General features: G+C 65.6%; 52 protein-coding genes and 2 pseudogenes (2 of these 54 cut by a window edge). 19 read left to right on the forward strand and 35 right to left on the reverse strand.

What is annotated here, in order from left to right; all coding sequences use genetic code 11:
• A protein-coding gene (locus tag WS61_RS12875) for a xanthine dehydrogenase family protein molybdopterin-binding subunit (protein ID WP_059500813.1) crosses the window boundary here: on the forward strand, positions 1-1,514 show its 3' portion. Its footprint begins 772 nt before the window's first position; only the last 1,514 of its 2,286 coding nucleotides appear in the window; its start codon lies beyond the left edge, outside the window; it ends in the stop codon at positions 1,512-1,514.
• Positions 1,515-1,532: 18 nt separating this feature from the next.
• On the opposite strand, the gene WS61_RS12880 is transcribed toward WS61_RS12875, so the two are convergent.
• Positions 1,533-1,979 (reverse strand): MarR family winged helix-turn-helix transcriptional regulator, encoded by a 447-nt coding sequence (locus WS61_RS12880; protein WP_059500814.1) that lies wholly within the window; start codon positions 1,977-1,979, stop codon positions 1,533-1,535.
• A 535-nt stretch (positions 1,980-2,514) separates the two neighbouring features.
• Between WS61_RS12880 and WS61_RS12885 the strand changes: the two genes are divergently transcribed.
• Positions 2,515-3,822, forward strand: coding sequence for an MFS transporter (locus WS61_RS12885; protein ID WP_059500815.1), 1,308 nt, complete (start codon positions 2,515-2,517; stop codon positions 3,820-3,822).
• A gap of 296 nt (positions 3,823-4,118) precedes the next feature.
• The gene (locus WS61_RS12890) at positions 4,119-4,880 is read left to right on the forward strand and encodes a DUF4397 domain-containing protein (RefSeq protein ID WP_059500816.1); all 762 of its coding nucleotides are present in this window, start codon (positions 4,119-4,121) and stop codon (positions 4,878-4,880) included.
• A 63-nt stretch (positions 4,881-4,943) separates the two neighbouring features.
• Here the strand turns inward: WS61_RS12890 and WS61_RS12895 are convergent, their stop codons facing one another.
• Together WS61_RS12895 and WS61_RS35645 are read right to left on the reverse strand one after the other, a co-directional pair.
• Complete coding sequence (locus WS61_RS12895) at positions 4,944-5,495, reverse strand: DUF3005 domain-containing protein (protein ID WP_059500817.1); 552 nt, start codon at positions 5,493-5,495, stop codon at positions 4,944-4,946.
• Positions 5,496-5,689: 194 nt separating this feature from the next.
• Positions 5,690-6,100 carry a hypothetical protein gene (locus WS61_RS35645; RefSeq protein WP_257127256.1) on the reverse strand — a complete coding sequence of 137 codons (411 nt, stop codon included), beginning with the start codon at positions 6,098-6,100 and terminating at the stop codon, positions 5,690-5,692.
• A gap of 84 nt (positions 6,101-6,184) precedes the next feature.
• Here WS61_RS35645 and WS61_RS12905 point away from each other — a divergent pair, with 84 nt between their 5' ends.
• The 5 genes from WS61_RS12905 (at position 6,185) to WS61_RS12925 (ending at position 11,437) form a co-directional block, all read left to right on the forward strand.
• Positions 6,185-7,735 (forward strand): NCS1 family nucleobase:cation symporter-1, encoded by a 1,551-nt coding sequence (locus tag WS61_RS12905; protein WP_059500818.1) that lies wholly within the window; start codon positions 6,185-6,187, stop codon positions 7,733-7,735.
• A 22-nt stretch (positions 7,736-7,757) separates the two neighbouring features.
• The gene (locus WS61_RS12910) at positions 7,758-8,486 is read left to right on the forward strand and encodes an aspartate/glutamate racemase family protein (protein WP_059500819.1); all 729 of its coding nucleotides are present in this window, start codon (positions 7,758-7,760) and stop codon (positions 8,484-8,486) included.
• 61 nt (positions 8,487-8,547) lie between these two features.
• Positions 8,548-9,723, forward strand: coding sequence for a LysR family transcriptional regulator (locus tag WS61_RS12915; RefSeq protein WP_059500887.1), 1,176 nt, complete (start codon positions 8,548-8,550; stop codon positions 9,721-9,723).
• 169 nt (positions 9,724-9,892) lie between these two features.
• A complete protein-coding gene (locus WS61_RS12920; RefSeq protein WP_059500820.1) occupies positions 9,893-10,324 on the forward strand; it encodes a DUF1090 family protein in 432 nt (143 codons plus the stop codon).
• Positions 10,325-10,450: 126 nt separating this feature from the next.
• A complete protein-coding gene (locus WS61_RS12925; protein WP_059500821.1) occupies positions 10,451-11,437 on the forward strand; it encodes an ABC transporter substrate-binding protein in 987 nt (328 codons plus the stop codon).
• Between the two features lie 29 nt (positions 11,438-11,466).
• Here WS61_RS12925 and WS61_RS12930 read toward each other — a convergent pair whose 3' ends face one another.
• Positions 11,467-11,841 carry a phage protein NinX family protein gene (locus WS61_RS12930; RefSeq protein ID WP_059500822.1) on the reverse strand — a complete coding sequence of 125 codons (375 nt, stop codon included), beginning with the start codon at positions 11,839-11,841 and terminating at the stop codon, positions 11,467-11,469.
• A 120-nt stretch (positions 11,842-11,961) separates the two neighbouring features.
• On the opposite strand from WS61_RS12930, the pseudogene WS61_RS33275 reads away from it, so the two are divergent.
• Positions 11,962-12,153 (forward strand): annotated as a pseudogene (locus WS61_RS33275) (TauD/TfdA family dioxygenase); the annotation flags it as partial.
• 45 nt (positions 12,154-12,198) lie between these two features.
• Here the strand turns inward: WS61_RS33275 and WS61_RS12935 are convergent.
• The gene (locus tag WS61_RS12935; RefSeq protein WP_059500823.1) at positions 12,199-13,863 is read right to left on the reverse strand and encodes an ABC transporter substrate-binding protein; all 1,665 of its coding nucleotides are present in this window, start codon (positions 13,861-13,863) and stop codon (positions 12,199-12,201) included.
• 371 nt (positions 13,864-14,234) lie between these two features.
• On the opposite strand from WS61_RS12935, the gene WS61_RS12940 reads away from it, so the two are divergent.
• Positions 14,235-14,642 (forward strand): DUF427 domain-containing protein, encoded by a 408-nt coding sequence (locus tag WS61_RS12940; protein ID WP_034205125.1) that lies wholly within the window; start codon positions 14,235-14,237, stop codon positions 14,640-14,642.
• A gap of 205 nt (positions 14,643-14,847) precedes the next feature.
• Positions 14,848-15,840 (forward strand): sulfonate ABC transporter substrate-binding protein, encoded by a 993-nt coding sequence (locus WS61_RS12945; RefSeq protein ID WP_059500824.1) that lies wholly within the window; start codon positions 14,848-14,850, stop codon positions 15,838-15,840.
• Between the two features lie 39 nt (positions 15,841-15,879).
• Here WS61_RS12945 and WS61_RS12950 read toward each other — a convergent pair whose 3' ends face one another.
• Positions 15,880-16,464 carry a putative glycolipid-binding domain-containing protein gene (locus WS61_RS12950; protein ID WP_059500825.1) on the reverse strand — a complete coding sequence of 195 codons (585 nt, stop codon included), beginning with the start codon at positions 16,462-16,464 and terminating at the stop codon, positions 15,880-15,882.
• Between the two features lie 195 nt (positions 16,465-16,659).
• Here WS61_RS12950 and WS61_RS12955 point away from each other — a divergent pair, with 195 nt between their 5' ends.
• Complete coding sequence (locus WS61_RS12955) at positions 16,660-17,568, forward strand: LysR family transcriptional regulator (protein WP_059500826.1); 909 nt, start codon at positions 16,660-16,662, stop codon at positions 17,566-17,568.
• Between the two features lie 3 nt (positions 17,569-17,571).
• On the opposite strand, the gene potE is transcribed toward WS61_RS12955, so the two are convergent.
• Complete coding sequence (gene potE, locus WS61_RS12960) at positions 17,572-18,957, reverse strand: putrescine-ornithine antiporter (RefSeq protein ID WP_059500827.1); 1,386 nt, start codon at positions 18,955-18,957, stop codon at positions 17,572-17,574.
• Positions 18,958-19,018: 61 nt separating this feature from the next.
• Positions 19,019-21,319 carry an Orn/Lys/Arg decarboxylase N-terminal domain-containing protein gene (locus WS61_RS12965; RefSeq protein WP_059500828.1) on the reverse strand — a complete coding sequence of 767 codons (2,301 nt, stop codon included), beginning with the start codon at positions 21,317-21,319 and terminating at the stop codon, positions 19,019-19,021.
• A 506-nt stretch (positions 21,320-21,825) separates the two neighbouring features.
• Here WS61_RS12965 and WS61_RS12970 point away from each other — a divergent pair.
• Positions 21,826-24,006 (forward strand): ornithine decarboxylase, encoded by a 2,181-nt coding sequence (locus WS61_RS12970; protein ID WP_034205131.1) that lies wholly within the window; start codon positions 21,826-21,828, stop codon positions 24,004-24,006.
• Between the two features lie 115 nt (positions 24,007-24,121).
• Here the strand turns inward: WS61_RS12970 and WS61_RS12975 are convergent, their stop codons facing one another.
• The 3 genes from WS61_RS12975 to WS61_RS12985 form a co-directional block, all read right to left on the reverse strand.
• The gene (locus tag WS61_RS12975; RefSeq protein WP_059500829.1) at positions 24,122-25,279 is read right to left on the reverse strand and encodes an iron-containing alcohol dehydrogenase; all 1,158 of its coding nucleotides are present in this window, start codon (positions 25,277-25,279) and stop codon (positions 24,122-24,124) included.
• Positions 25,276-25,611: a putative quinol monooxygenase gene (locus WS61_RS12980; protein WP_059500888.1), complete on the reverse strand. Its 336-nt coding sequence runs from the start codon at positions 25,609-25,611 to the stop codon at positions 25,276-25,278. The genes WS61_RS12975 and WS61_RS12980 overlap by 4 nt, the downstream gene beginning before the upstream one ends.
• 243 nt (positions 25,612-25,854) lie before the next feature.
• Positions 25,855-26,574 (reverse strand): SDR family oxidoreductase, encoded by a 720-nt coding sequence (locus tag WS61_RS12985; RefSeq protein WP_034205134.1) that lies wholly within the window; start codon positions 26,572-26,574, stop codon positions 25,855-25,857.
• Positions 26,575-26,708: 134 nt separating this feature from the next.
• Here WS61_RS12985 and WS61_RS12990 point away from each other — a divergent pair, with 134 nt between their 5' ends.
• The 3 genes from WS61_RS12990 to WS61_RS13000 all read left to right on the forward strand — a co-directional run bounded on the left by WS61_RS12990 (position 26,709) and on the right by WS61_RS13000 (position 29,977).
• Positions 26,709-27,686, forward strand: coding sequence for a LysR family transcriptional regulator (locus tag WS61_RS12990; RefSeq protein WP_059500830.1), 978 nt, complete (start codon positions 26,709-26,711; stop codon positions 27,684-27,686).
• Positions 27,687-27,919: 233 nt separating this feature from the next.
• Positions 27,920-29,308, forward strand: a complete 1,389-nt coding sequence (locus WS61_RS12995) for a nucleobase:cation symporter-2 family protein (protein WP_059500831.1) — start codon at positions 27,920-27,922, stop codon at positions 29,306-29,308.
• Between the two features lie 243 nt (positions 29,309-29,551).
• A complete protein-coding gene (locus WS61_RS13000; RefSeq protein ID WP_059500832.1) occupies positions 29,552-29,977 on the forward strand; it encodes an NUDIX hydrolase in 426 nt (141 codons plus the stop codon).
• A gap of 59 nt (positions 29,978-30,036) precedes the next feature.
• Here the strand turns inward: WS61_RS13000 and WS61_RS33285 are convergent, their stop codons facing one another.
• From WS61_RS33285 to WS61_RS33295, 4 genes and pseudogenes are all read right to left on the reverse strand, one after another.
• On the reverse strand, positions 30,037-30,249 hold the full coding sequence (locus WS61_RS33285; protein WP_082741886.1) for a hypothetical protein: 213 nt from the start codon (positions 30,247-30,249) through the stop codon (positions 30,037-30,039).
• A 484-nt stretch (positions 30,250-30,733) separates the two neighbouring features.
• Positions 30,734-31,855, reverse strand: coding sequence for a DUF2827 domain-containing protein (locus tag WS61_RS13005; RefSeq protein WP_059500833.1), 1,122 nt, complete (start codon positions 31,853-31,855; stop codon positions 30,734-30,736).
• A gap of 127 nt (positions 31,856-31,982) precedes the next feature.
• Positions 31,983-32,582 (reverse strand): annotated as a pseudogene (locus WS61_RS33290) (transposase).
• Positions 32,583-32,707: 125 nt separating this feature from the next.
• Positions 32,708-33,280: a TetR/AcrR family transcriptional regulator gene (locus tag WS61_RS33295; protein ID WP_257127257.1), complete on the reverse strand. Its 573-nt coding sequence runs from the start codon at positions 33,278-33,280 to the stop codon at positions 32,708-32,710.
• 140 nt (positions 33,281-33,420) lie between these two features.
• Here WS61_RS33295 and WS61_RS13025 point away from each other — a divergent pair, with 140 nt between their 5' ends.
• Positions 33,421-33,981: a DinB family protein gene (locus WS61_RS13025; protein ID WP_059500836.1), complete on the forward strand. Its 561-nt coding sequence runs from the start codon at positions 33,421-33,423 to the stop codon at positions 33,979-33,981.
• Between the two features lie 56 nt (positions 33,982-34,037).
• On the opposite strand, the gene WS61_RS13030 is transcribed toward WS61_RS13025, so the two are convergent.
• The 17 genes from WS61_RS13030 to WS61_RS13105 form a co-directional block, all read right to left on the reverse strand.
• A complete protein-coding gene (locus WS61_RS13030; protein ID WP_059500837.1) occupies positions 34,038-35,597 on the reverse strand; it encodes an IS66 family transposase in 1,560 nt (519 codons plus the stop codon).
• 31 nt (positions 35,598-35,628) lie between these two features.
• On the reverse strand, positions 35,629-35,979 hold the full coding sequence (tnpB, locus tag WS61_RS13035; protein WP_059500838.1) for an IS66 family insertion sequence element accessory protein TnpB: 351 nt from the start codon (positions 35,977-35,979) through the stop codon (positions 35,629-35,631).
• On the reverse strand, positions 35,955-36,518 hold the full coding sequence (locus tag WS61_RS33300; protein ID WP_306459555.1) for a transposase: 564 nt from the start codon (positions 36,516-36,518) through the stop codon (positions 35,955-35,957). The genes tnpB and WS61_RS33300 overlap by 25 nt, the downstream gene beginning before the upstream one ends.
• Positions 36,519-36,893, reverse strand: coding sequence for a hypothetical protein (locus WS61_RS13040; protein ID WP_059500839.1), 375 nt, complete (start codon positions 36,891-36,893; stop codon positions 36,519-36,521).
• 674 nt (positions 36,894-37,567) lie between these two features.
• Positions 37,568-38,506 carry an alpha/beta fold hydrolase gene (locus WS61_RS13045; protein ID WP_059500840.1) on the reverse strand — a complete coding sequence of 313 codons (939 nt, stop codon included), beginning with the start codon at positions 38,504-38,506 and terminating at the stop codon, positions 37,568-37,570.
• Between the two features lie 69 nt (positions 38,507-38,575).
• Positions 38,576-39,754: an MFS transporter gene (locus tag WS61_RS13050; protein ID WP_257127258.1), complete on the reverse strand. Its 1,179-nt coding sequence runs from the start codon at positions 39,752-39,754 to the stop codon at positions 38,576-38,578.
• A 96-nt stretch (positions 39,755-39,850) separates the two neighbouring features.
• Positions 39,851-40,471 carry a TetR/AcrR family transcriptional regulator gene (locus WS61_RS13055; protein WP_059500889.1) on the reverse strand — a complete coding sequence of 207 codons (621 nt, stop codon included), beginning with the start codon at positions 40,469-40,471 and terminating at the stop codon, positions 39,851-39,853.
• A gap of 470 nt (positions 40,472-40,941) precedes the next feature.
• A complete protein-coding gene (gene scpA, locus WS61_RS13060) occupies positions 40,942-43,134 on the reverse strand; it encodes a methylmalonyl-CoA mutase (RefSeq protein WP_059500842.1) in 2,193 nt (730 codons plus the stop codon).
• Positions 43,131-43,964, reverse strand: coding sequence for a Pnap_2097 family protein (locus tag WS61_RS13065; protein ID WP_059500843.1), 834 nt, complete (start codon positions 43,962-43,964; stop codon positions 43,131-43,133). Before WS61_RS13065 ends, scpA begins: the two co-directional genes overlap by 4 nt.
• 5 nt (positions 43,965-43,969) lie before the next feature.
• Complete coding sequence (locus WS61_RS13070; protein WP_059500844.1) at positions 43,970-45,271, reverse strand: MSMEG_0569 family flavin-dependent oxidoreductase; 1,302 nt, start codon at positions 45,269-45,271, stop codon at positions 43,970-43,972.
• Positions 45,272-45,327: 56 nt separating this feature from the next.
• A complete protein-coding gene (locus tag WS61_RS13075) occupies positions 45,328-45,612 on the reverse strand; it encodes an MSMEG_0570 family nitrogen starvation response protein (protein ID WP_059500845.1) in 285 nt (94 codons plus the stop codon).
• Positions 45,613-45,622: 10 nt separating this feature from the next.
• On the reverse strand, positions 45,623-46,807 hold the full coding sequence (locus tag WS61_RS13080; RefSeq protein WP_059500846.1) for an MSMEG_0565 family glycosyltransferase: 1,185 nt from the start codon (positions 46,805-46,807) through the stop codon (positions 45,623-45,625).
• Positions 46,804-47,790 (reverse strand): sll0787 family AIR synthase-like protein, encoded by a 987-nt coding sequence (locus tag WS61_RS13085; RefSeq protein ID WP_059500847.1) that lies wholly within the window; start codon positions 47,788-47,790, stop codon positions 46,804-46,806. The genes WS61_RS13080 and WS61_RS13085 overlap by 4 nt, the downstream gene beginning before the upstream one ends.
• Positions 47,787-48,347, reverse strand: coding sequence for an MSMEG_0567/Sll0786 family nitrogen starvation N-acetyltransferase (locus tag WS61_RS13090; RefSeq protein ID WP_059500848.1), 561 nt, complete (start codon positions 48,345-48,347; stop codon positions 47,787-47,789). The genes WS61_RS13085 and WS61_RS13090 overlap by 4 nt, the downstream gene beginning before the upstream one ends.
• 2 nt (positions 48,348-48,349) lie before the next feature.
• Positions 48,350-49,420, reverse strand: coding sequence for an MSMEG_0568 family radical SAM protein (locus tag WS61_RS13095; RefSeq protein WP_059500890.1), 1,071 nt, complete (start codon positions 49,418-49,420; stop codon positions 48,350-48,352).
• Positions 49,413-50,435: a Nit6803 family nitrilase gene (locus WS61_RS13100; RefSeq protein WP_059500849.1), complete on the reverse strand. Its 1,023-nt coding sequence runs from the start codon at positions 50,433-50,435 to the stop codon at positions 49,413-49,415. The genes WS61_RS13095 and WS61_RS13100 overlap by 8 nt, the downstream gene beginning before the upstream one ends.
• Positions 50,436-50,454: 19 nt before the next feature.
• Positions 50,455-50,937, reverse strand: coding sequence for an MSMEG_0572/Sll0783 family nitrogen starvation response protein (locus tag WS61_RS13105; RefSeq protein WP_059500850.1), 483 nt, complete (start codon positions 50,935-50,937; stop codon positions 50,455-50,457).
• A gap of 380 nt (positions 50,938-51,317) precedes the next feature.
• Between WS61_RS13105 and WS61_RS13110 the strand changes: the two genes are divergently transcribed.
• On the forward strand, positions 51,318-52,709 hold the full coding sequence (locus WS61_RS13110; protein ID WP_059500851.1) for a PLP-dependent aminotransferase family protein: 1,392 nt from the start codon (positions 51,318-51,320) through the stop codon (positions 52,707-52,709).
• 65 nt (positions 52,710-52,774) lie between these two features.
• Here the strand turns inward: WS61_RS13110 and WS61_RS13115 are convergent, their stop codons facing one another.
• Positions 52,775-53,833 (reverse strand): porin, encoded by a 1,059-nt coding sequence (locus WS61_RS13115; protein WP_059500852.1) that lies wholly within the window; start codon positions 53,831-53,833, stop codon positions 52,775-52,777.
• 457 nt (positions 53,834-54,290) lie between these two features.
• Here WS61_RS13115 and WS61_RS13120 point away from each other — a divergent pair, with 457 nt between their 5' ends.
• On the forward strand, positions 54,291-55,028 hold the full coding sequence (locus tag WS61_RS13120) for a helix-turn-helix transcriptional regulator (RefSeq protein WP_059500853.1): 738 nt from the start codon (positions 54,291-54,293) through the stop codon (positions 55,026-55,028).
• A gap of 63 nt (positions 55,029-55,091) precedes the next feature.
• Here WS61_RS13120 and WS61_RS13125 read toward each other — a convergent pair whose 3' ends face one another.
• Both WS61_RS13125 and WS61_RS13130 read right to left on the reverse strand, forming a co-directional pair.
• A complete protein-coding gene (locus tag WS61_RS13125; protein ID WP_059500854.1) occupies positions 55,092-55,775 on the reverse strand; it encodes an ABC transporter ATP-binding protein in 684 nt (227 codons plus the stop codon).
• A 20-nt stretch (positions 55,776-55,795) separates the two neighbouring features.
• Positions 55,796-57,237, reverse strand: partial view of an ATP-binding cassette domain-containing protein gene (locus tag WS61_RS13130; protein WP_059500855.1) — the 3' portion only. 334 nt of this gene lie beyond the right edge of the window; 1,442 of the gene's 1,776 nt are visible here — the last part of the coding sequence; its start codon lies beyond the right edge, outside the window; the stop codon is at positions 55,796-55,798.

Raw genomic sequence — 57,237 nt, forward strand, 5'->3', positions numbered from 1 at the left:
TCGTCGGCGTGGTGGCCGAGCGCGAGGAGCAGGCGATCCGCGCCGCGCGCCAGTTGCGCGTGACGTGGCGGCCGCTTCCCGCGCTGCCGCCGCTCGACGAGCCGGCCGCCGCGATCGCCGCCGCCCCGGCCGGACGCCGCGTGCTGCTCGACGAAGGCGACGTCGACGCCGCGCGAACGGAACCGGACACGCTCACGCTGTCGCGCACCTACGCGTGGCCGTTCCAGATGCACGGCTCGATCGGCCCGTCGTGCGCGCTCGCCGACTACCGCGCACCGGGCGACGGGCGAATCACCGTGTGGTCCGGCACGCAGAACCCCGTGTCGCTGCGCTACGACCTCGCGACGCTCGTCGCGCGCGACGAAGCCGATGTCGACGTGGTCCGGATGGAAGCGGCCGGCTGCTACGGCCGCAACGGCGCGGACGACGTGTGCGGCGACGCGCTGCTGCTGTCGCGCGCGGTCGGCCGCCCGGTGCGCGTGCAGTTGTCGCGCGCGGACGAGCATCTGTGGGAACCGAAAGGCGCGGGCCAGTCGATGCAGGTGACGGGCACCGTCACGCGCGACGGCCGCCTGCTCGGCTACGACTTCACGACGCGCTACCCGTCGAACGACGCGCCGCTGCTCGCGGCGCTGCTGACCGGCGCGATCGCGCCCGAGCCGCGCGTGTTCGAGATGGGCGACCGCACGGCCGTGTCGCCGTATGCGAGCCCGCATCGCCGCTTCGTCTGCGAGGATCTCGCGCCGCTCGTGCGCGCAGCGTGGCTGCGCGGCGTGTCGGCGTTGCCGAACTCGTTCGCGCACGATGCATTCGTCGACGAATGCGCGGCGCTGACCGGCGTCGATCCGCTCGCGTTCCGGCTGCGCCATCTGCAGGACGCGCGCGCGACCGAGCTGCTGCGGGCGGTGGCCGATCGCGCGGGATGGACCACGCGCGCGCCGCGCGCGCCGACCGAACGCGACGAATCGCGGCTCGTGCGCGGCCGCGGGATCGCGTATGCGCGCTACGTGCACAGCCGCTTCCCCGGCTTCGGCGCGGCGTGGTCGGCCTGGGTCGTCGACCTGAGCGTCGATCGCGTGTCGGGCGAGATCCGTATCGAACGAGTGACGGTCGGTCAGGACACGGGCACGATGATCAACCCGGACGGCGTGCGCCACCAGATCCACGGCAACGTGATCCAGGTATTGAGCCGCACGCTGAAGGAGCGCGTGCGGTTCGCCGACGGCAAGGTCGCGTCGCGCGAATGGGCGAGCTACCCGATCCTGACGTTCGCGGAAGTGCCGGACGTCGATGTCGTGCTGATGCCGAGGCAAGGCGAACCGCCGCTCGGTGCCGGCGAATCGGCATCGGTGCCGGGCCCGGCCGCGGTCGCGAACGCGCTGTTCGATGCCACCGGCGTACGCTTCTACGCGCCGCCGTTCACGCCCGAAACGGTGCGCGCCGCGCTGCGCGAGGCCGGCCGGCCGATGAACGCCGACGCGGCCCGCGCATCGGCCACGGCGGGCGCGACGTAGGGCAGCCTGCGCCGCGCGTCACGCGTCGCCGTCTTCTTCCATCATCTTGCGCAGCAGGAACTGCAGCGCGACCCGTTCGCCGGGATTGAGCGTGCCATACGTGCGCTCCGTCACCTGCCGCGCGAACGGCACCGTGCGATCGATCAGCGCGAGGCCGGCCGCGGTCGTGCGCACGATCAGCTTGCGACCGTCGTTCGGGTCGGGCAACACCTCGACCAGCGCGCGTGTCTTCAGGCGCTCGACGACGCCGCGAATCGTCGCCTGATCGATCGCGGTCGCCTTGACGATGTCGTTCAGCGAGCACGCCTGCCGTTCCTTGACCGCGCACAGCGTCACGAACTGCGCGGCCGTGAGATCCGAATCGGGGATCGCTTCCTGGAAAATCGAAACGTGCCGCTGATACGCGCGGCGCAGCAGATGCCCGACCTGATCGTGAAAATCGTACGAATCCTTGGAAGACGCCATGAGAGTGCGGGCCCGCGCCCGCATGCAAATGAAAGACAAGCAGTGTACACCCTCAAATCCGCACAACCGGCGCAGAACGATCGCGTCATTGCGGTGCATCGCGATTCGCGGCATCGCATGCAGCTTGCGCGTGACGGTCGCCCGAGCGCAGCGGTCGCCCGCTCGTCGCATCGGCGCGCCGGGCCGGCCGCGCACCGTCGCGGCGGCTGCCGCAGAACCCTGCGCGCACTGCTGCCGGTTTTCGCGCACACACTTCAATTTTGAGTGCATACGCACGAATTTCGTGCATGCCGGCACGCGTGCCGCAGCGTTTTCAGCGCACGCTTCATATCGTCCATAACCCCTTTTAAAACACGGATTTTCCCGGTCTGACGCTGACATTCCGATGGCCGGATTCATGCCTGTGCGATTCGGTATTTTCTAGTGTGTACGCTATGTATTTGACGTGATATACAGACTCCAGTGCGCAGCGGAACGTCCGCTCGCGTCGATCGAGCCACCCATTCATCCGTCACATTCGAACAGGGGCAGTCCCATGTCTACCGCACACCCGAGCGCCGCCGTTTCCGCCGACGACGCGCTGCACGGCCCTCTCTATCGCAAGGTCACGCTGCGCCTCATCACCCTCTTCTGCCTGTGTTACTTCGCGGCCTATCTCGACCGCATCAACATCGGGCTCGCAAAGCTCCAGATGCTCGATGCACTGAAGTTCAGCGACACCGTGTACGGCCTCGGTGCCGGCCTGTTCTTCGCCGGCTACATCCTGTTCGAAGTCCCAAGCAATCTGGTGCTGCAACGCGTCGGCGCGAAGCTGTGGATCGCGCGGATCATGATCACGTGGGGCCTGTTGTCCGGCGCGACGATGTTCGTGCACACGCCGATGCAGTTCTACGTCGTGCGCTTCCTGCTCGGCGCCGCCGAAGCCGGTTTCCTGCCGGGCGTGCTGCTGTACCTGACGCAGTGGTATCCCGATGCGCGTCGTGCACGGATCGTCGCGCTGTTCATGGTCGGCTTGCCGCTGTCGAGCATGATCGGCAGCCCGATCTCCGGCTGGATCATGCGTGCGTTCGACGGCGTGCACGGGCTCGGCGGCTGGCAGTGGCTGTTCCTGCTCGAAGCGCTGCCGTCGGTGCTGCTCGGCTTCGCGGTACTGCGCTGGTTGCCCAACGACATCGAATCCGCGCAATGGCTGAACGCCGACGAGAAGCGGGTGCTGCGCGCGAATCTCGACGCCGATCCGGCCGGCAACAAGAGCCACGCGCTCGGCAAGGCCTTCTCCGATCCGAAGGTATGGGCGCTCGGCCTGATCGACCTGTGCGTGCTGCTCGGTCTGTATGCGGTGAGCTTCTGGCTGCCGACGATCCTGCGCGACACCGGCGTGAAGGACGCGTATCACATCGGCTGGCTGATGGTGATCCCGAACGCCGCCGCCGTGCTCGCCACGCTGTACTGCGGCGCCAGCTCCGATCGCGCGCGCGAACGCCGCTGGCATATCGTCGTCCCGTTCATGGTATCGGCCGTCGCGCTGGCGATCGCGGCTTCGTCGTCGCACGGCACGCTCGGCACGGTGCTGCTGTTCTCGCTGATCAACGCCGGCGCGGCCGCCGCGATGCCGGTCGTGTGGGCGCTGCCGTCGACGTTCCTGAAGGGCTCGGCCGCCGCCGGCGGCATCGCGTTCGCATGCTCGATCGCGAACCTCGGCGGATTCGGCAGCACCTATTTCATCGGCTGGCTGCGCGACACGTTCCACTCGCAAAGCGCGGGGCTGGTCGGTTTCGCCGCGTGCATGCTGGTCGGCTGCGCACTCGCGCTCGCCTATCCGGCCCGGCTCGTGAACCGCTGACGCTTCGCGCCGCACGCGCAACACTGCCTTTTTACAACCGCGCCGATCCGCGCGGTCTGCCCCCCACGTCCCCCGCGTCATCCCGCGCACGCCGCCCCGCCGGTGCGTGCGCGCTTCCCGCCGCCACGCCGCCGCCGTTCGCCGATTTTCGCGCCGCGCAGGCACGTCGATTGCGTCATCCCCGCGCCCGCCCTCCGGCGGACAGCCATCTTCCTTCCAACCGGCGCTGCGACCCGCGCGGCTTTTTGCGCGGCGGTCCCGCATCGCAATGCAGGTTTCCTGAACGAGAGGACGACATGAAATCAATACGAACGATAGTGGCCCTGTGCTCGGTCATTTCCGTGCTCGCAGCATGCGGCGGCGGCGACGACGCCGGGACCGTACTCGGCATCTCGAAGCCGCAGGCGCGCTTCATCAACGCGGTGCCGGCCGGCCCGAACCTCGACTACTACCTGAATGCGAAGATCGACCAGTCTGGCGTCGCATACAAGGGCGTGACGCGCTATCACGACATCGATTCGGGCACGCAGAACGCCAGCTACGACGTGTCCGGCACGACCACGACCGTTGCATCTCAATCGTTCAGCGCAGCGAACGGTCACCACTACACGACGATCGCATTGCCGAGCACGACGTCGCTGATCTCCGTCATCGACGATCCGTACGACAAGGGCCTGCTGTCGGACAAGGCGCGCGTGCGCAGCTTCAACGCATCGCCGAATGCGCAGAACGTGGACGTCTACGTCGTGGCGCCGGGCACCGACATCACGACCGTCAGCCCGACGATGGCGGGCGCAGCCTACCAGAATGCCGTGCCGGCAACGACGCAGGATTCGGTCTACCTGAACGGCGGCACCTACCAGGTGGTCGTCACGACGGCCGGCAGCAAGTCGCCGATCCTGAAGACCGCGCCGGTCAGCATCGGCAACAACGCCGACTGGCTGCTCCTGACGATTCCGTCGGGCGGGGTCGGCGACGTGACGCCGAACGACATTCACGTACTCGTCGCGCAGGGCAACGACGCCGATACGTCCGCGCAGGAGCTGGGGCCGCAGTAAGGGCCGAAAACGGTCGCGGCGGCCGGTGCGACACGCATCGGCCGCCGTATGTCGAATCCCGGATCAGTCGTCGGACCGTTCGAGGCAGATCACGTGCTCGGCGCGCGTCCCGTCGCCGTGCTCGATATCGACGTCGCCGACATGGCGCACGCGCCAGCCCGGCCGCGTCGCGATCTGCGGCATGTTGCCGGACGGCCGGCTCTCGATCCCGCCGAGCCCTTCGTCGGGCGTATCGATCGCTTCGTCGAGCGATGCGTTCGAATAGATCACGTTGTCCTGCAGTTCCGACGCGCCGGTGCGCGCTTCCATGCCCTTGCCGTCGACGTCGACCGTGTTGTCGGTCATCGCCATGTTCGCGTTGTCGAGCGTGACGATCCGTCCAGCGGCGCGGCGCACGGGATCGCCGCTGTCCACCGCATGCGCGTCGACGTCGATCGCCGGCAGGCCGGTCGGCATTTTCCCGGCGACCGCCTCCGGCGTCAGCGGACGCCGCGCCGTCTGCGCGGCCTGGGTCGCCGCGTCGGGCATGTCGCCGGCCGCCGGCGTCTTCACCGGGCTCTTCTCGATCTGTTCCCGCTGCTTTTCCGGGGTAGGGTTCGATTCCGCGTTCTGCATCGCACCTCCTTGGCCGGCCCCACGGACGCCAGCGTCACGCCAGCGCCGCCGGGCCGGAAATCGCTACAACGGTCCTTGCAAATCTTTCATGCACACGGCCACCCACGCACGCCATCCGGCGCGCGTGCCGCCGGCACGGCACCCGCAGGCGGACTGCGCGCTCGCGCGCCGCCCGCCCGACCTTCAACCGTGCGTCAGCCGCCGCTCGCGCCGGCCGGCCCGGAAGCCGCGCCCGGCATGCTTGCACCGGTATCGCCGCTGCTGCCGGCCGCCCCGCTGCCAGGCATGCCCGATGGCGCGGTCGAAGGCGCGGCCGACATGCCGCTCGCTGCGCCCGAGTCGGAACTGGCTGCGCCGTTGTCGCCCTTCTTCTGGCAACCCGCGCCTGCCGCCAGGCCCGCGATCAGGATGCCGGCGAAGACGGCTCGCGATACGTGACGAAATGAATATCGCTGCATGACACCTCCGCTGATGTCGATGTGGATGGAATCCTCTGACCCGCAATTTGCGTGCCGCCCCACCGCCGCGGCCGCGTGCGTCGCATTCATTTTTCGAATGACGCCCAGCCGAATATTTAATTTCCCATCGCCGGGGCCGCCGCCCATACTCGCGAACAAATCCGAGACATAACGTCCACGGCGGCCCGGCCCGCGCTGCGTACACCCGCGGCGCGGTTTCGCGCCCCGCACATGGAAGGAGACAACGGCGTGCAACTGGAAGCCATTCACCGCACGGGCCTCGCGCTCGGCGCGGACGACGCATCGCATCGAACCGACACGGCCGCGCGCGATCCCGCGCTGAGCCCGCGGCTGCACAACCCCGATCTCGCGCCGACCAAGGCCGAAGGCCGCACCTGGGGCCGCTACAGCATCTTCGCGCTATGGACCAACGACGTGCACAACATCGCGAACTACTCGTTCGCGATCGGATTGTTCGCGCTCGGCCTGTCGGGCTGGCAGATGCTCGCGTCGCTCGCGATCGGCGCGGTGCTCGTGTACTGCTTCATGAATCTCACCGGCTACATGGGCCAGAAAACCGGCGTGCCGTTCCCGGTGATCAGCCGGATGAGCTTCGGCATCTACGGCGCGCTGCTGCCCGCGATGATTCGCGCGGTGATCGCGATCGCATGGTTCGGGATCCAGACCTATCTCGCGTCGGTCGTGCTGCGCGTGCTGCTCACTGCGATCTGGCCGGGCCTCGCCGCGTTCGACCAGAATGCGATCTTCGGGCTTTCGACGCTCGGCTGGATCACGTTCGTCGCGATCTGGCTGGTGCAGATCGGCATCCTCACGTACGGGATGGAAACGGTCCGCAAGTACGAAGGGCTCGCCGGCCCGGTGATCCTCGTCACGACGCTGTCGCTCGCCGCATGGATGATCAGCCGCACCGGCGGCCATCTCGCGATGTCGATCGGCAAGCCGATGACCGGCCTGAAGATGTGGACGGAAATCTTCGCAGGCGGCTCGCTGTGGCTCGCGATCTACGGCACGCTGGTGCTCAACTTCTGCGATTTCGCGCGTTCGTCGCCGAGCGCGAAGACCGTGCGCGTCGGCAACTTCTGGGGCCTGCCGGTCAACATCCTCGTATTCGCGACGATCAGCTTCGTGCTCGCCGGCGCGCAATTCGAGCTGAACGGCCACATCATCCACAGCCCGACCGAAATCATCGCGACGGTGCCGAACAAGCTGTTCCTCGTGCTCGGCTGCCTGGCCTTCCTGATCGTGACGGTGGCCGTGAACATCATGGCGAACTTCGTCGCGCCGGCCTTCGTGCTGACGAGCCTCGCGCCGCACCGCCTGTCGTTCCGCCGCGCGGGCCTGATCAGCGCGACGATCGCCGTGCTGATCCTGCCGTGGAACCTGTACAACAGCCCGATCGTGATCGTCTATTTCCTGTCCGGCCTCGGCGCGCTGCTCGGCCCGCTGTACGGGATCATCACGGTCGACTACTGGCTCGTGCGCAAGCAGCGCGTGAACGTGCCCGAGCTCTATACCGAAGCGCCGACCGGCGCCTACTTCTACACGCGCGGCGTGAACCGCAAGGCGCTCGCGGCGCTCGTGCCGTCCGCGCTGATCTCGATCGCGCTCGCCGTCGTGCCGGCCTTCAGCGCGATGACGCCGTTCTCGTGGCTGCTCGGCGCGGCGATCGCGGGCGGCGTGTACTGGCTCTTGGCCGATCGCAAGCGGCACTACGAAGCGCGCTCGGGCGAACACATCGCGGTCGCCTGCGCGCACCACTGACACACACGCATACGGAGTCACGATGAGGATCCTGGTAGTCAACGTCAACACGACCGAGTCGATCACCGACGCGATCGCCGCCCAAGCGCAGGCCGCCGCGTCGCCCGGCACGGAGATCGTCGGGCTGACGCCGCGCTTCGGCGCGGAGTCGATCGAAGGCAACTTCGAGAGCTACCTCGCGGCGATCGCCGTGATGGATCGCGTGTTGAACTACGACGAACCGTACGATGCGGTGATCCAGGCCGGCTACGGCGAACACGGCCGCGAAGGGCTGCAGGAACTGCTGACGGTGCCCGTCGTCGACATCACCGAAGCGGCCGCCAGCGTCGCGATGCTGCTCGGCCATCGCTACTCGGTCGTCACGACGCTCGACCGCACGGTGCCGATGATCGAGGATCGCCTGAAGCTCGCCGGGCTCGATGCGCGCTGCGCGTCGGTGCGCGCGAGCGGCCTCGCGGTGCTCGAGCTGGAAGCGGATCCGGCCCGCGCGATCGAATCGATCGTCGGCGAGGCGCAGCGCGCGGTGCAGGACGATCGCGCGGAAGTGATCTGCCTCGGCTGCGGCGGCATGGCCGGCCTCGATCGGCAGATCGAGGAATGCACGGGCGTGCCGGTGGTCGACGGCGTGTCGGCGGCGGTCGCGCTCGCCGAGTCGCTGGTGCGCCTGAAGCTGAAGACGTCGAAGGTCCGCACGTACGCGCCGCCGCGCGCGAAGCGGATCGTCGGCTGGCCGGGAACCTTCGCGAAATGACGGGCCGCCGGCCGGCTGCCATGTGGCGCGCACGCCCCGTCTCGCCGGGACGCGTATCGGCATGCGCAACCCGCTAGACCGGCCGGCCCTGCCCCGCGGCGCGTCCGACGCCGCGGGCGCGCTCGACGTGCTCGATGCACGGCTGATGCGCATCCTGCTCGCGCTGCTGACCGAGCGTACCGTGTCGCGTGCGGCCGTACGCCTGAACATGTCGCAGCCGGCGACGAGCGCCGCGCTCAAGCGCCTGCGCACGCTGCTCGGCGACCCGCTGCTGGTGCGCAGCCGCTACGGGATGGTGCCGACCGAGTTCGGCGCGCGCCTGATCGAGCCGCTGCGCAATGCGCTGCGCGTGATCGACTTCATCCGCATCCAGCAGCCGCGGTTCGACGCGCGCACGTCGGTGCGCACCTACCGGATCGGCTGCCCCGACTACCTGAACGTGCTGTTCGTGCCGAAGCTCGTCGCGCTGTTTCGCGAGCGGGCGCCGAACGCGCAACTGGTGTTTCATCCGCTCGGCGACGGGTTCGACGACGAACGCGCACTGGCCGACGGCGAGCTCGACGTCGTGATCGACAACCGGCCCGCACGCCGGTCGCGCTTTCGGCAGGACGACCTGTTCGACGATCGCGTCGTGTGCCTGATGCGCGCGACGCATCCGCTCGCGCGGCGCGGCGCGATGACGGCCGCCGGGTTCGCGGCGGCGCCGCAGCTGTGCCCGACGCCGTCGTGGCTCGAAGCGTCCGGCGCGATCGACCGGCAGCTCGAACGCGTGGGCCTGCAGCGGCGCATCGCCGTCACGCTGCCGCACTTCGAGCTCGCCGCGCATGCGCTCGTGCGCACCGACCTGATCCTCACCACCACGTACCGGCTCGCGCGGCACTACGCGAAGCTGCTGCCGCTCGCCGCGGTCGCGCTGCCGGCCGAGCCGCCGGACATCGTGTACCGGATGACGTGGAACGAAGCGGGATCGTGCGCGGAAGGCGGTCGGTGGCTGCGCGGACTGATCGCCGAAGCGACGCGCGCGTGGCTCGACGCCGAGGCGACGCTGCCGGCAGTCGCCGCGGTCGCCGCTTCCGGGGCCGATGCGGACATCCCGGCAACCGTGCCGGCCGCCGCCGATCCGCCCGAGCCCGCCCGGCGCACGCGCCGCGGACCGGCCACGCATTGCCATGCGTCGCATCCGGCACGCGTCGCGCAGGCGGCACGCATCCATCGCATCGCGACGAAGTCGCACTGACCGACGCCGCACCCGGGCCGCAAGCGTGCGCTCGGACGCCACGCCGCATGTCAGACCGGTCCTATTTACCCGCGCCGCGACGACTCGCCAGAATGACGCGTTGAACACGTGCCGACGGGCGTCGCCTCGCGAACGCCCGTAGCCGCTTTATCGAATCGAGGAAATCCGCATGAAGAACGCACTCGTCACGCTGGCCGTCCCGGTCGCGCTATTCGCGAGCGCCGGCACATTCGCCGGCACTCAGGACTGCTCGACACGCATCCGTGCGCTGAACACGCAGATCGACAACGCGAAACGGTTCGGCAACATGCAACAGGCGATGCGCCAGCAGGCCGCGCTCGATCGGGTCACGGCCAACTGCACGGACGCCGGCCAGCTCGCGCGCGCCGAACGCAAGCTGACCGACAAGGCGCGCGACCTGCGCAATGCGGAAGACGAGGTACGCGACGCACAGGCGCGCGTCCGCGAAGCCGAAGCGCTCGGCGACGCAAGGAAGCTGAACCATGCGCAACGCAAGCTCGCAGACAAGCAGGCGAAGCTGCGCAACGCCACGCGCGACCTGCACGACGCGCAGGTCGATCGCGACGCGCTGAAAGGCTGACGGATCGAAACGGCGTGCCGCGCGAATATGCATTTCACGATTCGATGTTTGTCGGCTGGAAACCGATTCCGTAATCTGCCCGGCAGCCGCGCCGCCCGCGCGCGGATCACCGAGGACACACCGCCGATGACCCACTCTTTCGCCACGGCACGCCGCCGCACGCTGCAACGCCTTGCCGCCCTCGCCGCCGCGCCGCTCGCGAGCGGCCTCGCGCTGCCCGCGAGCGCGGCCGGCGCCGACCTGTCGGGCGTCACGCTCGTGCTCGGCGACCAGGCCGGCGGCCTGCGGGCGCTGGCCGAAGCGGCGCGCGTGCTCGACGGCACGCCGTACCGGTTCCGCTGGGCCAACTTCCAGGGCGCCGCGCCGCTGTTCGAAGCGCAGCGCGCGGGCGCGATCGATCTCGCGCCAGCCGGCGACCTCCCCGTCCTGACGGCCGCGCTCGGCGATCCGTCGTTGCGGATCGTCGCGACGCGCGTCGGCTCGCCGGCGTCGCTCGGCATCGTCGTGCAGCCCGACTCGCCGGTTCGCACGGTGGCCGACCTGAAAGGGCAAACCGTCGTCGTGTCGTCCGCGCGCGGCAGCATCTCGCAATACCAGTTGTACGGCGCGCTGCGCGAACACGGGCTCGCGCCGCGCGACGTCGACGTGCGCTTCGTGCTGCCGGTCGACGCGTTCGCCGCGTTCGAGGCGAAGCGGATCGGCATCTGGGCCACGTTCGATCCGTACTACGGGCATGCGGTGCGACGCGGCGCGCGCATCGTCCGCGACGGCAGCGGCATCAATTCGGGGCTCGCGTTCCTCACGTCGCCGATCGAAACCCTCGACGATCGCGGCAAGCGCGCGGCGCTCGCGGACGTGCTCGCGCGGCTCGCCCGTGCGGGCCAATGGGCGCTCGCGCATCCCGCCGACTATGCGAGCGTCTATGCATCGCTCACGCGCCTGCCGCCCGACGCGGCCACCGATATCGCACGGCGGGCCGCGCTCGCGCAGCGCAGCCTCAGCGGCGCCGACATCGACGTGCTGCAGCGCGTCGCCGATCGCGCGGCGGCGGACGCGATCCTGCCGCGCCGCGTCGACGTCGCGTCGATCGCCATCCGGAACGTGACGGCCTGAGTGGCGTCACGCGGGGCGCGGGCACGCATTCAGCGCGGCCGCGCCATATCGAGATCCGGCACGTCGTCGCCGAACGTCGACGCGACGAGCGTGCGCATCGCGGCGATCAGCAACGTCGGCCCCGACTGGTTGAACGTGCAGCGCTCGCCTGCGGCCGGCACGGCCCGGTGCAGCACCGCGCGCCAGACGCCCCGCCCGCCGTCGCGCTCGAACGCGGCGAACGGCAGCCGCTCGACGAGCGGGCCGCCGTCCGCCCACGACGACGACGGCGCGAACGGCGTCGGCGCGCCGCCCGGCTCGCGAATCACCGTGCATGCCGACGTGTCGACGCGCGGCTCGACGAGGTCTTCCGCCATCGCCACCCAGTAATCGAGCGTGGCTCCCGTCAGGTCCTGGACTTGCATGGCCGTCTCCGTATGACCGTTCTGTCGAACGACGTCCTGGCTGCCGTGTGCACGACGACGAGGACGGCGTCCCATGTGCGACAGGGTTGCGTCCCCCGTCGCCCTGCGACAAGCATAGTTCAACCGCGCTGCATCGCGTTCCGGGACGACCGTGCGACCGCGCATCTCGCGCCCGTCGACATCTTCGATCTCGACTTCGACCGCCAGCTCTATCGCACGATGTTCATCGGCGACGTGCCGGTCGGCCCCGACGGACGGCCTTCGATCGCGCACGAAGGCACGCCGGTCGAAACGGCGTCAGCCGTCGCCCTCGGCCGACGCTGCGAACGTCGGCTCGCGCGCGCCGGCTTTTCTCCATCAATCGAGCCACACGCCGTCGAACCGGTGTCCGCCGAGCGGCGAGAACGTCAGCCCGTGTACGCGCCTGGAAATCGGCAGCGACACGATCGACGTCGCGATCGGCGTGAACGGCACCTGGTCCTTGAACACCACCTGCGCCTGCTCGTACAGCGCCGTGCGCTTCGCGACATCCGCATTCGAACGCGCCGCCGTCACGAGTTGCTCGAAGTCCTTGTTGCACCACTTCGCGAGATTGCTGCCGTGCACCGCGTCGCAGCCGAGCAGCGTGCCGAGCCAGTTGTCGGGGTCGCCGTTGTCGCCCGACCAGCCGTACAGGATCGCGTCGTGCTGGCCGTCGTGTTTCGCGCGGCGGTTGTATTCGCCCCATTCGTAGCTGACGATCTTCGCGCGCACACCGATCTTCGCCCAGTCCTGCTGGATCAGTTGCGCCATCAGCTGGGCATTCGGGTTGTACGGGCGCTGCACGGGCATCGCCCACAGCGTCAGGTCGAAACCGTTCGGAAAACCAGCCTGCGCGAGCAGCGCCTTCGCGGCCGCCGGATCGCGCGGCGCGTCCTTCAGGCGCGGGTTGTACGACCATTGCGCGGGCGGCATCGGGTTCGTCGCGATCGTCGCGTCGCCGTTGAACACGGTCTTGATGATCGCCGCCTTGTCGATCGCGATGTCGAGCGCGCGCCGCACGTCGACGCGATCGAGCGGCGGATGCTGCGTGTTGTACGCGACGAAGCCGACGTTGAAGCCCGTCCCCGAGAACAGCGTCAGCTTCGGGTCGCGCCGCACCGTCTCGAGATCGGCCGGCCGCGGAAACACCGACACCTGGCACTCGCCGGCCACGAGCTTCTGCAACCGCGCAGCCGGATCGGGCGTGATCGCGAACACGAGGCGCGCGAGCTTCACGTCGTCCGGTTTCCAGTAGTCGGGATTCGCGTCGTAGCGGATCAGCGCGTCCTTCTGGTACGTACGCAACAGGAACGGCCCCGTGCCGACCGGGAACTGGTTGATGTCCGACTCGCGATGGCGTGCGGCGAGCTGCGACGCATATTCGGCCGACAGCACCGACGCGAACGCCATCGCGAGATTGCGCACGAAGACGACGTCGGGCGACTTCAGCACGAAGCGCACCGTATAGTCGTCGACCTTCTCGATGCGCTCGATGTTGCGGTCGAAGCCGAGATCGCTGAAATACGGGAAGCTGACCGGATAGGCCTGGCGAAACGGATCGTCCGGGTCGAGCATCCGGCGGAACGTGAACACGACGTCGTCGGCCTGGAACGGCCGGGTCGGCTTGAACCACGCGGTCGTCTGGAATTTCACGCCGCGCCGCAGATGGAACGTGATCGTGCGCTGATCGGGCGACACGTCCCAGCTCGTCGCCAGCGACGGTACGAGATCGAGCGTACCGCGCTTGAATTGCACGAGCCCGTTGTAGATCGTGTACGTGCTCGCATCGAAATCGGTGCTCGTCGTGTGCTGGCCGGGGTCGAAGCCGGCCGGGCTGCCTTCGGAGCAGTACACGAGTGTCTTGCCCGCGGGTGCCGCGAGTGCGTGCGGCACGGCGCCGGCCAGCAGCAGCGACGCGGCCATGCAGCGCAGCAGCGCGGCGCCGGCATGCGATACGCCGCGCGTACGGCGCGCGGCTGACGAAACGAAAGGATTCTTCATGATGAGAGAGGCAAGCAAGAGGTGCCATGCGAATGACGACCGTCGATCTTCGCGCGCATCCCGCCGATCGCTTACCAATTAATTCCGCGTTGCTTATCGTCGCGGATGCATCCCGCTGCCCCTGCATGGGAATGTCCATGCGAGCGCCGTGGACTTGCTCGCGGAACACCGCCGCGACGCCCGGCCCGGCGTCATGACGCAGCGCCGTTCGCTCACGGTCGCGGACATCCTTCCGGCCCCCTGCAGGTTCCGCCGAATTGGCGCATCGTATCGGTTGGCCAACGCCGGCACCGGTGCGCGGGAATCCGCCGGCGCACGCATGCCGGCACGGCGCACCCGCCGGTGCGCCGCCCGTTCCTGGAGGACCACGCATGTCGCTCAACCCCGATACGCCGTCTCGTCCCGTGAAGTCGCCGGGCCCCGATCATCCGATCCTGATCGAACCGCACTCGTCGCGCGTGGTCGTGAAGGTCGCCGGCAAGGTCGTCGCCGATACGCGCCATGCACTGGTGCTGCGCGAGGCCAGCTATCCGGCGGTGCTGTACATTCCGCGCGAGGATGCCGACATGTCGCTGCTCGAACGCACCGACCACGCGACCTACTGCCCGTACAAGGGCGATTGCGCGTACTACTCGATTCCGGCCGGCGGCGAACGCGCGACCAATGCGGTGTGGACGTACGAGCATCCGAATCCGGCGGTCGAATCGATTCGCGGGCACCTCGCGTTCTATCCGGACCGCGTCGATTCGATCGAGGAAAGCCTGCTCGTCACCGCCTAAGCGCGGTGCCCTGCCGCGTCACCGTTCACGTATCGTCCGGCTGCTGATTTGCATATGCGGATTCATTGGTTGGCCGCCGTCCCGCCTGGCCGTATCGTCTTGAGTCCGGCGCGGGCCGGCCGCGCGCATCGCTCGCGACCGGCCGCGCCCCGTGCCGATCGCGCCATGCCCGCGCGACCCGTGAACCCGCCAGCAGGACGCCTCGATGAACGACACACCGCATGCAGACCTTGAAACGACCCCGGCGAACCCGCGCCGCCGCCGGTGGCTGCACGGCGCGGCCGCCGGGCTGGCCGGGCTCGCGCTCGGGCCGCTCGCGGTCGCGCCCGCACGCGCCGACGCCGGCGGCACGCGATTGCGCATCGGCTTCCAGAAATACGGCAACTTCGTCGTGCTCAAGGCGCGCGGCACGCTCGAGAAGCGTCTCGCGAGCCAGGGCGTCACGGTGCAATGGCTCGAATTCCCGGCGGGCCCGCAACTGCTCGAGGGGCTGAACGCCGGCGCGATCGACGTCGGCACGGTCGGCGAAACCCCGCCGATCTTCGCGCAGGCCGCCGGCGTCGATTTCGTCTACATCGGCAACGAGCCGCCCGCGCCGCAGGGCGAGGCGATCGTCGTGCTGCCCGATTCGCCGATCCGCACCGTCGCGCAACTGCGCGGCAAGAAGGTCGCGTTCAACAAGGGCTCGAACGTCCACTATCTGCTCGTGAAGGCGCTCGAGCACGCAGGCCTCGCGTATGCCGACATCCAGCCGATCTACCTGACGCCGGCCGACGCGCGCGCCGCTTTCGTGCAGCGCAGCGTCGATGCGTGGGTGATCTGGGATCCGTATCTGGCCGCTGCCGAACGGCAGCTCGGCGCCCGCGTGATCGCGAACGGCGACGGGCTCGTGCGCAACACGCAGTACTACCTTGCCGCGCGCAAGTACGCGGCCGCGCACCCGCAGGTGCTGCGTGCGCTGCTCGACGAAGTCGACGCGGTCGATCGCTGGGCGCGCGATCACGTGCCCGAGGTGGCCGCGCAACTGTCGCCGCTCGTGGGCCTCGACGCGCCGACGCTCGAAGTCGCGCTCAAGCGCGCCGGCTACGGCGTGCAACCGATCGCCGATGCGACGGTCGCGTACCAGCAGAACATCGCCGACGCGTTCAGCGCGCTGAAGCTGATTCCGGGCAAGCTGTCGGTGGCGAGCGCACGTTGATGCGTCACGGCGCAGGCGCGCGATTCGCGATGCGACGCATCACGAAGCAGGCGCCGCACCGATACGCCGCCATTCGTCGTAGTCGGTGACGAGGCCCGCGTCGTCGATCGCGATATCGGCCGCATAGGTACCGCTCTCGTAGCGATACCCGTGCGACGCCGTGCGCGTATAGCGCTGCTCGCCGCGCACGATGTCGAAATCCGGAAACCGCAGCCACGCGGTGCGAATCTCGGCCGACTCGCCGACGGCAAGCGCCAGCCGCCGGATCGGCAGCGTATTGGTCGACGGACTGAAGCCGAGATCGATATCGGTTGCGCCCGCAAGCATTGGCGCAGCGACGCCGTCGATCGCCCACTGCCCGGCATCGCAGGCGATGTCCCATTGCCGTGGCGGCGCCGTACCGGTCCACTGCGTCACGCACGCCGAGCGCGTGAGCCAGTCGGCCCCGCATGCGATCGTGTAATCGATGCGAAACGGCGTGCCGTCGATCGCGCCCGCCACCGCCCCCGACAGCGCGATGCCCGTTTGCGACTCGTCGAGCTGGCACCATTCGGCCGCCTGCCACGTCTGCACGATCTGCCACGCGACGCGGCGCGTGCGTCGGGCTTCATTCCGTTGCGTCATGTCGGGTCTCCTGTCGGTCGCGCGGAAGGAAATCGATTTTCGCTCACGGCGTGGACGAACGCACGCGGCTTCGACAGCGCGGGTCGCGTTCCGGCCGATAGTCAGTATCGGCTCGATGCAAACCGTGGCCCCCGCCGCTTTGATACCATCCGTCGATCGGTAAAAATCGGACCGGAAGACAAAAGGCGCGACTTCATGGATTTATTGGCGACGATGCGCATCTACGTCAGGGTCGTGGAGCGCGGCACGATGTCCGGCGCGGCGCGGGATCTCGACATGGGCCAGCCGGCCGTCAGCGAGCGCATCGAGAAACTCGAAAGGCATCTCGGCACGCGGCTGCTGATGCGCAGTGCGCGCACCCTCGCGTGCACGGAGGAAGGCCGCATCTTCTACGAACGCAGCAAGGCGCTGCTCGAAGCGGCCGAACTGGCCGTTGCATCGGTCTCGAAGACGGAGAATGCGCTCGATGGCACGATCCGGCTCGCGGCGCCGCAATGTTTCGGCGAGGTCGTGATGCCGGGCGTGCTGATGCAGATCCGCACCGCGTATCCGAAGCTGCACATCGACCTGGTGCTGAACGACGATATCGTCGATCCGGTCACGGAGGGCGTCGACGTGTCGATCCGGGTCGGCCAGCTCGGCGACGGCGGGTTCGTCGCCTACGCGCTCGGCGCGGTCGGCCGCGTGCTCGTCGCCGCGCCGTCGTATCTCGACCGGCACGGCCCGCTCGACACGAAAGCCGATCTCGCGAACCATCCGTTCATCCGCGTGAAAGGCGTGTTCGCGAACGAACAGGTGCCGTTGCAGCGTGACGGCAGCGCAGTCGAGTACGCGCGCATCCGGACGGTCATCACCACCAGCCACTGGCGCCCGATGTACGACACGATCGCGGCGGGCGGCGGCATCGGCGTGGTTCAGTACCCGGCTTGCGCCGATGCGCTCGCGCACGGCCGGCTCGTCCGCCTGCTTCCGCACTACGACATCCCCGAGTTCGCGCTCAACGTGCTGGTGCACGCGCAGCGGCCGCTGCCGCCGCGCGTGCGCGCGGTCGTCGATCTGCTGAAAAGGGCACTCCCGCCGCTACTGGCGCACCGTCAGCGGTAGCCATCACGCCTGCAGCGATTTCCCCGGCTCCTTCACGTGCGCATCGACTTCCATCTGGTAGAAGCGCGCGCTGACGAAGCCGAACAGCGTCCAGCCGAGGAACACGCACAGGCCGCCGAGCATCAGCGCCTGCTCGCCCGAGCTGAACAGCGCATAGAAACTGTACGCGGTCGCGACCATCGCGATCACGTTCGTCACCAGCGCCTTGCCCGGCGGCACCTTCGCGACCTTCTGGATCGTGATCAGCGCGGCCATCGACATCACGTAAGGCACGAGGTTCGTGACGACCGCGAGATCGACGATCTTCTGGAACTGGCTGCTCAGCTCCGGGCTGATCGTCATCAGCGCCAGCGCGACCTGCGCGACCAGCAGGATCACCATGCCGACGATCGGCGTGCCGGTGCGCGTCGCGCGTGCGAACACCGGGAGGAAATAGCCGACGTCCGCCGAGCTCTTGAACACCTGCGCCACCGTGAACTGCCAGCCGAGCAGCGAGCCGATGCACGCGATCACCATCAGCGCGGTGACGATCGTGCCGACGGTCGGCGTGAACATCGTCGCGAACGCGATGCCGAACGGCGCATTCGACTTCGCGAGGATCGCGTTGGGCACGATGCCCGCGATCACGTTGGTCGACACGATGTAGAAGATCGCCGACGCGATCGTGCCGCCGAGCACGGCGATCGGCACGTTGCGCTCCGGATTCTCCACGGCGTCCGAGTTCGCGCACGCCGATTCGAGCCCGAGGAACGCCCACAGCGTCACCGCGATCGAGCTGCCGACCGCCGGCCCGAACGGCATGCCGTGCGGATTCCACGCGGCGCCCCAGGTCGCGCCGCTGAACCAGAACCAGCCGATCAGCGACACGACGACGACCGGAATGATCACGCCCCACACCGTCACCGCGCCGATCCGGCCGGTGATGCGCGAGCCGCCGAAGTTCGCGACCGTCGTCAGCACGAGCAGGAATATCGTCCACAGGCCGGTCTGCAGCGGCGACAGCGTCGCGTCGAACAGCACGGTGCCGTAGCCGACCGCCGTGACGCCGATCGCGACGTTGGCGATCACGAGCGACAGCCCGTACGTGTAGTTCGCCATGTAGTTGCCGGCCTTGCCGAACGCGTACTCCGCGTAGCCGCCCATCCCGCCCGGCTTGCGGCTCAGCATCCCGCAGCGCGCGAACGCATAGGCCAGCGCGAGCGAGCCGCCGGCCGTGACGATCCACGACAGCAGCGAGATCGTGCCGACCTGCGCGAGCTTCGACGGCAGCAGGATGATGCCGGAGCCCATCATGTTGACCGCCGTGAGGATGGTGAGCTGCCAGACGTTCATCCGGCTCTTCGGCGCGGCCGCCGGTGCCGCGTCGGACATGCGCGCTGCGTTTTCCATGATGTCGATCCTTCGATGTGAGGCCGCCGCGCGGCCGGTCGCTCGTACGCCCGGTCGGGCTTCAGGCCGTCAGGCAATACACGCGGTATGTGCCGTCCTCGACCTCCACGCCGTGCGTGTCGTGCGCGAACCCCGGGAACCGCCGGTCGTACGCTTCGAGCGCCTTCAGGTAGCCGAGCACCGGGCCGCCGGCCGGCCCCGCGTTCTCGCCCGGCATCAGGAGCGGGATACCCGGCGGATACGGCACGACGCCGGTGGCCACCGTGCGCCCGGCCAGCTCGTCGAGCGTCACCTGCTCGATGCGGCCCTGCACGAGATGCTCGTACGCGCGCACCGGGCTCATCTCCGGCTTCGGCAGGATCGAGAACGCCTCCGACATCAGGCGCGTCGTGCCGAGCTGCTCCATCGCCGCGAACATCGTGTCGGCCAGATCCTTCAACCCCATGCCCGCATAGCGCGATCCATGCGCCTTCGCGAGCGACGGAATCGCCATGTCGAGCGGCAGGTTCGCGTCGTAGTCGCGCTTGAAATCGCACAGCGCGCTGACGAGCGAACCCCACTTGCCCTTCGTGATGCCGATCGAGAACAGGAACAGGATCGTGAAATCGGTCGTCTTCTCGACGACGATGCCGCGCGCATCGAGATACGCGGTGACGACGCTCGCCGGAATGCCGACCGGCATCAGCCCGCCGGCCGGCGCGACGCCCGGCGTGACGATCGACACCTTGATCGGATCGAGCATGCAGTAGCCGTCCTCGATGTTGCCGAAGCCGTGCCATTGCGCGCCGGGGCGCAGCACCCAGCACGCCGGGTCGCTCGCGAGCAACTCGGGCGGCGCATCGTGGAACGGCAGCGTGCGGCCCGTGCGCGCCTCCAGCACGGTGTCGGGCTGCCAGCATTCGAAGAACCAGTCGCCCTTCGCGCCGAATTCGCCGTTCATCCGCGCGATCATCTGCCGGAACGCGACGGCCTCCTCGATCGACTCGCGCGTCAGCGCGGCGCCGCCGGGGCCGTCCATCATCGCGGCCGCGACGTCGTTCGACGCGATGATCGCGTAGTTCGGCGACGTCGACGCGTGCATCATGAACGTTTCGTTGAACTGACCGTGCGGGATCGGGCTGCGGCCGTCGCGCACGTGGATGTACGACGCCTGCGACAGCGCGGTCAGCAGCTTGTGCGTCGACTGCGTCGCGAACACGGTGGGCCGGTCCGCATGATGGTCGCGTGGGTCGCCGTGCATCGCATGGCGGTCGCGGTAGATCGGATTGAACCGCGCGTAGCCGTACCACGCCTCGTCGAAGTGCAGCCGGTCGACGCTCGCGCCGAGCAGCTCCTCGACACGCGTCACGTTGTAGCAGAGGCCGTCGTACGTCGAGTTCGTGACGATCGCGTGCTTCGGCTGGCGATCCGCCAGCCCGGCCGCGAGCGGGTTCGATGCGATCGCCTCGCGGATGGCCGCCTGCGTGAGGCGCTCCGCGGCGATCGGCCCGATGATCCCGTAGCGGTTACGCGTCGGCACGAGGTACGTCGGGATCGCACCCGACATCGTCATCGCGTGCTCGGCCGACTTGTGGCAGTTGCGATCGCACAGCGCGATCTGGTCGCGGCTCACGCTCGCCATCAGGATGATGCGGTTCGACGTCGACGAGCCGTTCGTCACGTGATACGTGCGATGCGCGCCGAACACGCGTGCCGCGTAGCGCTCGCTTTCGCCGATCGGGCCCGAGTGGTCGAGCAGCGAGCCGAGTTCGCCCACCGAGATCGACAGGTCCGAGCGGAACAGCGATTCGCCGAAGTATTCGAAGAACGCGCGGCCGACCGGCGATTTCAGGAAGCCAGTGCCGCCGGTGTGGCCGGGCGTATGCCAAGAGTATTCGTAGACGCGCGAGAACTTCGCGAGCGCGCCGAACATCGGCGGCAGGACGGTCGAGCGATAGCGTTCGATCGACGCGTGAATGCGCCCGCCGATGAAGTCGGCCGTATCCTCGAGCAGCCACACGAAATCGTCGACCTTGCCCATCACCGCGGCCGGTACCGACGACGCGACGCTGCGGTCGGCCAGCAGGAAGATCGGCACGCTGCCGTTGCGATGCCGGATCGCGTCGACCACGGCCTCGGACGGCCCGTGGCCGTCCACGCCGAGATCCCAGTCGAGCAGCACGCACTGGATCGACGGATCGGAGCGGATCAGCACGATGGCGTCGTCGGCGGACGTGGCCGTCAACACGTCGATACCGCGTTGCGCGAGCTCCGCGCTCAGCGTGCGAACCGCGCGCCCGGTTGCGGTTTCCTGCGCGATTTCGTCGTCGACCAGTAGCGCACGCATGCCGAGACGACGAATGCCGCCGACGGATGTATTCATGGTATTGCCCTCGCTGTTGCGTTGCTTCGATTGGTATCGTTCGTCTCACGAGCACGCGGACAGCAGGCCACGGGCAGCGGCATGAGACGCTCGCAATTCCGGCTTGATTCGCCATCCAATTCGGAGCCGACTATGCCATAGATGCTTTTCTCTGAAAAGCTGACGATTCGGTAAAACCATCGGCGCCTTTCAAATCGGATTTCATCATTGGATCATTTTTATGTGCGCCGCAGCATGCCAATTCCGGATTGTTTGATCATGCTCATGCCGCAATGACATTGCCGATTCGGTTCGATTGAATTCGCGGGATTTTGTTGCTACGATCGGCTGCGCCGGACACGGCCCGATCGCGGCGGTGCCGCGCCGCGCAAGGCTTCTGATGCAGTGCGCATTCGGCATTCAGCATTCGCGGGACCGTTTCGATCGGCTGCAGCGCGTGTCGGGCCCGGATTGCGCGCCGATGTGAATGCGGCTCCCGTTTCCAGGTCATTTACCGGAGAGTTCGCGTGAGCCTGTTGAAAATCGCAGTCGAGCCGGCGCTGATCGGCGCCTTCCTCACCACGCACGAACAGGTCGACGTATTTCAGACCGATTTCACGAATATCGCGGCAATCGTCGTTGGAATCGATTCCGCGGAAAAGGTGCTGAAAACCGTCGAAAGAACCGGTTTCGCGATTCCGTTCTTCGTCGCGGTCGAGCCCGACCAGGAAGTGCCGCCATCGGTCCTGCCGCGCGCGAGCGGCGTGATCCAGCTTCGGCACGGCGGCCGCCATTACTACGGCCGGCAGATTTCCGCCGCCGCCGACATCTACAGCGAGAACCTGCTGCCCCCGTTCTTCAAGGTCATGCGCGAATACGTGCAGCGCGGCTACGTCGAATTCGACTGCCCGGGCCACCAGGGCGGCCAGTTCTTTTCGAATCATCCGCTCGGCCGGATGTTCTTCGATTTCTTCGGCGAAACGCTGTTTCGCGCGGACCTCTGCAACGCGGACGTCCGGCTCGGCGACCTGCTGATCCACGAAGGGCCCGCGCTGGAAGCGCAGCGCAACGCCGCACGCATCTACAACGCGGACAAGACCTACTTCGTGCTGAACGGCACGTCGACGTCGAACAAGGTCGTCACGAGCGCGCTGCTCGCGCCCGACGATCTCGTGCTGTTCGACCGCAACAACCACAAGTCGGTGCACCTCGGCGCGCTCGTGCTGTCCGGCGCGCGTCCGGTCTATCTGGAGACCGCGCGCAACGCGTGGGGCCTCATCGGCGGCGTCGACAGCGCGGCGCTCGGCGAGGCGCGCATTCGCGACGCGATCCGCGACGTCGCGCCCGAGCGCGCCGACCTGCCGCGCCCGTTCCGGCTCGCGGTGATCCAGCTCGGCACCTACGACGGCACGATCTACAACGCACGCGAAATCGTCGACCGGATCGGCCATCTGTGCGACTACATCCTGTTCGATTCGGCGTGGGTCGGCTACGAGCAGTTCATCCCGATGATGCAGGATTGCTCGCCGCTGATGCTGACGCTCGGCCCCGACGATCCCGGCATCTTCGTCACGCAGTCGGTGCACAAGCAGCAGGCCGGCTTCTCGCAGACGTCGCAGATCCACAAGAAGGACAGCCACATCGAAGGCCAGAAGCGCTTCTGCGATCATCGGCGCTTCAACAACGCGTACATGATCCACGCGTCGACGAGCCCGTTCTACCCGATGTTCGCGGCGCTCGACGTCAACGCGCAGATGCACGCGGGCCCGGCCGGCAAGCGCCTGTGGCGCGACTGCGTCGCACATGGCGTCGATGCGCGCAAGCTGCTGCTGAAAACCTGCCGCCAGATCCGCCCGTTCGTCCCGCAGCAGATCGACGGCCGCCCGTGGGCCGATTACCCGACCGAGCAGATCGTCGACGACCTGCGCTTCTTCCGCTTCCATCCGGCCGACACGTGGCACGGCTTCGAAGGCTATGCGGACGACCAGTATTTCGTCGATCCGTGCAAGCTGCTGCTGACCACGCCCGGCATCGATCGCGATACGCACGAATACGCGCCGTTCGGCGCACCGGCGCCAATTCTCGCGCGCTATCTGCGCGAGCACGGCGTCGTGCCCGAGAAAGCCGACCTGTACACGATCCTCTTCCTGCTCACGCCGTCGGAGAGTTTCGGCAAGCTGCAGCATCTGGTCGCGCACCTCGCGCAGTTCGAGCGCCATCTCGACCAGGACACGCCGCTGCGCGAAGCGATTCCATCGCTGTGCGAAGCATATCCGGAGCTGTACGGCACCATGCGCCTGCGACAGCTGTGCCAGCGCATGCACGATTTCTACCGCAGCCACGACATGAAGCATCTGCAGAAGCAGATGTTCCGGCGCGCGCAGTTCCCGAAGCAGGCGATGCTGCCGCAGGCCGCGAATGCCGAGCTGATCCGCAACAACGTCGAACTCGTCACGCTCGACCGCATCGCAGGCCGGATCGCGACCGAAGGCGCGCTGCCCTATCCGCCCGGCATCTTCTGCGTGGTGCCGGGTGAAGTGTGGGGCGGCCCGGCGCTCGACTACTTCCGCGCGCTCGAAGCCGGGATCAACGCGCTGCCGGGCTTCGAGCCGGAAATCCAGGGCGTGTACCTGCAGACGAAGCCGGACGGCACTCGGCAGGCCTCGGCGTACGTGGTCGCGGCCGGCGCGGACGCGTCGCGCCTGTAAGGACGGTGGGCGGCTGCGGGCGCGTCGGCATGCGCATGCGTTACAGCACGGCCCGCACGGCAGGCTGCGTGCGCATCGTGGCCCGTGACAGCCGACGCCGTGCGCGCACCGCCCCTCACCACGCCTGCCGGTAAATCTGCAGCGCGTCGGCCTCGGTCACCTCGCGCGGATTGTTCACGAGCAGGCGTGTCTGCAGCATCGCGTCCGACGCCATCCTCGGCAGATCGGCCTCGCCGATGCCGACCTCGCGCAGCGTGCGCGGAATGCCCGTCGCGACGATCAGCCGGTCGATCTCGGCGATCAGCGCATGCGTTTTCGCTTCATCGCTACCCGTGGCCGACGGCGCGACGATGGCCGCCAGTTCCGCATACAGCGGCGCGGCGGCCGGCGCGTTGAAGCGCAGCACGTGCGGCAGCACGAGCGCATTCGACAGCCCGTGCGGCACATGAAAGATGCCGCCGACCGGATAGGCCAGCGCATGCACGGCCGCGACCGGCGCATTCGCGAACGCCTGCCCCGCGAACATCGCGCCGACCAGCATCGCTTCGCGCGCGCGCCGGTTCTGCCCGTCGTCGCATGCGGCAAGCAGGTTGCGCGACAGCAGCGTCAGCGCGTGCGTGGCCAGCATGTCGGAAACCGGATTCTTCAGCCGCGCGGACGTGTACGCCTCGATCGCATGCACCATCGCGTCGATACCGGTGGCGGCCGTCGCCGCACGCGGCAGGCCGAGCGTGAGTTCCGCGTCGAGGATCGCGACGTCCGCGAACAGGTGCGGCGACACGACGCCCATCTTGCGCGCCTCGCCGACCGTGACGATCGACACAGCCGTGACCTCGGAGCCTGTGCCGGCCGTGGTCGGCATCTGCACGAGCGGCAGCCGCGCGCCGGCGACCTTGTCGACGCCGTACATGTCGGCCAGCGCCTGCTGCCCCGGCGCGAGCACCGCGATCAGCTTCGCGACGTCCATCGACGAGCCGCCGCCCAGGCCGAGCACGATCTCGGCATCGGCCGCGACGGCCCGTTCGGTCGCCTCGAGCACCACGTGCTCGGGCGGATCGGCGATCACGTCGTCGATCACGGTGACCTGCCAGCCGTGCGCGGCGAGGCTCTCCAGCGCGGACGCGAGCACGCCGCTGCGATGCAGGAACGCGTCGGTGACCACGCACAACCGCGCGAGCGCCGGAAAGCGTTCGCGCAACAGCGCGCCGAGCCGGCGCGCGGCGCCGAATTCGACGATCTGCGTCGGAACGGTACGGAATTGAAACGGGTTCATCGGGTGCCTCCCGGTGGCGTCGCCGTGCCGGTGTCCGGCTGCACCATGTAGCGGATCACGTCGCGACGATCGAGCAACGGAATGATCGCGCCGACGCCGATCCGCTGGAAATGCGGCGTTTCCCGATGCGCATCGAGGCCGTCCGCATCGCGGTAGCGCTCGAGGATCACGATGTGGTCGGGGTTCTCCGGCGACCGGAAGTACGCGTAGTCGAGATTCTTCGGCTCGGCCCGCGTGGCCGGCGCGAGCTCCGCGAGCAGTTCGACCACGCGGTCGCCGTTGCCGGGCTTCGCGAAGTAATGCGCGATCACCTGCAGATAGGGTTCGTTCATGCTGCGCTCCAGGTTCGACACAAGGCCGTCACGACGGGAGCGCACACCATCCGCCATGAACCGGACGGATTCAAACGCGATGAGGCGGCACCGTATCGCTGACGCGTCGTCGCATTGTATTGAATCGGCACGGCCTTCGCAGCGCCGCGGCCGGGCCGCGAACATCGGGCCCGATCCCGCACGGCACGCTCACGGCAAGCCGGAGCCCGGCCGGCCGCCGCGAGCTTTGGGCCAGCATCCTGCTCACCACGGCACCGTCCGCCCCAGATAGTCGAGGTACTCGAGCCCGGGCCGCGCCCGCTTCGCCAGCAGCACGTCGACGAGGCTCGGCACGCTCTCGTCGATGGTCAGGCGCGCATCGGGCCCGCCGAGTTCGGTGCGGACCCAGCCGGGCGCCATCAGCGCCAGCGCGCGGCGCGTATCGGCCTGACGCACCGCGAAGCTGCGCATGAACTGGTTCAGCGCGGCCTTGCTGCCGCGGTACACCTCGCGCATGCCGGTAACGTTGTTCGCGACGCTGCCCTGTCCCGACGACATCGCGCCGATCAGCCCGTCGTCGGTCACGAGATCCTGCAGCGTCTCGATCACCCGCATCGGCGCCAGCGCATTCGTGATCATCACGCGCACGAATTCGTCGGTCGTCACTTCGCCGATCGTTTCATTCGGATCGTTGGTCGTGCCGGCATTCACGAACAGCATGTCGAAGCGCCGGCCCGACAGGCGCTCGCGCAGCGCGGCCAATTGCGCGGGCTCGCAGATGTCGAGCGTGCCGATCTCGACCCGGCCGTCGAACCGGTCGGCCAGGTCGTGCAGCTTCGTGCGCCCCGATCCTTCGCGCACGGTGCCCGTCACGTGCCAGCCCTTGTTCAGGAATGCCTCCGCCATCGCCAGCCCGAGGCCGCGCGACGCTGCAACGAGCAGGATCGCGGGAGCGTTTCGTCGATTCGATTCGGTCGATTGCATGGTGTTTCGCCTTTGCCCTGTTTCGTGACGCACCCACTATAGGCGCACACTGCGACAGGCGCCAGACGCATCGAATGCAATCCATCGTTGCATCGAACGCCATGCCAGACCCCGCAGTGGCGTATCCTGTTCGCATGGAAGACATCGACCTGAACCTCGTCACCGCGCTCGACGCGCTGCTGTCGGAGAGCAGCGTGACCGGCGCCGCGCGCCGGCTGGGCCTGAGCACGTCGGCGATGAGCCGCACGCTCACGCGGCTGCGCATCGCGACCGGCGACCAACTGCTCGTGCGCGCGGGGCGCAAGCTCGTGCCGACGCCGCACGCCGCCGCGTTGCGCGACCGCGTGCATGCCGTCGCGAGCGACGCGCGCGCGGTGCTGCGTCCGGCGACCGCCGACGTCGACTTCGCCACGCTCACGGCCACCTTCACCATCCGGGCAGCCGCATCGTTCATGGAAATGCTGGCCGGCCCGGTCGTCGCCGCCCTGGCCGACGTCGCGCCGCACGTGCGTATTCGCTTCGTCCCGAAACTCGACCGCGATCCGCAAGCGTTGCGCGACGGCACCGTCGACCTCGAAATCGGCAAGCGCGGCGACGACGCACCCGAACTGCACACGCGCATGCTCTTTCACGACTGGCACGTCGCGGTGGCGCGCGCCGGCCATCCGCTGTTCGCGTCGGCCCGGATCACGCCCGCGCGCTATGCAGCCTGCCGTCACGTCGTTTCGGCCCAGTTCGGCGATTTCGGCGGACCGACCGACGACTCGACCGGCGCGATCGCCTCTGGCCCCGCCGTGCACGTCGTCGTGCCGAGCTATCCGGACGCGATGCGTGTCGCAGCCGGCACCGACCTGATCGCGCTGGTGCCGCACTCGAGCCTCGGCAACGCGTGCTCGCCGGGACTCGTCGAAGCCCTCGGGCTGCGCAGTTTCGAGATCCCGGTCCGGCTGCCGGCGATCCTCGTGTCCGCGCTGTGGCATCCGCGCATGCACGGCGACCCCGTACATCGCCGCCTGCGCGACACGGTCATCGCCGTCTGCCAGCGCGCGTATCCCAATTCCCGCCCGCCACGCACAGCGGCGCGCGGCAACGAAGCACGCGCCGCAGGCTGACGTTCCGCGGCCCGGGCCGGCCGCCGCCGCCGTCGAGGTGCAGGATTGCGCCATTCGCGAAGCGGTTGCTCGACAGGACCGCGATCGCCTGGCAGCGATGCGCCGATCGCCGGGTGCCGAACCGGCCCTTTTCCACGTTCCGCCGAATCCCCACTATTGCGGCACGGCCGGGCGGCGCCGGCGGGCCCTTCGGCTAAAATGCCGCACTTTCCACCTTGTCCGGCCCGCTCGCCATGCAACCCGCCTCCTCCGCCCAATCCGCCTCCCATGGCGCCGACGCCGCAGAAGCGGCCCGCGACCTCGTCTACGGCCCGAACGACCGGCCGGCGCCGATGGTCGCCTTCGTTGCCGCGCTGCAGCACCTGCTGGCGATCATCGTGCCGATCGTCACGCCGGGCCTGCTGATCTGCCAGGCGCTCGGCGTGTCCAGCCGCGATACGACCCTGATCGTGTCGATGTCGCTGGTGATTTCCGGCATTGCCACCTTCGTCCAGTGCAAGCGCTTCGGCCCGCTCGGCGCCGGCCTGCTGATCGTCCAGGGCACCAGCTTCAACTTCGTCGGCCCGCTGATCGCCGGCGGCAGCCTGATGGTCAAGCAGGGCACGCCGGTCGAGACCGTGATGGCCGCGATCTTCGGCGTCGTGATCGCCGGGTCGTTCGTCGAGATGGGCGTGTCGCGCATCCTGCCGTTCGTGAAGCGCCTGATCACCCCGCTCGTCACCGGCATCGTCGTGCTGCTGATCGGCCTCACGCTGATCAAGGTCGGCCTCATCAGCATGGGCGGCGGCTACGGCGCGATGGCCAAGGGCACGTTCGCGAGCGCGGAGAACCTCACGCTGTCGGGCCTCGTGCTCGGCACGATCATCCTGCTGAACCGCGTGCCGATCGTCTGGGTGCGCAGCACCGCGCTCGTCATCGCGCTCGCGATCGGCTATTTCGCGGCTGCGTTCCTCGGCCGCCTCGACTTCACCGGCATGCACCAGGCCGCGCTGTTCCAGGTGCCGACGCCGCTGCACTTCGGCATCGGCTTCTCGTGGGCGCTGTTCGTACCGATGCTGATCATCTACCTCGTCACGTCGCTCGAAGCGATCGGCGACGTGACGGCCACCAGCAAGATCTCGAACGAGCCGGTCGAAGGGCCGGTGTGGATGCAGCGCATCAAGGGCGGCGTGCTCGTCAACGGTGCGAACTCGCTGCTGGCCGGCGTGTTCAATACGTTCCCGAGCTCGGTATTCGCGCAGAACAACGGCGTGATCCAGATCACCGGCGTCGCGAGCCGTCACGTCGGTATCTGGATCGCGGGCATGCTGGTGGTGCTCGGCCTGTTCCCGGTCGTCGCCGGCGTGCTGCAGGCCGTGCCCGAGCCCGTGCTCGGCGGTGCGGCGATGGTGATGTTCGGTGCGGTGGCTGCGTCGGGCATCAACATCCTCGCGGGCGTCCACCTCGATCGCCGCGCGCTGCTGATCATCGCGGTGTCGCTTGCGCTCGGCCTCGGCGTGTCGCAGGTGCCGGACATCCTGAACAGCCTGCCGCATGCACTGAAGAACGTGCTGGAATCGGGCGTGGCGACGGGCGGCATCTGCGCGCTCGTGATGAACTGGTTCCTGCCGGCAAAGAAGTAAAGGCAATCGCGGTGCGAACCGCATGACGACGTGCCGGGCGCGATGGGGCGCGATGGGGCGTGATGGGCCGCGCCGGTCGTCGTGCCAAGGCCGAACGGCGTCAGGGGGCCGGCGCACGGCCCTGCCGCCGGCCTTGCGCTTTCGGCGTGTCACGCGACGGCCGGCCACGCATCGGCGACCGTCAATCGTCAAACCCGGTCAGGCTGCCTTGGCCGATCGAGTCGCGCTGGTTAGAATCACGACATGCCCCAGATCCTCGCGCCCGACACCGCCCCCGAAACGACTGCCGCCCCGATCAAGGAACGCGCGACCGTCGTCTGCTATCGCGACGAGCGCGTGTTGCTCGTCACGCGCGCGGCATCGCGCTGGGCGCTTCCGGGCGGCACGATCAAGCGCGGGGAGACGCCGCTCGAAGCCGCGCATCGTGAGTTATGCGAAGAAACCGGCATGACCGGACAGGATCTGACGTACTCGATGCAGTTCACCGGGCTCGCGAAGATCCATCACGTGTTCTTCGCGGAAGTCGCGCCGGACCAGACGCCGCAAGCGAACAACGAGATCGAGAAATGCAAGTGGTTTCCGATCGACGGTGTCGACCGTCTGCGCGCGAGTATTCCGACGAAGCGAATCGTCGAACTCGTCTACAACCACGAAATCCGCAAGACGTAACGCATCCCGAGCAGTCGGCCGGCTCGAGTCGATTGTCGTGATCGGAGGTGAGCGAACGTTCAGTACGAGCGCTTTCTTCGCAGTTCGTGCGTGGAATAGACGACGAGGAAGATACCCAGCATCGTGACGCCGGACGCCAGAAAGTCGTTTGCGCTTCCCGCACCGTGCAGCGCCGCCGGGAAAATACCGAGACTCAATCCCGTGCCAGCAAGAAGCAATCCTGCTGCCACGCCCCAGATCGGTCCGGCGGTCTTGTCGATTTTATTTTTCATACAGCACCCGTCTATACAGTCATGGCCTGATCGGTATCGGCAAGAACGCGTCGCGTCTACCTTCAGTCATTCCACTATAGCCGGGAAATAATTCTCATGCTTCTAGTGCTTTTCCCCATCAAGTTTGCGCGGTCGTGACCGTTGCGCGGGGTCGTGCCCGGTGCGCGGTATCGAGCCCCGGCCCATTTCCCGGTCCGTCGCGCAGCTTTCGTGTCGCCCATCAACGGGAGCAGATTCGCCAGCGGAAACCTGCGGGTTGCCGACTGCGGAGTCCGCGACGCTATCGATTGGCTCGACGCGAAGCAGTAGAGAGCAGCAATGGCGCCAAGTGCCAAGGTAGCATCTGGCCTATGCGGCTCACTCACGATCGGCATGCGGTCAGGCACGTAGCCAAGGTACGCCGCGGGATCCAGGTCGCTCAAGCACGCCCTGCCGACCAGCTATACATCGTGGCCACGCGCTTCCTGAAGCGGGGCGATCGATTTCACTCGAAAAGCCCGACAAGCAACCTGTCATACGCTTCGATCTGCTTCGGATTGGTGGACAAAAATCGCCCGATCCGCTCTCGTTGCTGAATTCGATAACCTTGCCAATCCTCATCGTGAAATTCGACGGCTCGCTCCAGCTGACGGCACCCTTCATCCACGTCATTTTTATTGTAGAAGTAGCCCAGTTCTCGGCATAGGTCGGCGTTGTGAACCATCGCGTAACCGTTCCAGCAAACATCGAAATAGAAATAATTCAATGCAAGACCGGATTGATGAGAAATGACGATGTCGGTGTATTCCGAAAGAAATTGGGGTGTGTTGTAATAACCGACAAAGCTTATTTTCGAATCCCGCACAAGATCCAGATGAGTTGCGATGCCGATGAATTCGGGGCTGCCTTTCGCGAGGTGCTCCGTGTTCGTCGCGTGCACATACGATATTTTCTCGCCTAGCCTTCGATAACCCAATTCCGCAATCAAGATCGGGTAGAGGCAGAACTTGGTAACGTCGATGTTCGGCTCCATCACGGACAACCGCTTCGGTTGTCCGGTCGGGCGATATTCCCCGCGATGCGGGAGTGCGGCCGATCGTTCTTCCACGCAGATCGGGTCCCAGACAAACGGCACCTCGCGAACAGGCTGGCGTCGCAAAACGCTGAAGAAGCCGGCGCTGGTATCGACGACTTGCGGGATGATCCACACTTGGTCGTAACGTTGGTTGATGAATACCGTTTCGGCATGCCGCCTGCCAAAAATCATTGCCTGCATCATGTGCACGTATTCCGGACCACAACAATAGCTTACGACTTTTGCGCCACGTGCCTGCAGATACGAGGTTTGCTGTTGATCGATTTGCCCCCCGAGCTCGATCAGGACATCCAGCGAATCTTTCGCGTCGTCGAAGGAACACACCGGAAACCGCTTGATATCCCAGGGAAGAGCGGACGTGATCTCGACGCTCGTTGTGTTGACGAGCTTGACTTGATGGCCGAGCGGCGAGTGTTGAAAGAGCTTCATCAGGTACAAGGCGTTCTGCTTGATGCCGTTGACCCAAAGACTCTCGGTCGCGTGGTGAAGGCCGATTGTGATGCCGATGCTAAGCGATCGTGCGGAACTCATTGGGCATCCGGTGTGCTCGTCAAATAGATGCAAATCATAGCGCCCCCGCATTTTCAGAGCGGTTAAAAACTGTCAAAATCTGGAACGTTTTCCCGCCGGACTGGACCGGCCAGAGTTTCATAGACACTCACGAGCCGTTTAGCGCGTAGCGCCGCTCAAACTCAATCGGTGAAAGACCGCCGGCGGAACCATGCCGACGAACCGGGTTATAAAACATTTCGATGTAATCGAACAGGTCCGAGGTCGCGGTCGCCCGACTCGGATAGATGCGCCGCTTGATTCGCCCCTTTTTTAGGGCGCTGAAGAAGCTCTCGGCCACGGCATTGTGCGAGTACAGATCCATCACAGCCGCCGCTGCCAGACGTAATAGCCGCTGCGATGCACGCCAAGGACTCGGCACATCGAGTGCAGGTGGAACTCGCCGAGATGGGATCGCATGAACGCGTACCTTACCGTTATCCCTTTGCAAAGTACGCGGCGGCTTTTTTTGAATGTCGCGTTCCTCGGTCAAGCGCTTGAGCGCGGTCTTCAGTCGCCGAACCTCGGCGCTCTGGTCCAGCTCCGCCTGCCGCACGACGTCGGGCCTGCCGAACTTCAGTTTCCATGCGTAAAGGCTGTGGGTCGTGATGCCCAAACGCTGAGTCACCTCTGCCACCGAATGACCCCGTTCGGTTACCTGTTTGACTGCCTCGATCTTGAACTCATCCGTGTACCGCTTGCCGCTCATGGACCTCCTCGGTTGCCATAAATTATGGTTCGAAGATGTCTACGAAAAGCTGGCCGGTCCAGTAACCTGCCGGAACCCTTCCCCCCTTCTCGTCGAAAAATCGTATGCGATCTTTTAACGACGCCTCAGCGGCGTGATTCCACCGTGACCAAGTGAGGGGCTCCCAAGTAATTGTGGGCCATTCTGATGAGTTCGCGCTTTAGTTGTGGATGTGCCAGTAGTCCCCGTCGGGCCGCGTTGTGGATAACGCCCTCAATGGCAGAAGATAGCACTTGTGCTGCTATCCCGTCCCCTTTGCTGGGGCGCCTTCCGCGATAGGCCGCAACGATAAGCGCATACCGATGGAGATACTCCTTCTGGAACGCGTTGTCGGCATCCTTCGCTTCTTCAGGCTTGGGCAGGTCAAGCAGCGTCCTGTGCAGGGACGGGTAATCTCGGTGAACAGCGATCACTCCGTTCACGAGGCATTCGATCAGACGCTCCGGCGAAGGGTGACGATCCCGAGCACGCTGCAGCACGACCAGTACGTCATCAAAATGCCGACGTCGGATTGCGTCGACCAGGGCTAGCTTGTTGGGGAAGTACTGATACACGGAGCCGATACTGACACCGGCAACCCTAGCAACTTCATTGGTTGTAAATCCTGACCATCCTCGCGCATCCAGAACGTGAGCACCCGCCGTGACGATGACGTCCACTGTCGCCCGTGAGCGCGCTTGGCGCGGGGCCTTTCGCATTGCGGATGTGGCGCCAGAAACGCGAGTAGACATGCGGACTCCAAGCGAAAATAATGTAGGCCGAGCTCACATATTATTGGACACAGGAAAGGGACGCTAGTATGGACTCGAACGAACTCTTGTTCAGAATGTTCCGCTATCAGGCGTGGGCGAATGATGAAATGTTCGAGGCATTGAAGGGACTTGATGCCGGGCAGCATGCCGAGGAGCGCCAATCCGCGCTCCGACTGATGAACCATTGCTTCGTCGTGAACAAAATATTCGAAGCGCATCTAGTTGGCGATCGTCACGGTTTTGCTGCCGACAACACGCCCGAGACGCCCGAGCTCAATGAGTTGCGTAAAGAAGTCGCAACCCTTGACCGCTGGTATCTCGATTACGTGAAGGCGGCCACGCAGACGATGCTGTCCCAATCGGTGCCCTTCGCGTTTACCGATGGTGACAATGGGTACATGACCCGCGAAGAAATGCTGACTCATGTCATCATTCACGGCGGTTATCACCGGGGCGAAATGGGAAGGCTGATGACCTCAGCTGCATCCCGCTCAGGACACGGAATGAAATTGCCATGGGATACTTACGCGGTCCATCTTCATAGAACAGAACCCGTGCGCAGACTACAGGGGAAAACAGAGTCAGTCGGAACGCCTAACCATGGGTGACATTCCTAACGCAGCGTATAGGCCAGTGTGTTGCCAATCAGCCATCGCCTGTCGTCTCAGTTTCTGAGAGGAACATTCCACGGCATAAGCGCAGCATAATCGTCTGCACCGCTTGCGATTGGCAGCATCGTGAAGATCCGTACGAGATACCGGTAGGTATCGACGCCGTTGGCCTTGCACGTTTCGACGAGAGAGTACAGGTTGGCACTGGCCTGTGCGCCGGCAACCGTATCGGAAAACAGCCAGCCCTTGCGGCCAACGACAAACGGCCGGATCGCGTTCTCGCACAGGCTGTTCGAGATTGGCCAGTTGCCATTCTCAACGTAGCGGACCAGCTTGGGCCACTGTCCGCTCATGTACTGCAATGCCTTACCGAGTAGACTCGACGGCACGATTCCCGGCAGATGCTCGACCAGCAGGCTCTCGATGATGGCGAGAACGCGAGCGCTGTATCGGGTACGTAATCGCTGCCGGCGTTCGGGTGTCCACTTCGCACTGCGCGCCTCGGCTGCGAACAGTTTACCGATCAGCAGGACGAAGCGCGTGGCTAGCAGATCAGGCGAGCGTGCAGCCTTCGGCACTGCCTCCTCAGCCTTGATAAAGCCGCGGCGCACGTGTGCCCAGCATCCGAGATGCACGAGCTGGTGATCGCGGGCGATGCCGTTGTATAGCTCGTACCCGTCGGTCATCAGCACGGTACCAGGCTGCACACCGGCATAGAGTTTCTGCGCATGCTGGGCGCCGCGCCCCGGCGAGTAAGAGAACATCCGTATCGGTGGTTCCGAGCCGTTGATCTGCGCCCACAGGTAACTCTTCGCCTGCGGCCTTCGTCCCGGTTCCTTCAGCACCTGGAACGTTGTCTCGTCGCCGTAGATCAGATCCGATTCGAGCAGCGCGTCGCGCATCAAGTTGATTACCGGCTGCGTGGCCAGTCCTACCCGCACCACGCTGGCGGCCAGCGTGTTTGATGAGATGTCGCCGCCGAAGCGACGCAACAGCTTGGCCTGGCGATACAGCGGCATACCATACTGGTACTTGCCAGTTATGATCCACGCCAGCGCAGACTCCGTGAGCAATCCGCGCGGGATGATACGCGCTGGCGCCGGCGTGACCTTGATGCCGAGATCACAGCACGGGCACGCGTACTTGACGCGCTGGTGCTGAACGACGCGGACCTGCTCGGGAATCACGTCGAGCTGTTCGCTTGTCTCGACGCCGATCTCCACGAGGGCATGACCGTCGTGCGCGCAGAATCGTTCAGACTCGGGGAGCTCGTGCCGCACGACCTCGCGTGGCAGGTTCGGATCGAGCGGTTTTCGCCCGCGCTTGCCGCGCGTGTGCGCTGCAACCAATGTGCCGGGTACATCCTCGCGCGCAGGCGCGCCGGTAGACGTCGTCAGGGCCTCTGCTTCGTTGAACAGGCCGAGCTGATCGATATGGCGCGCCTCGCTCGATGCACAGAACAGTGCGTGCTTGTAGGCCCGCAGCTTCTCTTCGGCCAGATCGCGCTGGGCCGTCACGAGCCGAAGCTCACCACGCAGCGTATCGCGTTCGACGCTCGCGGCAATCAACGCCTCGTACTCCTCGGCGCTCAACATAACGGGGTTGTTCGACATGACCGATTAGACCATTCCACGTGCCGAGTGTTCAGCTCATCCGCGCGTAATAGCGCTGGGGATGCTTCTGGATTACGGCCAGATCGATGCCGTCGAGCAGCCAGTGCAACTGCTCCGAGCTAAGCGTGATCGTGTCGCCTCCGCTCGGCCAGATGAAGCGGTCAGCTTCGAGCCGCTTGAGCAGTAACCAGAAGCCGTTGCCGCCCCAGCCGAGAATCTTGATGCGATCGCGGCGACGGTTTCCGAAGACGAACAGCGCCGAGGTCATCGGGTTCAGGCGCATTGCCTGTTCGACCAGGATCGATAGTCCATTGATACTCATGCGGAAGTCGACCGGATCGCGGTGCAAGTAAACCTTCAGCCCTTCGTCGAACCGGAACACGGCAACCTCCCCAGCATCTGGACGATCGCCGTCAGTTCTTCGAGGCTGGCCTCCCCAAGGTCGAATTCAACATCGTTGGGTAGCCGCACATGCAACGCAATCGCCATCAGCGACTCTGGCGCTCGAGGTGGTGACGGCTGCTGTGGCGCCGACATCACCGGCACAAACGCAGAAGGCGATTCTGATGAGGGATAGTGGGACGTTGGCCTAGGAATATCAATGGGTACGCCATCGGGCACAACCTTATCGGCCAACGGCCGCGCAAGTTGCCGTTGTTGATGGCTTGCGATCCATTTTCGCAACTGGTTCGGATTGACGTCGTGGTCCATTGCCGTGCGAGCAATCGACACGCCAGGCTTCAGGCACAGCTCGACCAGTTCCTGCCGCGCTGCTTCGTCAAATTCGCGTCGACCGTCTCGCTTACGGCCAACTACCAGTCTGTTTCGAAGATTCGGTCGCTCTGTCATTAAGGTCTGAGTGCAAGTGTCCACGCGGACACCTAGCTTCCGACCTCCTGACCCCCATGGGAAGGGCGTCATTTATTGACCGCTTACGAAGAAACCGACCAACGCATAGCAAGCAAGCTGCATCGCGTTGTAGGCCAGCAGCGCGAGGAACGCACCGCCGACGCCGGCAGGCCGGCCAAGGCCCGTCGCAATGTAGGCATAGAACGCCCCGGCGTTTTTCACGTAACGGCTCATCGCGGCGTACCCGACGCTGAAAAGCAGGTAAATCAGGCCAGCGAATACGAATGTGCCGGGAACGCCAATCCCGTTGCCGAGACTGATGCTCACGGGTATCACGCCGACAAGCGCGGTCAACGGGCCGTTGGTCGCAATGACCAGAAATACGATCGACAACATGCCGAGCGCGTTTTTCCTGAGCGCTGGCTTGCTTTGGACATCTCCCTTCATTTTCGACTGTCTCCTGAATCCACGACCTTCTCGATGAGGTCGGGTGAAGACCATTCTTCAAAGCCAAATCACCGCGCACAATCAACCGTTCGGCTGATTTTTTCTTTCAGTTTCCATACACCAGCAACCGCCGCCAGCCTTCGCCAGCATCGGCGCGCCGCACGCCGATGCGCGAGCAGTGTAGCGAACATCCGTCGATGCGAACTTCGATCGAATGGGGCCGACGACCGGTTGCACACCGCAAACGCTGCACGTGCGGGTCAAGCGCGAGCAGGCCGACCACGGTAAGCGCGGTAGCGTGACGACGGACGAGCATGGACGCCCCAAAGGTCAGGAGCGCGAAATCGACGAAATGCGAGTGGCGGAAGGCAGCAGACTCTCGATTGTCAATGCCATGGAGGGAGCCCTATTGCGCCGGTGCGTCCGCCAGGTCGCATTGCACGCAGCGATTACCCTCTGCGAGGCGATATTCTCCGGATCAATTGTTAGTTCGACATGGGGGAGACCTTCCCCCTTTGCTTCGCAAGAAGGCGGTGCCCGTGACAAACCGAACAAGGCAGTCAAGCCAGAAAATGTGGCGGAAGTCCGATCGTTAGTTCATCACATCACTCGTTTGTGCGCTGTGTGCACTACCGATGCCAATTGCGGTCTCCGTTGCCAATCCTCCGCTTCCGTCACGCCGCCGCGAATGCGAGAATCTGACTCGCGACAACACGTGGCGCCTCCTCCGGCATGTAGTGGCCGCAATTGTGGAATACGCCGCCATGAACGTCTCGAGCGACGATGCGCATGGTGTCGAACAGCATCGATCCGACGCCCGTCTGCGCTCCAAACGCGAGCACCGGCATGTCTAGCTTGGTCCGGGCGCGCTGGCGGCTGTGTTCCAGCCCCTCGACACCGAGCATGTGCCGGTAATAGGAGAGCGCTGAGCGCGTCGCGCCAGGTGCGGCGTTCACTCTTACATACTCTTCGAGATCGGTGGGCATAATGGTCCATCCGCGAAGCGCTTTGACGCGGAACAGCCAGGCCAGGAATTCCCGCTCACGGCCCTGCAGCAAGATTTCCGGCAGATCCGCTAGACGGTTGAAAGCGAAATGCCACGTCTTGACATTGGCTTCTTCGGTCGGAATGCCTGCTGACGGGGGCGGCGAGATGCCGGGCAACGCCGCGTCGAAGACTGCGAGACGGCCCACGTCTTGCGGCCACTCGGCGGCATACGCATAGCCGATCCAGGTGCCGAGATCATGTCCCACGACGTCGATCGGACCATCGGACACCAGTTCCAGCGCTTCGACGAACCCGTGAATCTCGGCTGCCACCGTTCGCATGTCGTACCCGGCGGCAGGACGATCCGAATCTCCCATGCCTCGCGGATCGATGGCAATCACGCGTCGCCCCGCCGCGGTAAGCAGTGGCATGACATACCGCCATGCATACCAGCTTTGCGGCCATCCGGGCAGGAGCAACACTGGCGCGCCGCGACCACCCTCCACGAAATGCAGGCGCACGCCGTTCACTGTGGCAGTACCGTGATGAAACACACGCCAGAATTCGGTGGCATCAAACGGCGGGCATGTATCGGCCGCCGACGTGCAAATTACGCTCTGCTCCATGACAACTTTTCTCCTCTGCTCAATGTTGCGCCAACACACCGCCGGTGGGCAGCGCGAGTAACGGACGACTCATCGGTGCGATGGGCGCGGGCGACCGGGACGGAACTCGGTCGCAAAGACCACTGCCGCCACCATTGGCAAAGCAAAGCCGATCGCAGAAGCGAGCGGCCAGCCGCCACGCGCGTATGCCCAGGTACCGATCGCAGACCCAGCTGCGCCGCTCAGGTAGAAAGCGGCCATAAACAGGCCGTTCAGTTTGCTGCGATGCTCGACGCCCAACGCGAAAATCGCGCGCTGCCCGAGCACCACATGGAGCGTCACGCCAATTCCGAGCGCGACTGCTGCACCGGCAAACATCGCGACGCCTTCCGCAGTATTACGGTGCGCCAGCCAGGTCATCGGAAAACTCGCGGCAACGAGCAACATCGCGACGCCGGTTGCCGTGCGCGTCCAGCCGCGATCCGCGACTGTGCCTGCGACGGGTGCCGCCGCAACGCCAGCGGCGCCGACAAGCGAAAACCAGGCGATGTCTACTTGCGACAAACCATAGCGGGGGCCGGCGAGCAACAGGGGCACGACGGTCCAGAACAGGCAGAAGGATGCAAAGAGGGCGGCATGATAGAAAGCACGCCGCTGCAACACCTCGGTCGTACACGCCAGACGGGCCATTGATCGAAGCAATTGACGATAATCCTGCGCAGCGTCTGGCATGCGTCGTGGCAGCACGCTCCATAGCACGGCGCCGGCAATTGACAGACACACCCCGGACATCACAAATATGGCGCGCCACGACGCTTCATGCGCTACCACGCCAGCCACTGGCCGCGCCAGCATGATGCCGAGCATCTGCCCACTGGTCATCAGACCGATGATGCGGCCGCGCCCTTCTTCTGGTGCAAGATGTGATGCGTAGGGAATCAGGATCTGCACCACGACCGACGAAATCCCGACACACAGTGAGGCGGCGAGGAAGGAGCCGGCATGACGCGACATCGATGCGAGGAACAACGAGGTCACGCAACAGAGCGTCAATAGAAGAATCAGCCGACGATTTTCGAAAAGGTCGCCTAACGGGACAATCGCCAACAACCCCAGTCCGTAGCCGAGCTGCGTGAGCGTGACGACAAGGCCCGTCGTAGCCGGCGACAAACTGAATGCCGATCCAATCAGGCCAACTACAGGCTGCGCGTAGTAAAGGTTTGCGGTAATGAATGCGCCTGCCGCGGCAAGGATCAGCGCGAGCTGCATCGATAGCATCGAACGCGGTGCTGTTCCAGCATGAGTCGTCTTCACGGTTTGCAATTCCACAATAGGAAGCAATCACTTCCAAATTTGACAAAAAAATCAGTTGAGCAATTCGAGCGCATTTTCGACAACGCCCATCATCTCGCCATGCGACCGCCCCGTCTTGCCCAGCACGCGCATGCCCTGAACGACGCAAAGCAGCAGCAGCCCAGTGGACTCGGCATCCAGGCGCGAGGAAATAGAGCCGTCTTCCTGGCCTTGCCGGACAGCCTCCACAAGACGCTTTTCATGCACTTTGAGCACGCTGGCTACGCGCTTGGCCATTTCCGCATCGGAGCTTGCCAGATCCACGGCACTGCCGACCACGAGACAGCCGCGCCGTCCAACCACTCCGTGACTGTATTCCGCATATAGTCCGAGGATCGTCTCGACGCATTGCCTGCCCGTCTGTGCGCTCGCCAGTTCCCGCGCCATCCGCTCGTTGCGCAGGCTCACGTAACGTTCGAAAGCTGCCAGAAAAACGGCCCGCTTGTCCTTGAATGCTTTGTAGATGCTGCCTTCCGTAATGCCAAGTGCCGCCGTCAACCTGCCCAGTGATGTCGCGTGGAACCCGAACTCACTGAAGACTATGATCGCCTTGTCCAGTATGTCGTCGAGCTCGAATTCACGCGGTCGGCCTGCGCCACGCGATGTGACTCTGTCAGTGAAGGAAGTGTTCATGCTGCGCATATTAGAAAGCAATCGTTTCCAAATCAAGAGATTTTTTGCATCCTCTCGTGCTGGTATTACTGCCCTAATTCCAGCCGTCCAATAACTCGTAGAGATCGGTCGCCTCAGGCAATGGGCCAGTGGCGCGTGCCCCCTCCCTTCCGACGCTTGTGTCGTGGGGAAACGCGACTCGCAGAGCGCTGAGTCGATGTATCTGTCGTCCCGCCATGTTGCCCTCCCTACCCACAAACCCACATCGCTACCCATACTTCGTGAGGAAATTGTGCGGAACGTCAACGGCCGTCGCAAGCACGCCGTTACCCATAAACCGCTTTAAAATCAGCGACCTACAGGACATCAACGGAAGAACCCGGAATGGCCCGGAAGGCCCATGTGGCGGAAGGCAGCGAACCGCATCACGCACAAGAGCGATGTCGGCGGCGTGACGGTCGGCTCGAGCGCAGACGCGATCGGCGCGGGTCTTACGCGCATGCGCTGCCACCGCTGTCGCAAGAACGGCTGGTAGCCCCGCATGCGCTTGCGCCGTACGTCGAGTGTGCGCTGCGCGCCCACTCAATACATGCACACAGCGCTTCGACGATCGCGTCGAGCGGCGTGCCCGGCCCGAAAGTCGCCGCGACGCCCTTCACCTTCAGATATCGCGCATCCGCGGCGGGGAAGATTCCGCCCAACACCACCGGCATCTCGGCGTGAAGCAAGGCCAGTTCGTCGAGCAGCCCTTCGACGAGCTCACGGTGCGCGCCCGACAACGACGAAATGCCGACGATATCGGCGCCATGCGCCTGCGCGGCTGCCGCCACGGATGCAGGTTGCTGAAACAGCGGCAGGCGAAGAACGTCGAATCCGGCGTCCTCGAGCGCGGCTGCGACGACGGCCGCACCGCGGTCGTGTCCGTCCTGGCCAAGCTTGGCGATCACGATGCGCGGCCTGCGTCCCGCGCGTTTCGCCAGCCTGTCGACGCAGCCCTTCGCCGTCCGCCATGCGGTGTCGCCTCGCCGATGTTCGCCGTAGACGCTCTCGCCGTCCGCTTCCACCGCCGCGGCATGCCGCGGCCATACCGATTCCAGCGCGCGCGTACACTCCCCGACGGTCGCACGTGCCCGCATGCAGTCGATCGCCAGTGCGAGCAGGTTCCCGGTGCCGTCGCGCGCCGCGTCGGCCAACCGCTGCAACGCCGTCGCAACCCGCGCCGGATCGCGCGCGGCCTTGAGGGTTGCGATTCGCCGCGCCTGCCCGGCACGAACATGGCGGCCGTCCATCTCGCGCACCATGAATTCGTCCGTCGGATCGCTTGCGACGAAACGGTTCACGCCAACCACGGTCCGGCGCCCGGAATCGACCTGCGCCTGCGTCGCGGCCGCGGCACGCAGCAAGCGCCGCTTGACCCAGCCGGACTCGATCGCGGCGATCACGCCGCCCTGCGCGTCGATGGCGACCAGCTCGGCGCGCACGCGTGTCGCGATGCCGTCCGTCAGCGACTCCATCATGTACGAGCCGGCCCACGGATCGACCGTGTCGCACAGTCCCGTCTCGTGCTGCAGAATCAGCTGCGTGTTGCGCGCGAGGCGCGCCGCCGCCGCGGAGGGTAGCGCAAGCGCTTCGTCGTACGCATTCGTGTGCAGCGACTGCGTGCCGCCGAACGCTGCGGCCATCGCCTGCGCCGTCACGCGAACGATGTTGTTTTCCGGCTCCTGGGCCGTCAACGACCAGCCCGATGTCTGGCAATGCATGCGCAGCGCGCACGCCCGCGGCGAACGCGCGCCGCATGCATGAGCGATCTCCGCCCACAGTAGACGCGCCGCGCGCAGCTTGGCGATTTCCGTATAGAAATCGCTGCCGACGCCGAAGAAAAAGCTCAGTCGAGCGCACGCTTCATCTACGGGCATGCCGCGCGCGGCCAACGTGTCGACGTACGCGCGCGCGTTCGACAGCGTCAACGCGAGTTCGAGCACGGCATCGGCGCTGGCTTCCTGGAAGTGATATCCCGACACCGACAGCGCATTGAAGCGCGGCGCATGCTCTGCCAGCCATAACGCGACGTCGGCGACGATCCGCATCGACGGCGCCGGCGCGAAGATCCACGTATTGCGGACCATGTACTCCTTCAGGATGTCGTTCTGAATCGTCCCGCCGATCCGCGCGGGCGGCACGCCCTGCTCCTCGGCGGCCACGACGAACGCCGCCATGATCTGCAGGACCGCGCCATTCATCGTCATCGACACGGTCGTGCGATCGAGCGCGATGCCGTCGAACAGCCGCGCCATGTCCTCGACCGTGTCGATCGCGACGCCGACCACGCCGACGTCGGCCCGCGCGTCGGCGCAATCCGAGTCGTAGCCGCGCTGCGTCGCCAGGTCGAAGGCCACGGACAGCCCGTGCGCGCCCTGCTCGAGGGCCGTGCGAAACGCGAGATTGGAATCGGCCGCGTCCGCGTGACCCGTGTATTGCCGGATCGTCCACGGGCGATCGGTATACATCGACGCGTACGGCCCGCGCACATAGGGCCACGCGCCGGGCATGCCGCCGAGATGCGCGACGGCGTCGAGATCGCGCTGCGTGTAGAGCGTCCGCAGCGGCACCGCACGCGCGCCTCGGTCGTTCCGCGCGACGTTCTCCACGTCGGCGCCCGGGTTCCTGATGGCCGCTTCGTTCATGCCCGGCTCCAGCGCTTTTGCGTAATCACGTCGGCAATCTTCGTCCCGTCGCTGTCGCGCACGATTTCGCTCCAGTGCAGCAGGCCATCCGCATCGGATCGGGCACGCGCGAAACGCACGGTCAACGCATCGCCGATGTCGAGATTCCCATGAAAGTACAGTTGCCGCGCCGCCAGCAGCGGTGCGTGCGCGAAGCGGTAATGCTGCCATTCCGCGCGGTCGACGAAGGCCTGAAAGCTGGCGAAGTAAAGCAGGTCCGCGCCGTTGAAATCCATGTTCGGGCACGGCAGGAACGAAACGCTCGCGCCGTCGCCCTCCGCGAGGTCGGCGAGCGCCGGCACGCCCGACGCATCCCACGCGCGCAGCGTCTTCACCCGTTCCGCCATCGCGAGCGCATCGGCCGGGACCGGTCCGGTGCGGCCGTCGATGCCGGTCATGCGCGCCTTCGCCACCGAGCGGTTGTTGCCGGCGTGTTCGCGCGTCACGAACGTCGACATCATCCGCACGATGCCGGCTTCGTCGTCGCCGTGCCGGATCCGCTGTTCGCTGAAATGGCGGATCGGGCCGACCCGGTGAAGCGCGACATGAAGCGCAAACGCGTCGTTCTCGCGAATCGCGTGACGGCGGTTCATGTCGACGTGCACCGCCACGAACGACGCATAGGCGCGCCGCCCCTCGTCGTCGAAAAACTCGGGCGCGTCGCGGCCGCTCTGCGCGGCCAGCGCGTCCCAGTGACGTTGCCCGCACTCCTTGAGCAGCCAGTTTTCCGCGAGCCCCGTGTGCGCGAGCTGTGGCATGCCGGCCCGATAGCGATGAATGGCGGTGTGCATCGGCGTCAGGCGGCCAGGCTTTCGGCCGAGTGCGGCGCGACCGTCATCTCGGCCTGGATTTGGTCGACGATATGCGCGGCGTCGCGCGCGACCCCGGAAAATCGCCCCGACCCCCACGTATGCAGCCAGGGCAGCCCGACGAAGTAGAGCCCCGGAACCGGCGTCACGCCGCGCCGGTGCGCGGGATAGCCGCGACCGTTGAAGACTGGCGTATCCAGCCAGCTGAAATCCGGGGTGAAGCCGATGCACCAGACGACCGACGCGATACCGCTCGCCGCGAGATCGAGCGTCGTGCGCTCGCCGGCCGGCCGCCACACGGGTTCGTAGCGTGTCGCCGGCGGCGCCGCGATCCCGTTCTTCTCGATATGGGCATCGATGCCGGCATTGATCCGGTTGTACGTATCGTCGGCGCTGTCGAGCCGCGCCGACAGGTCCGCGGAGAAGCGCAACTGCCCGTCCGCGAAATCCTCCAGCCGGCCGTACAGTTCCATCCCCTCGACGGCGAAGCGGCGCAGATCGATGTCGCGCCCGCCGTCGCGGCCGGTCACATAGTGGTTGGTGTTGTCGCGCACGCCTTCGCGCAGCGGATGCGCATCGACCGGCATGTCGTAGTACTGCATGTCGGCCAGCCAGTCGACGACGTCCCTGCCCCGATAGAAGCGCGCACAGCGAGGTGCATCGCCCACCGCAAGGAACACCTTTCGCCCGGCGAGGTGAAGGTCTTCCGCGATTTGCGCACCCGACTGCCCCGACCCGACCACGAGAACCGGTCCGTCCGGCAACGCAGCCGGATTCCGGTATTCCGACGACTGGATCTGCACGATCGATGCAGGCAGCCGCTCGGCCATCCGCGGCACGATCGGCCGATGATAGCCGCCCGATGCGACGACGACCCGATCCGCCGTGTAAGCGCCGCGCGACGTCGCGATGCGGTAGCGTCCGTCCGCGTCGCGCGTCACGCGCTCGACCGCGGTATGCTCCAGCACCGGCGCATCGACGCTGCGGATGAAGCCGTCGAGATACTCGACGATCTCGTCCTTCGTCATGAAGCCGTGCGGATCGGCGCCGCGATACGGATAGCCCGGCAGCGCGCACTGCCAGTTCGGCGTTACGAGACAGAACGCGTCCCAGCGCTGCTTGCGCCACGTGTGCGTCACGGTCTCCTTTTCGAATACGAGATGATCGATACCGGCCTGCTTCAGGTAATAACTGATCGACAGTCCCGCCTGCCCGCCGCCGATGACGGCCACGCCGAGATGGGTATCGATCTGCTGAAGGCTGGATGAGACAACGGGTTCGGTTGACATGGTGCGGTCCTGAATGTGGGTTGTAGACGACACTGAATTCCAGTGTGCCGGGCGTCTCAGACGAGCTCGATGACGGTCACGGTCGCATCGCCCTGCGGCGCGAATCGTTCCGCGTGCGCTTCGATCCGCGCCAGCTCGTCCATCGCGGCCGAGCACGCGAACCCGTATTTCTCGCGTACGCGATCGGACGCGATACCGAGTGCGCGGCGGGCGCGTTCGACGAAATCGTCGAGCGCGTATTGCGTGTCGGGCATGAAGAATTCCGACACGACGGTCGAAGGCGAATAGCAATTGGTTTCCGACTGGTCGGGCCAACGGACCCGAAAATGCATGACCGGCATGATTGCCTCCTCACTCGGCGGACGAGGCTTGCGCACGCTGCGCGAGCCTGTCCTGATAAATGTCCAGATGCCTGCGCGCACTCGCTTCCCATGTAAAGCGGTTCAGCAGCGCGGGGACCGCGTGGGCGAAATCGGGCGCGCGCCGCCCCGTGAGCGCGTCGTGCAGCGCATCGGCAATCGAAGCCACGTCGGCGGGATCGGCCCACACGCACGCGTGCTCGTCCAGATACTCGGTAAACGGTTCGATGGCGGACACGACGACGGGCTTTCCGCACGCGAGCCCCTCGAGCACGACCAGGCCGAATCCCTCGCGAATCGACACCATCGACACGACGTCGGCGCAATGCATCAGCGCGACCAGCGCCGCATCGTCGAGCGGCCCCGTCGGCACGACGGGCTGGTCGACGCCGATGCCCAGCCCGAGCGCTTCGGCACGCGCGACGAAGCGGCGCGCGTAGGCGTCATGGTCGAGCAGGCTCGCGCCGCCCGCGATCACGAGCCGTGCGTCGGGCATCGTGCCGCGCAGCCGCGCGAACGCCTCGAGCAACGCGATCGAATTCTTCCGCTGCTCGATCCCGCCGATCGCCAGGACCATCGGCGCGCCGAGCAGGCCGAACCGCTGCCGCACCGCCCGCATGTCCGCGTGGTCCACGCGAGCGAACCGGGCGACGTCCACGCCGTTGGGCACCACGCTTACGTCGACCCCGAACGTCTCGCGCATCGTGGCCGCCCACGCAGTGCTCACGCACAGCACCTGGTCGGCCTCTCGCCATGCGCGCGCCTTCCAGCGCTCGAGTTGCGGGTCGTCGAATACGTCGAGGTGATGCACGGTCCGGACGAATCCGTCGATCGCGCCCGCCTGCCTCAGATCGGCCAGCGAATTGCCCGTGATGCTGTCCTGTGCATGCAGAACGTCGAACCCGCTGGCATCGTGCTCCAGCAGCGCATGCCTGATCGCGGCAATCCGCGCGCGCACCATTTCCGCTACGCTGCGCGGACGGCCATCGACGCGGGCCAGCACGACGCGGCACGGGACCTCGCGGAACATCGCGTCGCCCGGCGCGGCCGGCGCAAACACGGTGACGTCGCCCCCCGCTTCGTACAACGCACGGGCGAGTTCGAGTGCGTGCACGACGCCGCCGCGCGGATTGACCGAGTGGGTCAGCAACGCGATGCGCATCGTATCGCCGCTCATCGCCCACCTCCGACGACGCCGGTTATGAACGGCTCGCCCCGGAAATCCCAGAGCACCGCCGTTTCGCCCGCTTCCTCGACGACGACCTCGCACGTTGCATCGATATCGCCGATCACGGCGCACGCGAGCCCGCGCGCCGCGAAGCGTTCGCCAATCGCGTCGACGTGCGCCGGCCGGGCCGCCATCAGGAATCCGTAGCTCGGAAAGGCCGTCAGCCAGCGATCGAAGTCGACGCCGGGAGGACGCGGAATCGCGTCGAGTTCGATGCGCGCACCGACGCGCGAACACTCGACGAGCATCAGCGCCGTGCCGAGCACGCCCGCCATCGAAATATCCTTCGCGGCATCGCACAGCCCGTCCTCGGCCAACGCCGGGAGAATCTCGAGATCGCCGCGCAGCCGGGCCGGCGGCGCGCCGACCGACGCATTCCAGAACGGATACGGATCCTCGAACTCGCCACGCAGGTCGACCGCCATCATCAGGCGATCGCCCGGCCGCGCGCCGAAGCTCGACAGCAGCGCGCGCGCCCGGCCCAGGATCGACACCGCGAGTTGCCCGTGCGCGCTGCGCGTGTTGCTGTGGCCGCCGACGACCGGCACGCCGTAAGCCGACGCAGCCGCGGCCATTCCGGCGAGCACCGGCCGCGCGGTGCCGATTCCGTCGCTCCACAATGCATCGACGACGGCGATCGGCCGCCCGCCCATCGCATAGACGTCGCTGACGTTCGCCATCACCCCGCTGTACCCGGCGAACCACGGCATCGATTCGACAAAATCGCCGACCATGCCCTCGATCGCGAACAACAGGTAGCCGTCCGCGTCGGGAATCGCCGCGCAGTCGTCACCGAGCGCGACCGCCTGTGCGAGATCCCGCTCGCCGTTCGGCAAAGCCGCCGCGAGCGATGCGACCACGCCGGAGATGTCGTGCTTGTGCTGGAAGCCGCGGCTTGCGCGCAACGCGGCGATCCGATCCTCGATACTCATGACCGCGCCTCCGAGCGCAAGACGAACCCCTCGAACGGTGTGGTGCACGGCGGATAGTGTGCAAGCCGGGCCCGCATCAGTTGATGAGGACATCCGAACAAGGTTTCCTCGCCGAGCGCATCCCAGTGAAGCCGACGAAACAACGGCACGTTCTGCGATTGCACGTGCGCAACGAAGGTCCGGCACCCTTCGGCATGCGCGCTGCCGACGGCCAGCGCGATCAGCATCGAGCCGATCCTGCCCTGCCTGCGAAACGCCGGATGCACAGCGAGCCGCGAACCCATCCAGGTTCCGGGCTCGGTCTCGTGAATCCGCACCGTGCCGACCACTTGCTCCGGTAGCCCGGCGCAGCAGCTGACCGCGACCAGCAATTGCGCGTGGCGATCGATGTCGTCGCGATCGTCGCCGACGAAGATCCCCTGCTCGATGCAGAATACGGCCCGGCGCAGCTTGTACGCTTCGTCGATTTCCCACGGAAGCGCCGCCCATTTGATCCGGTATTCGGCGGGACGGTACGTGTCGCGGCGCTCGGCCAGCCCCATCTCTACGCAGTACATGGTCAAGCCTCGTAGGTCGACTGCGACGAGCACGCGCCGCACTTTCCGCACCCGGCCTTGATGTCGGCGGAACGCATGCCGGCCTCGCGCAGCATCGCGCCGAGCGGTTCGAGCACCGCCCGCATGAAGTCCGGCGACGGCGCGGGATGGCTCTCCAACGGCGTGCCGCTGATCGGCACGAACGGCACGACGAACGGGTACACGCCGAGCGCGATCAGCTCGCGCGACATGTCCAGAATCGTAGCGGCACTGTCCCCCAGCCCGGCGAGGATGTAGGTGCTCACCTGCCCACGGCCGAACACGGCGACGGCCGCGCGGAATGCCGCCATATACCGCGACAACGGCACGCTCGCCTTGCCCGGCATGATCCGTTCGCGCACGCCCAACGTCACGGCTTCCAGATGCATGCCCAGCGTATCGATCCCGCTTGCCTTCATCCGGTCGAACCAGCCGTCGTCGTCGGGCGGCTCGCACTGCGCCTGGATCGGCAGATCGACGGCCGCCTTGATCGCGAACGCGCTTTCGCACAGCACGCGCGCACCGCGGTCCGGCGTCGGCGGCGTGCCGGTCGTCAGCACCATGTGCTTGACGCCGTCGAGCAGCACCGCCGCGCGCGCCACCTCGGCGAGTTGTTCCGGCGTCTTGCGGGCGATCGTCCGGCCGGCTGCCAGCGACTGGCCGATCGAGCAGAACTGGCAGGTCTTGCGCCGGCTTTCGTAGCGAATGCAGGTCTGCAACACCGTGGTCGCCAGCACGTCGGCGCCATGCAGCGTCGCGATGTGCGAGTACGGCACGCCCTCCATCGTCTGCAACGCGTAAAAGCGCGGGCTCGACGGAAAGCTGATGCTCGCGATCGGGATGGTGCCGCGCGAGAGCGTGCTGACGCCCGCCGCGTCGGGCGCCGCCGCGACGAACGGCGAATCCCACGCGGTGCTCGTGTGGACCGGCACCATGATGGTCACGCCATCGACCGTCACGGCCTTGTGATCGGACGGCCCGGCGCCGCCGCGCCGGCTCGCGGCGCCGACCCGCGGGTCCGCGAGGCGCAGCCCGACCGACTGCAGTTCAGTCATCAGTTGCCGGCTCTGCGCCGACGGTTTCGCGTTCGCGCTCATGGCAGTTCCCCTCGAAGTCGCGTGCGGCCGACCCGCCGATCCCCATCGGGGTCACCGTCGCCGCCGGCCGATCGTTGATGGCAAGGCTCAGCAGTTCTGGCCGCGCATAGTGGCCGACCGAATCCATCATTCGCTTGCGTTTGGTGATCAGCGACATGTCCAGGTCGGCGATCACCATCCCTTCTCCCGCGCGCAACGGCTCGGCCAGATGCTGGCCCTCCGGCGACACGATCGCGGTATTGCATCCGCCGCGCAGGGCTTTCTGCAGATTCGGATCGTCCGTGATCGACTCGATCTGCGCGTCCGTCAGCCAGCCGGTCGCATTGACGACAAAGCAGCCCGATTCCAGCGCGTGGTGGCGAATCGTGACTTCGATCTGATCCGCGAAGATCGGGCCCACCAGCGATCCGGGGAACTGGCTGCAATGAATTTCCTCGTGCTGCGTCATCAGCGCATAACGGGCGAGCGGGTTGTAGTGCTCCCAGCACGCGAGCGCGCCGACCCGTCCGACACCGGTCTGCGCGACCTTGAGTCCGGCCGCGTCTCCCTGCCCCCAGATCATCCGCTCGTGAAACGTCGGTGTGATCTTGCGGCGCTTCACCGCGAGGCGTCCGTCAACGTCGAAGATCAGCTGCGTGTTGTACAGGCTGCCGTGGTCACGCTCGTTCACGCCGAGCACGACCACCATCCCGTGCAGACGTGCGCGCTCGGCGACCGCATGCGTCACGGGGCCGGGCACCGTCACGGCCTGCTCATAGAGCCGCATGTGATCGGCGCCGGATGCGACGGGCGCCCGCACGAACGAGAAGTACGGGTAGTACGGCACGAACGTTTCGGGGAAGACGATCAGCTGGACGCCGTTGCCGGCGGCCTCGTCGATCGCCGCACAGACCTTGTCGAGCGTAGCGCCAGCGCGTTCCAGATCGGGCGCGATCTGGACGGCTGCCGCCCGGACGATGCGTTTGTCGGACATGATGGCACCCGTCGCTCGATCAAACAGTCCAGGTGTGGATGATCAGCGCGTTCTCCTTGCGGTGAAGCAGCTGGATATCCAGCACGTCGAGCGGATTGATCGGTCGGATGCCCTCGATCAGCGACGCTTCGCCGTGCCCGTACAACGCCTGCAGCGCAAAGCGGCACGCGTAGACCTTCCCGCCTTCTTCCATGAACTTGACGAGTTGCTTGTTGATGTTCAGGTGTCCGGGAAACGCCTCGTCGCCGAGCGTCGGAAAACCGCGCTGCAGACCGAGCGTCACGCCGGGGCCATAGAGCAGCACCGACGTCTCGAACCCCTTGCGTTGCAGGCGCGTCGCCTGCAGCAGGTTCACGAAGCCGATCGATCCCTCGAACGCAACCGTGTGGAACGTCACGAGCGCCTTCTCGCCCGGTTCCGCCTTGACGTCTTCGAAAACCTTTTCCTCGTAGTCGACGAGGAAATCTCCTTTCTTATGCAGAGGCTGATTGACTGCGGGCATGGCACGCTCCGTTTGAGGTGAGTTGAACGAGGTTCCCGAACACTTTCGAATCCGGGCGAACTCATTCACGCAACGCATATGCCAACGGGCCCCAAGCCGATGCAATCACTCTCCAATCATTCAATCGATCAATGCTGATGCGGTCGGTCCGATCCTTGCGTGAGCGGATCGGGGTCGGACGGGAAACGACCGTCCAGCGCACGGCCGCGCACCGGACTGATGCGGGTCCAAGGGGTTCGTGCGCATCGACCGTGCATCGATGCATCGATCCGATACACGATGCGATCAATGCAATCAACCGACTGAAAAATGTCGACGTCAATATTTTTCGATTGATGCGCGATGCTAACGTTTTGATGAACCGTCAAATGGAATCAGCCATGGATTACGTGATCCATCATTGGTCGAAACGGCTATTGGAAAGCCGGAAACCGGCGTACCTGCTGATCCCCGACCTCATCGAGGAAGATCTCGCCGCGGGCCGTCTGAAACCACGCGACCGCCTGCCGGGGCTGCGCGATCTCGCCGGTGCGCTGAACCTCAACTACACGACGGTGGCCCGCGCTTATGCGGAAGCGCGCCGACGCGGCCTGCTCGACACGCGCGCGGGCAGCGGCACGTTCGTGCGCGGCCCGACGCGAACCATTCCGCTGTCGGGTGGGAGCAGCATCGAAATGTCGATGAACATGCCGCCCGAGCCGCCCGAGCTGGCCAGGCGGCTGCAACAGTCGGCTGCGGCCTTGTTCGATGGCGCCGATCCTTACCAGCTCATGCGCTACCAGGATTTCGGCGGCACGCCGCCGGATCGCGCCGCCGGCCGCGCGTGGCTGGCCCATCGCCTGCCCGGCTGCAGTGGCGACACCGTGCTCGTTTGCCCCGGCATCCACAGTGCGCTCGTCGCGCTCGTCTCCACGCTGGCGCGTCGCGGCGACTCGATCTGCCTCGATTCGCTCGCTTACCCCGGCATCAAGGCAATCGCGTCGCAATTGGGCGTGCAGTTGCAGCCGCTGCCGCGGGACGACGACGGGCCGTTGCCGCACGCGTTCGAATCGCTCTGCAAAAGCGGTCGGCCTGCCGCGCTGTACTGCAACCCTACCCTGCAGAACCCGAGCACGCTCACGATACCGTTCAGACGCCGCGAAGCGCTGGCCGATGTCGCGATGCGCTACAACGTGCCCATCATCGAGGACGACGCGTATGCAATGCTGCCGCAGAACGCGCCGCCACCGCTGGCGCTGCTGGCACCCGAACTGACCTACTACGTGACCGGCATGTCGAAGAACTTCGGCGCCGGCTTGCGCATCGCTTACCTGCTGGCGCCGACGGCGCGTGAGGCGCAGCGGATCGCCGGCGCATTGCGTGCTACGACCGTGATGCCGAGCCCGTTCACGATGCTGCTGTCGACCCAATGGATCAACGACGGCACGGCGAGCGAGATGCTGGACGCGATTCGATCGGAGTCACATGCACGGCAGGCGATCGCGGGCCGGATTCTTGGCGCATGCCCTTTCGATGCCCACCCGGACGGTTTCCATCTCTGGTTGCCGATTCCACGCGAATGCCTATGGACGGCACCGGATCTGGCGCAGCATCTGCGGAGCCGAAGCGTCGCCGCCGTGGCGAGCGCGGCATTCTCGACGGACGGCGACCCGCCGGCGGCGATCCGTATCTGCCTCGGCGGGCCGCAGGATCGGGAGCAGTGTCGGGACGGCCTGGAACTCGTCGCGGATGCATTGACCGACGCGCATCATCTTTATGGAGCGGCGATGTAGCGGCCGATGCCGCGTCGAAGACAAATGGGCGCCCCCGGTTCGCCATCGCGCTTGGCCCGCAACCGTCAGAACTTGTGCCGAATGCCGATTCGCGCGGCAGTCTGAAAACTCGTGCTGGACGGCGATCCGAGCGCTGCTTCGATTTGTGCGCCGTGGGCATGATCGTGCGCGAACGCGCCAACGAAATAAACGTCCGTTCGCTTGGAAATGAAGTAATCCGCCCCGATGGTCACCTGGTTCGCGCTGCCGACGCCGTTGTTGCGCTGCTGAAACTGGAACCCGGCGCCGAGCGAAATATCGGGCCTGACAAAGTAAGTCATGCCACCGTCGTAGGTCAGCGCCCGAGCCCGGGTGCCGCTGCTCAACTGAACATCGGTCACTACACCGAATATCTGCGCTTTCCCCAGGCTGTAAGTTGCACCGCCGGCGTACTCGGTCAAATTCGCGGAAGTTGTCGCGTTATGCTGCTTGAAATACGAGAGCGATGCGGCAAGTCCGCCTTGGCTGTAGTTCAGCAGAAAATTCATCGAGCTGTTGGTGCCCAACGAGCCTGCGACATTACCGAAACCATACATGGCACCGACACTGAAACCCGAAATCGTCGGCGAGAGATACTTCACCGAATTATTGACGTTATCGCCCCACAGTCGGTTATCGAGCGTATACCCGCCCGCCGCATACGCCGGGATACCCCAGCCCAAAATACCCGCCGCCGTGTTTCCTGCAATCGAGTACGCCGGGAAAATATCGCCGATGAAGTCGTACTGTCGACCGAACGTCAGCGTACCGAAGCGTCCATCAAGGCCGACGAAGGCTGCGCGATTGAACAACAGCCCGCTCTGCGCCAACGCGCCGTTGGAAAGTTGAAAGCCGCTTTCGAGCGTGAAGATCGCCTTGAGTCCGCCGCCCAGGTCCTCTTTACCCGTCAGCCCCCAGCGATCTCCCTGCGAGGACCCTGACGTAAACTGCACGAGCGCACCATGCCCCGTGCTCGATGTCGCATTGTTCGTGTAAGTGATGCCGGCATCGACCAGCCCGTACAGCGTCACTGACGACTGCGCATGTGCCACGCCACACCCCACCGCGGCGCACACCACCATGCTTCGCTTGATGACCGTATTCATATCGCTTTCCTAATTTTATGGCGTAGCTTTCGTTGACGAAAATGACTGATGAAAACGTCCCGCTGGAAATGCATCGGAATCGTTTGGCCAATGGGCAGGCGTCTCCGGGTAATTCTCCAGCTTGCCTCGCTACAACGAACAGTCTCAGCACGTCCGCTTCCCACTGCGCGTCTACTCTATGGGCAGCGTTTTTTGAGCCCCATCGTTAGAAATATCGACAGGGAAACCTTGGCCTGAGCCCGTGCTCACGACACTCAGAGGTCCGCGCGAGCATCCCTTTCGATCTGCAATAGGCAGTGGACCTGACTGCGGCATGAATACAACGGACGGACAGAGGCAGCGAAGTTCATTGCTGATCAGGATTTTTTGCGCTGCTATGCTTGGTGTGTAATGCGAACCAGTCTTTCAAGGCTGTCACGCATGCTGTCTCCTGATTCTTCCCACCGATGAGGCACCCTTGAAGCCACAAGTTCACGATCTCACGCTCGACGAACTCCGACTTTTCGGCGACATCATCGGACGGCTCGAAGAGCTCGGACCGGTCGTGGATGTCAGGCGCGTCGTTTTGTCAGACTTGACCCGGCTGCTGCGATCCGATTTCTGCGTCTCCTACAACTGGGATGCCGAAAAAGGAACCTATGTCGACCCGATTGCGGTCAACGTCGATTCGGATCACGTGCGTCGCTACACGAGCTGGTACCAGCACAACGACCCGATGACGGCGCAACTCTGCAAGCTGCGCAGGGCCACGTTGGTGGAGGAAGTGATGGACCGGCCTGCACTGGAGAAAAGCGAGTTCTACAACGAGTTTCTCGCGCAGGACGGTTTGCATCACGGGATCAACGTGTTTGTCTTCGACGGCGAACGCCAGCTCAGCGATCTGAGAATCTGGCGAACGAGGAATCGGCCTGAGTTCGAGATGCGCGACAAACTCGTGCTCGATGCGATCGAACCGTTCCTTTGCCGCGCGATCAAACGTCGGGCAGGCAGCGCAACGGGACTCACGGACCGTGAGAGCGAGATCGCGCAGCTGGTCGCAAAGGGTTGTACCGATCAGGATATCGGCCGTCTTCTCTGCATCAGCCTGTCGACCGTGCGCACCCATTTGCGGCGGATCATGGACAAGAAGGGATTCTCTAACCGCGCGGAGCTTGCTGCCTGCGTCGCCGCGGCCGTCACGACCGCGCCGTCGTGACGATTGAACGGCGCGGTCGACGGCCACGTACGCACGATGCGACGAATCGCCCGATACGGGAAACTAGACTGCCAACACCGCTTCGAGCCGGTCGCGAGACATATCGATCGAGTCGCCCGACAGCACGACATCTCCATGATCCAGACCGATGAAATGGTCGGCGATCGACGTGAGAAACGTCAGATTCTGTTCGACGACCACGAACGCCGCTCCGTCCGCGATTCGAGACCGGATGACCGACGCCATCCGCTCCAGATTCTCCTGCTGAACACCTTCCGACGGCTCGTCGATCAGCGTGAGAGGCGAACGCTCTGCGATGACCCTGGCGAAGGAAAGTAACTTTTTTTCACCACCGCTCAACTTCCCGGCCGGTTGAAACAAGCGTTCCTTAAGCCGCGGGAAAATCCGGAAGAGATCGTCGTATGCGTCCAGGCTTCGGCTCTTGAATCCGAGTGTCAGGTTGTCCGCGACGCTCAAATTGTCGAAGACGACCCGCTCCTGCGGCGCATAGCTCATCCCCAAACGTCGCCGTTGATGCGACGGCACTTTGCCCACTTCGCTGCCGTTGACGGTGACCGTACCGGACGCGGGCTGGATGACGCCGGCCAAAGCGCGCATGAGCGTCGACTTGCCCACGCCGTTGCGGCCGAACACGCCCAGTACGCTACCTGCGGCCACCTCGCCGCTGATCCCCTTGAGCACCATCGTGTCGCCGTAGCCCGCGACGATCGACGAAAACCTCAGCATGGCTTCTCCCCGGCGCTCGCTCACTTTCTTCCTCCCGAGTAGACGGCCTTGACGTCTTCCGACATCTTGACCTGTGCCAAAGATCCGACCGCGAGGCTTCTGCCCTGATGCAGGACCACCACGTTGTCGGCGATCTTTTCCAGTGCGCTCATGTCGTGCTCGATCACGATGGCCGACGCGTCCAGTTCGCTTACGGTCGACGTGATCGCGTCCATCATGTGACGGGTTTCGTGCGCCGAGAGACCGGCGCACGGTTCGTCGAGCAGCAAAAGACGCGGCTCGGTGATCGCCACCATCGCGAACTCCAGCATCTGGCGCATCCCTTGAGAAAGATCCCCCGCACGAACGGCCATATTCGATTCGAGAAATCCGAATTTTTCGAGTGTGCGAACGCGCTGAAGCGAATTCCAATGCAGCGGCGCCGCGGCCAACATCTCTCGAGGACGGATCCGGTTCGCCCACAGCGCGATCTGAAGATTCTCGTTGACGGACAACTGCGCAAAAACCGACGGAATCTGGAACTTTCGGCCGACGCCCAGTCGGGCGACCTGCCACGCCGGCGAGGACGAAATCTCGGCCCCGCGAAAGTGGATTTCACCGGAACGAACCGGCAAGCGGCCCGTCATTGCGTTGAACGTCGACGTCTTCCCGGCGCCGTTGGGACCAATGAAACAATTGACGCCCCCCGCTCCCACCTCGAGATCAAGCCCGTTGAGGATGTTGACGCCGCCCTGGCTGACTTCCACCTTCCTGAAACTGAGCAGCGTGGATTGAGCCGGTCGCAGGTCGATCGTCGCGATGTCGTGCGCATCGATCCGTTTCTCCGGAATGGGGTTCGCGACGCGCAGACCGGCCATGCGCGCAAGCGCGGCCGCCGCGCCTGCCAGGCCATCGGGAAATAGCCGCACCACACCGATGAAAATCAGCGCTACCAGCACTTCCCAATAGGTGAACAGGTCACGCCAAGTCGCGGCGAGCAGTCCGATCACGACGGCGCCGAGTTGCGCGCCCAATGGACTGCGCTTTCCGCCGACGGCCGCCCAGATGACGAACTGCGCCGACAATGCCACGCCGACCGCCTGCGGACCGACCAGACCCTCGTGCGGCGCATACAGGGCGCCGCCCAAACCCGCGATCGCGCCCGAGAGGCCGAAAGCGGCCGCCTTCAGCTTGTGCGTCGCAAATCCAAAAAACTGGAGGCGATCTTCATTCTCCGAAATCGCTGCCCAGAGCGTCCCGATCGGTCTGCGGTTCAGCCAAGTGATCAGTGCCGTGACCCCGACCGCAGCCGCTGCGATCACGTAATACAGATTTCCATACCGGTCGGTCATCGGCAGATCGGGGATATCGGTGAGCCCGTTGAAACCGCCGGTCACGCTGCTCCATTGATTGGCCAGCAGAAACCCCAACATGCACAACGCGAGAGTAATCAACGAAAAAAACGGCCCGCTGTCGATCCGGC

This window comes from Burkholderia sp. ABCPW 11 (genome assembly GCF_001523445.1).
GTDB lineage: Bacteria > Pseudomonadota > Gammaproteobacteria > Burkholderiales > Burkholderiaceae > Burkholderia.

Bases quoted from the DNA above. Each gene is read 5' to 3' on its own strand.
- WS61_RS12880 (WP_059500814.1), bottom strand. From the start codon at position 1,979: ATGGCGTCTTCCAAGGATTCGTACGATTTTCACGATCAGGTCGGGCAT.
- WS61_RS12885 (WP_059500815.1), top strand. From the start codon at position 2,515: ATGTCTACCGCACACCCGAGCGCCGCCGTTTCCGCCGACGACGCGCTG.
- WS61_RS12890 (WP_059500816.1), top strand. From the start codon at position 4,119: ATGAAATCAATACGAACGATAGTGGCCCTGTGCTCGGTCATTTCCGTG.
- WS61_RS12895 (WP_059500817.1), bottom strand. From the start codon at position 5,495: ATGCAGAACGCGGAATCGAACCCTACCCCGGAAAAGCAGCGGGAACAG.
- WS61_RS35645 (WP_257127256.1), bottom strand. From the start codon at position 6,100: ATGGGCGGCGGCCCCGGCGATGGGAAATTAAATATTCGGCTGGGCGTC.
- WS61_RS12905 (WP_059500818.1), top strand. From the start codon at position 6,185: ATGGAAGGAGACAACGGCGTGCAACTGGAAGCCATTCACCGCACGGGC.
- WS61_RS12910 (WP_059500819.1), top strand. From the start codon at position 7,758: ATGAGGATCCTGGTAGTCAACGTCAACACGACCGAGTCGATCACCGAC.
- WS61_RS12915 (WP_059500887.1), top strand. From the start codon at position 8,548: ATGCGCAACCCGCTAGACCGGCCGGCCCTGCCCCGCGGCGCGTCCGAC.
- WS61_RS12920 (WP_059500820.1), top strand. From the start codon at position 9,893: ATGAAGAACGCACTCGTCACGCTGGCCGTCCCGGTCGCGCTATTCGCG.
- WS61_RS12925 (WP_059500821.1), top strand. From the start codon at position 10,451: ATGACCCACTCTTTCGCCACGGCACGCCGCCGCACGCTGCAACGCCTT.
- WS61_RS12930 (WP_059500822.1), bottom strand. From the start codon at position 11,841: ATGCAAGTCCAGGACCTGACGGGAGCCACGCTCGATTACTGGGTGGCG.
- WS61_RS12935 (WP_059500823.1), bottom strand. From the start codon at position 13,863: ATGAAGAATCCTTTCGTTTCGTCAGCCGCGCGCCGTACGCGCGGCGTA.
- WS61_RS12940 (WP_034205125.1), top strand. From the start codon at position 14,235: ATGTCGCTCAACCCCGATACGCCGTCTCGTCCCGTGAAGTCGCCGGGC.
- WS61_RS12945 (WP_059500824.1), top strand. From the start codon at position 14,848: ATGAACGACACACCGCATGCAGACCTTGAAACGACCCCGGCGAACCCG.
- WS61_RS12950 (WP_059500825.1), bottom strand. From the start codon at position 16,464: ATGACGCAACGGAATGAAGCCCGACGCACGCGCCGCGTCGCGTGGCAG.
- WS61_RS12955 (WP_059500826.1), top strand. From the start codon at position 16,660: ATGGATTTATTGGCGACGATGCGCATCTACGTCAGGGTCGTGGAGCGC.
- potE (WP_059500827.1), bottom strand. From the start codon at position 18,957: ATGGAAAACGCAGCGCGCATGTCCGACGCGGCACCGGCGGCCGCGCCG.
- WS61_RS12965 (WP_059500828.1), bottom strand. From the start codon at position 21,319: ATGAATACATCCGTCGGCGGCATTCGTCGTCTCGGCATGCGTGCGCTA.
- WS61_RS12975 (WP_059500829.1), bottom strand. From the start codon at position 25,279: ATGAACCCGTTTCAATTCCGTACCGTTCCGACGCAGATCGTCGAATTC.
- WS61_RS12980 (WP_059500888.1), bottom strand. From the start codon at position 25,611: ATGAACGAACCCTATCTGCAGGTGATCGCGCATTACTTCGCGAAGCCC.
- WS61_RS12985 (WP_034205134.1), bottom strand. From the start codon at position 26,574: ATGCAATCGACCGAATCGAATCGACGAAACGCTCCCGCGATCCTGCTC.
- WS61_RS12990 (WP_059500830.1), top strand. From the start codon at position 26,709: ATGGAAGACATCGACCTGAACCTCGTCACCGCGCTCGACGCGCTGCTG.
- WS61_RS12995 (WP_059500831.1), top strand. From the start codon at position 27,920: ATGCAACCCGCCTCCTCCGCCCAATCCGCCTCCCATGGCGCCGACGCC.
- WS61_RS13000 (WP_059500832.1), top strand. From the start codon at position 29,552: ATGCCCCAGATCCTCGCGCCCGACACCGCCCCCGAAACGACTGCCGCC.
- WS61_RS33285 (WP_082741886.1), bottom strand. From the start codon at position 30,249: ATGAAAAATAAAATCGACAAGACCGCCGGACCGATCTGGGGCGTGGCA.
- WS61_RS13005 (WP_059500833.1), bottom strand. From the start codon at position 31,855: ATGAGTTCCGCACGATCGCTTAGCATCGGCATCACAATCGGCCTTCAC.
- WS61_RS13025 (WP_059500836.1), top strand. From the start codon at position 33,421: ATGGACTCGAACGAACTCTTGTTCAGAATGTTCCGCTATCAGGCGTGG.
- WS61_RS13030 (WP_059500837.1), bottom strand. From the start codon at position 35,597: ATGTCGAACAACCCCGTTATGTTGAGCGCCGAGGAGTACGAGGCGTTG.
- WS61_RS33300 (WP_306459555.1), bottom strand. From the start codon at position 36,518: ATGACGCCCTTCCCATGGGGGTCAGGAGGTCGGAAGCTAGGTGTCCGC.
- WS61_RS13040 (WP_059500839.1), bottom strand. From the start codon at position 36,893: ATGAAGGGAGATGTCCAAAGCAAGCCAGCGCTCAGGAAAAACGCGCTC.
- WS61_RS13045 (WP_059500840.1), bottom strand. From the start codon at position 38,506: ATGGAGCAGAGCGTAATTTGCACGTCGGCGGCCGATACATGCCCGCCG.
- WS61_RS13050 (WP_257127258.1), bottom strand. From the start codon at position 39,754: ATGCAGCTCGCGCTGATCCTTGCCGCGGCAGGCGCATTCATTACCGCA.
- WS61_RS13055 (WP_059500889.1), bottom strand. From the start codon at position 40,471: ATGAACACTTCCTTCACTGACAGAGTCACATCGCGTGGCGCAGGCCGA.
- scpA (WP_059500842.1), bottom strand. From the start codon at position 43,134: ATGAACGAAGCGGCCATCAGGAACCCGGGCGCCGACGTGGAGAACGTC.
- WS61_RS13065 (WP_059500843.1), bottom strand. From the start codon at position 43,964: ATGCACACCGCCATTCATCGCTATCGGGCCGGCATGCCACAGCTCGCG.
- WS61_RS13070 (WP_059500844.1), bottom strand. From the start codon at position 45,271: ATGTCAACCGAACCCGTTGTCTCATCCAGCCTTCAGCAGATCGATACC.
- WS61_RS13075 (WP_059500845.1), bottom strand. From the start codon at position 45,612: ATGCCGGTCATGCATTTTCGGGTCCGTTGGCCCGACCAGTCGGAAACC.
- WS61_RS13080 (WP_059500846.1), bottom strand. From the start codon at position 46,807: ATGAGCGGCGATACGATGCGCATCGCGTTGCTGACCCACTCGGTCAAT.
- WS61_RS13085 (WP_059500847.1), bottom strand. From the start codon at position 47,790: ATGAGTATCGAGGATCGGATCGCCGCGTTGCGCGCAAGCCGCGGCTTC.
- WS61_RS13090 (WP_059500848.1), bottom strand. From the start codon at position 48,347: ATGTACTGCGTAGAGATGGGGCTGGCCGAGCGCCGCGACACGTACCGT.
- WS61_RS13095 (WP_059500890.1), bottom strand. From the start codon at position 49,420: ATGACTGAACTGCAGTCGGTCGGGCTGCGCCTCGCGGACCCGCGGGTC.
- WS61_RS13100 (WP_059500849.1), bottom strand. From the start codon at position 50,435: ATGTCCGACAAACGCATCGTCCGGGCGGCAGCCGTCCAGATCGCGCCC.
- WS61_RS13105 (WP_059500850.1), bottom strand. From the start codon at position 50,937: ATGCCCGCAGTCAATCAGCCTCTGCATAAGAAAGGAGATTTCCTCGTC.
- WS61_RS13110 (WP_059500851.1), top strand. From the start codon at position 51,318: ATGGATTACGTGATCCATCATTGGTCGAAACGGCTATTGGAAAGCCGG.
- WS61_RS13115 (WP_059500852.1), bottom strand. From the start codon at position 53,833: ATGAATACGGTCATCAAGCGAAGCATGGTGGTGTGCGCCGCGGTGGGG.
- WS61_RS13125 (WP_059500854.1), bottom strand. From the start codon at position 55,775: ATGCTGAGGTTTTCGTCGATCGTCGCGGGCTACGGCGACACGATGGTG.